This window comes from Nonomuraea sp. NPDC048882 (assembly GCF_040649755.1).
Classification (GTDB): Bacteria; Actinomycetota; Actinomycetes; order Streptosporangiales; family Streptosporangiaceae; genus Nonomuraea; species Nonomuraea maheshkhaliensis.
Genome location: NZ_JBEZGB010000008.1, coordinates 342,051 through 399,721 on the forward strand (window position 1 = coordinate 342,051; position 57,671 = coordinate 399,721).

The 57,671-nt window shown below is 72.4% G+C and carries 46 protein-coding genes and 1 pseudogene (1 of these 47 only partly in view); 36 read left to right on the forward strand and 11 right to left on the reverse strand.

The annotated features are described in order from the left end of the window. The first annotated feature begins 32 nt into the window (after window positions 1-32). From AB0C27_RS28995 to AB0C27_RS29005, 3 genes are all read left to right on the forward strand, one after another. A complete protein-coding gene (locus tag AB0C27_RS28995) occupies window positions 33-443 on the forward strand; it encodes a hypothetical protein (protein WP_357849769.1) in 411 nt (136 codons plus the stop codon). 118 nt (window positions 444-561) lie between these two features. Then, window positions 562-747, forward strand: coding sequence for a hypothetical protein (locus AB0C27_RS29000; RefSeq protein ID WP_357849772.1), 186 nt, complete (start codon window positions 562-564; stop codon window positions 745-747). A 14-nt stretch (window positions 748-761) separates the two neighbouring features. Beyond that, window positions 762-1,280, forward strand: a complete 519-nt coding sequence (locus AB0C27_RS29005) for an RICIN domain-containing protein (protein WP_357849775.1) — start codon at window positions 762-764, stop codon at window positions 1,278-1,280. Window positions 1,281-1,289: 9 nt separating this feature from the next. On the opposite strand, the gene AB0C27_RS29010 is transcribed toward AB0C27_RS29005, so the two are convergent. The 3 genes from AB0C27_RS29010 to AB0C27_RS29020 all read right to left on the reverse strand — a co-directional run bounded on the left by AB0C27_RS29010 (window position 1,290) and on the right by AB0C27_RS29020 (window position 12,882). Next, window positions 1,290-5,093 (reverse strand): BTAD domain-containing putative transcriptional regulator, encoded by a 3,804-nt coding sequence (locus AB0C27_RS29010; protein ID WP_357849778.1) that lies wholly within the window; start codon window positions 5,091-5,093, stop codon window positions 1,290-1,292. A gap of 153 nt (window positions 5,094-5,246) precedes the next feature. Further along, a complete protein-coding gene (locus tag AB0C27_RS29015; RefSeq protein WP_357849781.1) occupies window positions 5,247-11,489 on the reverse strand; it encodes an RHS repeat-associated core domain-containing protein in 6,243 nt (2,080 codons plus the stop codon). 352 nt (window positions 11,490-11,841) lie between these two features. Further along, window positions 11,842-12,882, reverse strand: a complete 1,041-nt coding sequence (locus tag AB0C27_RS29020) for a LacI family DNA-binding transcriptional regulator (protein ID WP_357849784.1) — start codon at window positions 12,880-12,882, stop codon at window positions 11,842-11,844. A 223-nt stretch (window positions 12,883-13,105) separates the two neighbouring features. Here AB0C27_RS29020 and AB0C27_RS29025 point away from each other — a divergent pair, with 223 nt between their 5' ends. Further along, the gene (locus AB0C27_RS29025; protein ID WP_357849787.1) at window positions 13,106-14,428 is read left to right on the forward strand and encodes an MFS transporter; all 1,323 of its coding nucleotides are present in this window, start codon (window positions 13,106-13,108) and stop codon (window positions 14,426-14,428) included. On the opposite strand, the gene AB0C27_RS29030 is transcribed toward AB0C27_RS29025, so the two are convergent. Then, window positions 14,425-15,018: a TetR/AcrR family transcriptional regulator gene (locus tag AB0C27_RS29030; protein ID WP_357849790.1), complete on the reverse strand. Its 594-nt coding sequence runs from the start codon at window positions 15,016-15,018 to the stop codon at window positions 14,425-14,427. The genes AB0C27_RS29025 and AB0C27_RS29030 overlap by 4 nt on opposite strands. A 96-nt stretch (window positions 15,019-15,114) precedes the next feature. On the opposite strand from AB0C27_RS29030, the gene AB0C27_RS29035 reads away from it, so the two are divergent. Further along, complete coding sequence (locus AB0C27_RS29035; RefSeq protein WP_357849793.1) at window positions 15,115-16,023, forward strand: NmrA/HSCARG family protein; 909 nt, start codon at window positions 15,115-15,117, stop codon at window positions 16,021-16,023. Here the strand turns inward: AB0C27_RS29035 and AB0C27_RS29040 are convergent. Then, on the reverse strand, window positions 15,974-16,903 hold the full coding sequence (locus AB0C27_RS29040) for a PHB depolymerase family esterase (RefSeq protein WP_357849796.1): 930 nt from the start codon (window positions 16,901-16,903) through the stop codon (window positions 15,974-15,976). The genes AB0C27_RS29035 and AB0C27_RS29040 overlap by 50 nt on opposite strands. 114 nt (window positions 16,904-17,017) lie before the next feature. Here AB0C27_RS29040 and AB0C27_RS29045 point away from each other — a divergent pair, with 114 nt between their 5' ends. The 3 genes from AB0C27_RS29045 to AB0C27_RS29055 all read left to right on the forward strand — a co-directional run bounded on the left by AB0C27_RS29045 (window position 17,018) and on the right by AB0C27_RS29055 (window position 19,096). Beyond that, the gene (locus AB0C27_RS29045; RefSeq protein ID WP_357849799.1) at window positions 17,018-17,623 is read left to right on the forward strand and encodes a TetR/AcrR family transcriptional regulator; all 606 of its coding nucleotides are present in this window, start codon (window positions 17,018-17,020) and stop codon (window positions 17,621-17,623) included. A gap of 350 nt (window positions 17,624-17,973) precedes the next feature. Continuing rightward, window positions 17,974-18,498, forward strand: a complete 525-nt coding sequence (locus AB0C27_RS29050) for a hypothetical protein (RefSeq protein WP_357849802.1) — start codon at window positions 17,974-17,976, stop codon at window positions 18,496-18,498. A gap of 13 nt (window positions 18,499-18,511) precedes the next feature. Continuing rightward, entirely contained in the window at window positions 18,512-19,096 is a 585-nt protein-coding gene (locus AB0C27_RS29055) for a hypothetical protein (RefSeq protein WP_357849805.1), read from the forward strand. Window positions 19,097-19,146: 50 nt separating this feature from the next. On the opposite strand, the gene AB0C27_RS29060 is transcribed toward AB0C27_RS29055, so the two are convergent. Next, window positions 19,147-20,802, reverse strand: coding sequence for a serine hydrolase (locus AB0C27_RS29060; RefSeq protein WP_357849808.1), 1,656 nt, complete (start codon window positions 20,800-20,802; stop codon window positions 19,147-19,149). Between the two features lie 220 nt (window positions 20,803-21,022). On the opposite strand from AB0C27_RS29060, the gene AB0C27_RS29065 reads away from it, so the two are divergent. The 13 genes from AB0C27_RS29065 to AB0C27_RS29125 all read left to right on the forward strand — a co-directional run bounded on the left by AB0C27_RS29065 (window position 21,023) and on the right by AB0C27_RS29125 (window position 36,645). Beyond that, window positions 21,023-21,985, forward strand: a complete 963-nt coding sequence (locus AB0C27_RS29065; RefSeq protein WP_357849811.1) for a helix-turn-helix domain-containing protein — start codon at window positions 21,023-21,025, stop codon at window positions 21,983-21,985. Window positions 21,986-22,974: 989 nt separating this feature from the next. Beyond that, on the forward strand, window positions 22,975-24,324 hold the full coding sequence (locus AB0C27_RS29070; RefSeq protein ID WP_357849813.1) for a sugar transferase: 1,350 nt from the start codon (window positions 22,975-22,977) through the stop codon (window positions 24,322-24,324). A gap of 2 nt (window positions 24,325-24,326) precedes the next feature. Further along, the gene (locus AB0C27_RS29075; protein WP_357849816.1) at window positions 24,327-25,637 is read left to right on the forward strand and encodes an O-antigen ligase family protein; all 1,311 of its coding nucleotides are present in this window, start codon (window positions 24,327-24,329) and stop codon (window positions 25,635-25,637) included. Further along, the gene (locus AB0C27_RS29080) at window positions 25,634-27,178 is read left to right on the forward strand and encodes a lipid II flippase MurJ (RefSeq protein ID WP_357849819.1); all 1,545 of its coding nucleotides are present in this window, start codon (window positions 25,634-25,636) and stop codon (window positions 27,176-27,178) included. The genes AB0C27_RS29075 and AB0C27_RS29080 overlap by 4 nt, the downstream gene beginning before the upstream one ends. A 5-nt stretch (window positions 27,179-27,183) precedes the next feature. Next, window positions 27,184-27,876 (forward strand): polysaccharide deacetylase family protein, encoded by a 693-nt coding sequence (locus AB0C27_RS29085; RefSeq protein WP_357850254.1) that lies wholly within the window; start codon window positions 27,184-27,186, stop codon window positions 27,874-27,876. Next, entirely contained in the window at window positions 27,873-28,967 is a 1,095-nt protein-coding gene (locus tag AB0C27_RS29090; RefSeq protein WP_357849822.1) for a glycosyltransferase, read from the forward strand. The genes AB0C27_RS29085 and AB0C27_RS29090 overlap by 4 nt, the downstream gene beginning before the upstream one ends. After that, complete coding sequence (locus tag AB0C27_RS29095; RefSeq protein ID WP_357849824.1) at window positions 28,964-29,539, forward strand: hypothetical protein; 576 nt, start codon at window positions 28,964-28,966, stop codon at window positions 29,537-29,539. The genes AB0C27_RS29090 and AB0C27_RS29095 overlap by 4 nt, the downstream gene beginning before the upstream one ends. After that, entirely contained in the window at window positions 29,536-30,666 is a 1,131-nt protein-coding gene (locus AB0C27_RS29100) for a GNAT family N-acetyltransferase (protein WP_357849827.1), read from the forward strand. Before AB0C27_RS29095 ends, AB0C27_RS29100 begins: the two co-directional genes overlap by 4 nt. Further along, window positions 30,657-31,859: a glycosyltransferase gene (locus AB0C27_RS29105; RefSeq protein ID WP_357849830.1), complete on the forward strand. Its 1,203-nt coding sequence runs from the start codon at window positions 30,657-30,659 to the stop codon at window positions 31,857-31,859. The genes AB0C27_RS29100 and AB0C27_RS29105 overlap by 10 nt, the downstream gene beginning before the upstream one ends. 399 nt (window positions 31,860-32,258) lie before the next feature. After that, a complete protein-coding gene (locus AB0C27_RS29110) occupies window positions 32,259-32,786 on the forward strand; it encodes a hypothetical protein (protein ID WP_357849833.1) in 528 nt (175 codons plus the stop codon). 208 nt (window positions 32,787-32,994) lie between these two features. Beyond that, entirely contained in the window at window positions 32,995-34,185 is a 1,191-nt protein-coding gene (locus AB0C27_RS29115) for an ATP-grasp domain-containing protein (RefSeq protein WP_357849836.1), read from the forward strand. Beyond that, window positions 34,170-35,423: an NAD(P)-binding domain-containing protein gene (locus AB0C27_RS29120; RefSeq protein ID WP_357849839.1), complete on the forward strand. Its 1,254-nt coding sequence runs from the start codon at window positions 34,170-34,172 to the stop codon at window positions 35,421-35,423. The genes AB0C27_RS29115 and AB0C27_RS29120 overlap by 16 nt, the downstream gene beginning before the upstream one ends. A gap of 25 nt (window positions 35,424-35,448) precedes the next feature. Further along, window positions 35,449-36,645, forward strand: a complete 1,197-nt coding sequence (locus tag AB0C27_RS29125) for a GEVED domain-containing protein (protein WP_357849842.1) — start codon at window positions 35,449-35,451, stop codon at window positions 36,643-36,645. Window positions 36,646-36,704: 59 nt separating this feature from the next. On the opposite strand, the gene AB0C27_RS29130 is transcribed toward AB0C27_RS29125, so the two are convergent. Next, window positions 36,705-37,622 (reverse strand): universal stress protein, encoded by a 918-nt coding sequence (locus tag AB0C27_RS29130; protein ID WP_357849846.1) that lies wholly within the window; start codon window positions 37,620-37,622, stop codon window positions 36,705-36,707. A gap of 225 nt (window positions 37,623-37,847) precedes the next feature. On the opposite strand from AB0C27_RS29130, the gene AB0C27_RS29135 reads away from it, so the two are divergent. The 11 genes from AB0C27_RS29135 to AB0C27_RS29185 all read left to right on the forward strand — a co-directional run bounded on the left by AB0C27_RS29135 (window position 37,848) and on the right by AB0C27_RS29185 (window position 52,632). Further along, the gene (locus tag AB0C27_RS29135) at window positions 37,848-39,590 is read left to right on the forward strand and encodes an NAD-dependent malic enzyme (protein ID WP_357849849.1); all 1,743 of its coding nucleotides are present in this window, start codon (window positions 37,848-37,850) and stop codon (window positions 39,588-39,590) included. Beyond that, window positions 39,587-41,047, forward strand: a complete 1,461-nt coding sequence (locus tag AB0C27_RS29140) for a class II fumarate hydratase (protein WP_357849852.1) — start codon at window positions 39,587-39,589, stop codon at window positions 41,045-41,047. The genes AB0C27_RS29135 and AB0C27_RS29140 overlap by 4 nt, the downstream gene beginning before the upstream one ends. 108 nt (window positions 41,048-41,155) lie before the next feature. Then, complete coding sequence (locus AB0C27_RS29145; protein ID WP_357849855.1) at window positions 41,156-41,755, forward strand: helix-turn-helix domain-containing protein; 600 nt, start codon at window positions 41,156-41,158, stop codon at window positions 41,753-41,755. Beyond that, window positions 41,748-43,097: an MFS transporter gene (locus AB0C27_RS29150; RefSeq protein WP_357849858.1), complete on the forward strand. Its 1,350-nt coding sequence runs from the start codon at window positions 41,748-41,750 to the stop codon at window positions 43,095-43,097. Before AB0C27_RS29145 ends, AB0C27_RS29150 begins: the two co-directional genes overlap by 8 nt. A gap of 160 nt (window positions 43,098-43,257) precedes the next feature. Beyond that, on the forward strand, window positions 43,258-45,273 hold the full coding sequence (locus AB0C27_RS29155; RefSeq protein ID WP_357849861.1) for a sialidase family protein: 2,016 nt from the start codon (window positions 43,258-43,260) through the stop codon (window positions 45,271-45,273). Window positions 45,274-45,577: 304 nt separating this feature from the next. Next, on the forward strand, window positions 45,578-46,279 hold the full coding sequence (locus AB0C27_RS29160; protein WP_357849864.1) for an FCD domain-containing protein: 702 nt from the start codon (window positions 45,578-45,580) through the stop codon (window positions 46,277-46,279). A gap of 136 nt (window positions 46,280-46,415) precedes the next feature. After that, window positions 46,416-47,198 carry an SDR family oxidoreductase gene (locus AB0C27_RS29165; protein ID WP_357849867.1) on the forward strand — a complete coding sequence of 261 codons (783 nt, stop codon included), beginning with the start codon at window positions 46,416-46,418 and terminating at the stop codon, window positions 47,196-47,198. A gap of 112 nt (window positions 47,199-47,310) precedes the next feature. Then, window positions 47,311-49,011 carry a serine/threonine-protein kinase gene (locus tag AB0C27_RS29170; RefSeq protein WP_357849870.1) on the forward strand — a complete coding sequence of 567 codons (1,701 nt, stop codon included), beginning with the start codon at window positions 47,311-47,313 and terminating at the stop codon, window positions 49,009-49,011. Between the two features lie 245 nt (window positions 49,012-49,256). Then, window positions 49,257-50,924: a cytochrome c oxidase subunit I gene (ctaD, locus tag AB0C27_RS29175; RefSeq protein ID WP_357849873.1), complete on the forward strand. Its 1,668-nt coding sequence runs from the start codon at window positions 49,257-49,259 to the stop codon at window positions 50,922-50,924. 73 nt (window positions 50,925-50,997) lie between these two features. After that, window positions 50,998-51,771: a class I SAM-dependent methyltransferase gene (locus AB0C27_RS29180; protein WP_357849876.1), complete on the forward strand. Its 774-nt coding sequence runs from the start codon at window positions 50,998-51,000 to the stop codon at window positions 51,769-51,771. Window positions 51,772-51,930: 159 nt separating this feature from the next. Beyond that, on the forward strand, window positions 51,931-52,632 hold the full coding sequence (locus AB0C27_RS29185; protein WP_357849879.1) for a thermonuclease family protein: 702 nt from the start codon (window positions 51,931-51,933) through the stop codon (window positions 52,630-52,632). A 122-nt stretch (window positions 52,633-52,754) separates the two neighbouring features. Here AB0C27_RS29185 and AB0C27_RS29190 read toward each other — a convergent pair whose 3' ends face one another. Beyond that, window positions 52,755-53,693, reverse strand: a complete 939-nt coding sequence (locus tag AB0C27_RS29190; RefSeq protein ID WP_357849882.1) for an oxidoreductase — start codon at window positions 53,691-53,693, stop codon at window positions 52,755-52,757. 96 nt (window positions 53,694-53,789) lie between these two features. On the opposite strand from AB0C27_RS29190, the gene AB0C27_RS29195 reads away from it, so the two are divergent. Next, a complete protein-coding gene (locus AB0C27_RS29195) occupies window positions 53,790-54,467 on the forward strand; it encodes a DNA-binding response regulator (RefSeq protein WP_357849885.1) in 678 nt (225 codons plus the stop codon). A gap of 8 nt (window positions 54,468-54,475) precedes the next feature. Here the strand turns inward: AB0C27_RS29195 and AB0C27_RS29200 are convergent, their stop codons facing one another. Continuing rightward, a complete protein-coding gene (locus AB0C27_RS29200) occupies window positions 54,476-55,018 on the reverse strand; it encodes a LysR family transcriptional regulator substrate-binding protein (protein ID WP_357849888.1) in 543 nt (180 codons plus the stop codon). 12 nt (window positions 55,019-55,030) lie between these two features. Between AB0C27_RS29200 and AB0C27_RS29205 the strand changes: the two are divergent. Both AB0C27_RS29205 and AB0C27_RS29210 read left to right on the forward strand, forming a co-directional pair. Beyond that, window positions 55,031-55,315: pseudogene (locus tag AB0C27_RS29205) on the forward strand (SDR family NAD(P)-dependent oxidoreductase); the annotation flags it as partial. Window positions 55,316-55,356: 41 nt separating this feature from the next. Beyond that, window positions 55,357-55,503, forward strand: coding sequence for an SDR family oxidoreductase (locus AB0C27_RS29210; RefSeq protein ID WP_357849891.1), 147 nt, complete (start codon window positions 55,357-55,359; stop codon window positions 55,501-55,503). A 24-nt stretch (window positions 55,504-55,527) separates the two neighbouring features. Here the strand turns inward: AB0C27_RS29210 and AB0C27_RS29215 are convergent, their stop codons facing one another. Then, window positions 55,528-56,313, reverse strand: a complete 786-nt coding sequence (locus tag AB0C27_RS29215) for a MerR family transcriptional regulator (protein WP_357849894.1) — start codon at window positions 56,311-56,313, stop codon at window positions 55,528-55,530. Between the two features lie 88 nt (window positions 56,314-56,401). After that, complete coding sequence (locus tag AB0C27_RS29220) at window positions 56,402-57,049, reverse strand: class I SAM-dependent methyltransferase (protein WP_357849897.1); 648 nt, start codon at window positions 57,047-57,049, stop codon at window positions 56,402-56,404. Between the two features lie 71 nt (window positions 57,050-57,120). On the opposite strand from AB0C27_RS29220, the gene AB0C27_RS29225 reads away from it, so the two are divergent. Continuing rightward, window positions 57,121-57,671: the 5' portion of a TetR/AcrR family transcriptional regulator gene (locus AB0C27_RS29225; protein ID WP_357849900.1), read on the forward strand. The gene runs 82 nt beyond the window's last position; only the first 551 of its 633 coding nucleotides appear in the window; its start codon is at window positions 57,121-57,123; its stop codon lies beyond the right edge, outside the window.

The following is a 57,671-nucleotide window of genomic DNA, read 5'->3' on the forward strand; positions in this document are numbered from 1 at the left end:
TTTTCCGTAGGCCGCTGGGTAACGCCGGACGCATGGCATACACACCCGATGAGGACCACCGCCGCCCGGACGGCGCCGACGACCGTGCGGTGCGGGCCGCCGGCATGTTGTCGGAGGCGCTGGAGACGGTCGAGCGCGCACGGGGGCACCTCTACTCCTTCCACCAGCTCACCGGCTCCGCCCACGCCACGGCCGACCAGGCCGTCCGGCTGCTGCGCGAGGCCGGCCACGCCGACCTGGCCCGGCGCCTGGCCGCCGACCTGGTCGGCCGCGACGTGCTGGCCGGGCGCTGGACGTTCCAGATCGTCGAGGAGTACGACGACGGCTACTACGCGACGTTCCGCGAGCTCGAACGCCAGGTACGCGAGCGGCTCATGGGCGGGCGCCGCCACGTGTACGAGGCGGAGCTCAAGCAGCGCTCCCAGGAGGCCGGCGAGGCGTAACCCCGTCGCCCGGACGGGGCGAGTCATCGGCGCGTCATAGCCAGGTCAACCGATCACCGTACGTTGCTCCCGAGGCCGAACGGAGCCCCGAGGGGCCAGCCCCGGTCGGCCCACGCCGGTGCACCTTCCCCCGCTGCCGGTCGGTGAGCTGGTCACCGATCAGGAGCTGCGCGCGCCCCTGCGGCTGACAGGCCAGGCGGACCGGCTGCCCACGGAGCTGTCGTCCGGCCGGCGGCAGCGGGAGGAACTCGACGACCGCTTCGACCGCGTGGTGCACCTGCCCAGAACACCCGCGCGAACCTAACTGAAGGAGGAAAGATGCGACGAATCATCGCCGCCGTCCTGGCGCTCTTCGTGACGGGCGCCGTCACCACCGGCATCGCGAGCCCGGCCCAGGCCGGTATCGGCGACGGCCGGCTGGGCAGGATCGTCAACCTGCAGTACGGCGAATGCCTGGACCAGGTCGGCGGCCAGGCCACCGACGGCACCCCGATCGGCCACTACCCGTGTGACGGCTCGACCCGGCAGCTGTGGTGGGTCGAGCAGGTCGCCAACGGCAACTACCGGCTGCGCAGCGCGTCCAGCGGGATGTGCGTGGACGTGGACCGCAACGGGACCGCGAGCGGCACCATCATGGTGCAACACCACTGCAACACGCTGAACCAGCAGCGGTTCTTCCTCATCTCTTACAACGGCGGGTACGCCTTCCAGAGCATCTGGGTGCTCAACAGGACGGGGATGAACCGGGTCATCGACACCCCGCCGTTCTCGCAGGACTACCGGATGCGGCTGTGGTCGTACAACGCGAGCAACGCGCAGCTGTGGACCATCGAGTAACCCTCGTGCTCATCGAGTAATCCTCGTGCTCGCCGCACGCCCCGCCGGCCACCGCGAGGTGTGGGGGTGTGCGGCGAGCACACCCGCGTCACCCCTGGCCGGCTCGGTACCCTCACCGAGCCGGCCCGCGCTGTCCCCGGCACGCCCGGGGTCTTCGTCGAGCGGCGCCGCGTCGTGCCGAGCGCCTTCAGGGCCGTCATCAGGCACGGCGGTGGCAGGCTGAGCGCCTTCGGGGCCGTCGCCGGGCAGGGTGGTGGCAGGCTGAGCGCCCAGGGGGCCGTTATCAGGCACGGCGGTGGCAGGTTGAGCGCGCTCGGGGGCGTCGGTGAGGAGTGGTGTGATGGCGGCCTGGCATCGGGTGCGCAGCCCGGCCGCCCGGCGGCGCGCCGCCTCCGACTGCTCCGTCAGGCCGGCGGCTTCGTAGGCGCGGGCCGCGCAGGTGGCGGTCTCGGTGGCGAGCAGGTGATGGCCGGTGCGGGCCAGGGCGTCGGTGGCTTCCGAGAGCGCGTCTCCGTCGGCGTTCGCCAGCCCACGTGCGGCGGTCGCCAGCGCCCGGGCCAGCGGAGTGTCCAGCCGGACGTCCAGTGGGGCGTCCAGCGGGCCGCTATGCCGGTCCGCGCCGCCCGGCTCGCCGGTCTCCCCCAGCCCGCCCGGCCGGTTCTGCCGGCCCGGCTCACTCTGCCCACCGCGCCCGTCGGCAACGCCGTACCCCTCCAGGGCGGCCGGGCCGGTGAGGCGTAGGACGTCGTGGCGGGCCGTTGCCTCGACGCTGCGGAGGCCGAGGGCGTGGGCCAGGTCGGCGGCGTAGCGGGCGGTGCTGACGGCCTCCGCGTGGTGGCCCTCGGCGGACGAGGTCCAGGCGTCGGCGAGGGCGGCCCACGGTGCGAAGAGCCGATTGGAGCCGTTGCCGCTCCGGTCGGCGCGCTCCAGCCAGGCGCGCGCCTCGCCCGCCGCCCCTTCCAGCGCGCAGGCCGTGGCCAGCCCGGCCGTGAACAGGTGGGTGAGCCGGAGGGTGTCGCGGCCGTCGAGCGCGGTCATCGCCTCCCGCAGTGAGCGGCCGGCCTCGGCCGTGCGGCCCTGCGCGCACTCCACCAGGCCGCGGAAGCCGACGTGGCCGGCCGACATCGTGGGGCTCTGCCCCTCCAGCACCTGCTGGTATCCCTCGTCGGCGACCCGCCAGGCCGCGTCCAGCTCGCCCGGGGCCAGGTACGCCAGCGACCGCGCGATCCCGAGCTGCACCAGCCCCCAGGGCAGCTCGGCCTGGTTCGCCTCGGCCAGGGCCAGTCCGTGCCGGTGGAAGCGGTCGGCGTCGGCGGCACGCCCGAGGAACCCGGCCGCCGCGGTCGCCGCCGCGCAGGCCCAGATGGCGGGCTGGTCACCGGCGGCGGAGCCCGGGGCGGTCAGCCGTTCTGCGAGCTCCACCGTGGCCGCGCAGCGCCCGTCGAACAGCAGGATCCACGAGCGGATCCCCTCGGCCAGTCCCTCCCCTGGCCGGCCGCGCAACAGGTCGAGCGTGCGCTCGGCGGCCACCGCGTCGCCTTCGCCCCAGTATCGGGTCTCCGCCCGGACCAGGGCCCAGGCCAGCAGCTCGTCGTCGTCCCGCGGGGGCCGCTCGGGCAGTACGGCCACCGCCTCGGCGCTGCGTCCCCGGTATTCGAGCACCTCGGCCAGCAGCGCGTCCGCCTCCACCGACGGGGCCGCCTGCCTGGCGGCGCGGGCGAGCCGTTCGGCGAGGGCCAGGTCGGCCCGGTTGACGGCCTGGCGGGCGCCGATCCGCACCACCTCGGGACGTACGACGGCCCCGCCCTCGACCTGCCAGAGCGCGGCCCGCAGCAGGTCGTCGCGGCGGCGCAGCGGCGTGTCGAGCAGCGCGCCGGCCAGGCGCCACCACAGCCGCCTGGCGTGGGCGGGAGACATCCGGGCGCGCAGCACCTCGGCGTAGAGGGGGTGTGCGAGACGTACGTGAACGCGGTCGCCGGCGCGCTCGGACACGGCCAGCCCGTGTGCCTCGGCCTCGTCCACCGACGCCTGGTCCACGAGCCGCGCCAGCAGCGCGTAGGGCAGCGGCTCGCCGCAGGCCAGCAGCTCCAGCAGCTCGGGGGTGCGCGGGCCGAGCGGGCGCAGGCGGTCGGCGAGCATCTGCTGGATCGCGCCTTGAGGACGGTAGTCGCCCGCCAGGTGCCACACGCCGTGCCTGCGGCGCAGGGTGCGGCCGGTGATCGCCGTCGTCAGCAGCTCACGCAGCGCGAGCGGGTTGCCCAGGGCCAGCTCGCGCAGGCGGCGCCGGGTGACGCCGTCGACGGCGCCGTCGAGTACGTGGTCGAGCAGCCGGTCCACGGCCGGTTGCGGCAGGCTCGCGAGGTCGAGCCAGGGCACCTGGCCGTCCTTCCACAACCTCATGATCGTCTCCGGTACGGGTTCGCCGGCGCGCAGGGTCGCCACCACGAACGCCAGCCGCTGGGCCACGAGGTGATCGAGCACGGCGGCCGAGCCGGTGTCGAGCAGGTGCGCGTCGTCCACGCCGATGACCACCCGGCGCGCCCCACCGCGCTCGCGGAGCCGCGCGGCGGCGGCCTCCAGCATCGGCAGTCCGTGGCCGGACTCCCGCCCGTTCGTCCCGCCGCTCGGGGACAGCAGGCCGGCCACCGCTCCGAAGGGGATCGACGCGAGCGCTCCGGTGGCCGCCACCCACTCGGTACGGTGCCCGCGCGAACGCGCGAGCGCCAGGATCTCCTGGGCCAGCCGGGTCTTGCCGATGCCCGCCTCCCCCGCGATCACCACGCCCCTGGCCTCGTCCCGTCCCAGACACAACCCGATCGTTTCGAGTTCGCCCTCTCTGCCCAGGAACGGCCAGCTCCGCACGACGACCGCGACCGCCGCCGCAGCAGCCGCAGTCGTCTCTTGACCCACCGTCTCCTCGCGCGCCTCGCCGTCCCGACCGTCGTCCGCGACAGCTCCGAACGTTGCCCGCGTCCACGCTCCAGCCCCGGCCGCCCCGGCGGTCTCCCGTGCTTCCTCTCCGACCCCGACCGCCTCGGCCGCGACTGCCCCGGCCCGGCCATCGCCCGCGATCGGCGCGGGCGTGTCATTCACCAAGATCGCCTGCTGCAGTTCCCGCAGTCGCGGCCCGGGCTCCAGCCCCAGCTCGGCGCCCAGCAGCCGGCGCGCCCGCTGGTAGGCGTCCAGCGCCTCGGCCCGCCGCCCGCTCCGGGCCAGCGCCGTCATGAGCAGGGCCCATCGCCGTTCGCGCAGCGGCTGCTCGCGTACCTGCCGGTCCAGCTCTTCGACGAGGTCGGCGTGCAGTCCCAGCCGCAGCCGTGCGTCCGCGTGGTCCTCGACGGCCCCGAGCCGCAGTTGCTCCAGCTCGGCGGTCCGCGTCTCCACCCATCGGGTGGACGGAACGTCGGCGAGCACGGGTTCGGGGGTGTGCCACAGCGCCAGCGCCCGCCCGAGCGCCGCCGCGGCGGTCTCCAGGCGGCCCGCCTTCAGCTCCCGGCGGCCGGCCGCCACTCCGCCCTCGAACAGCACCGCGTCGATGTCACCGTCGGCGAGCAGCTCGTACCCGCGCCGCCGCCCGGCCAGCACGTCACGGCCCACGAGCCGGCGCAGGCGGCTGACGTACGCGGCGATCGTGTTGGCGGCGGTCCGGGGCGGCCGTTCGCCCCAGACCGCGTCCGCCAGTTGGTCGGTACTGACCACCCGCCCGGCCTCGACCAGCAGCACGGCCAGCACCACCCGCTGCTGCTCGGCGGCCACGCCGACCCAGCCGCCACCGGTGTGAACGCGTAACGGCCCCAGCATCCGAAACCGCATCCCATGCCTCCCCCTGCACCAAAGCGCCGCGAAACTCTTCGTCACGCACCGCCGCCCGGATCACCGGCATGCGGAAGCTCCCGCTCCGGGCAGGGGCCGGAACGGGAGCTTCCTGAGTCTGGCCCCCGCCGGATCACCCGGCGGGGGCGGCGGTCACGGGGTCGCCGGCGGGCGGAAGATCTGCCAGAGGCGCCAGATGATCGTCGGTGCCTTCGAGCGCGGCGTGTCCGACGAGTACGGCTTCGACGCCGGGCCCCATCCGGTGCCCTGGTCGGCCATCTCGTCGGCCATGCTCCTGGCCGTCCCCTGGTGGGATCCCGTGGGACGTACCCTGCCCAACTGCTCGTCGATCGAGCGTTTCTGCGCCTCGGACAGCCCGCGCGACTGGCCGGTGCTCTGCTGGGCCGGCGGGTTGCGCCGGGCCTTGGCCGGGGTGTTGCGCTGGACCGCCCTGCGGCTGCTCGGGCGGACGGCGGGCCGCTGCCGGATCCTGACCTTGGGCCTGCTCGCCCGTCTGGTCACGGCCCGGCGTGCGGCGGCCGCTCGCCGCTTGGCCGCTGCGGCTCTGCGTGCCGCCGCTGCCGCCCTGCGCTTGGCCGCGGCGGCACGTGCCCGCTGCCTGGCCAGTGCGGCCTTCTTTCTGGCCTGCGCGGCGGCCCGCTTCTTGGCGGCTTCGGCGGCTCGCTTCCTGGCCGCGGCGGCGGCCTTCTTCTTGGCCTCCGCGGCGGCCCTGCGCCTGGCCGCTTCCAGGGCGCGCTTCCTGGCCAGCGCGGCGGCCCTGCGCCTGGCCGCGGCCAGCGCCGCCCGCCGGGCCGCCGCGGCGGCGGCCCTCCTGGCGGCGGCCTGAGCCAGCTTCCTGGCGATGGCCCTGGCCGCGATCCGCGCCGCGATGCCGACCACGAACCAGACGATCTGACCGTCGGGGTCGGTCATGGTGACGGGGCTGTTGTTGGCGTAGGCGTAGCCGTTGAGCTGCTGCGGATCGTTCTCGTCGATGATCGGGTCCACCGACACGAAGCGGCCGTTCTTGGGGTCGTACTCGCGGGCGCCCAGGTGGACGAGGCCGGTGGTCGCGTCCTTGGTGCCGCCGACGAACCCGCGTTGCCCCGGCCACCAGGGTGGCGCGGTGCCGCGATCTTCGCCGAACGGGGTCTGCCTGCGGATGGCGATGTCTCCCGTGCCGGCGTTCACCATGGCCTGCGCGGTGCCCTGGTGGTCGTTGGCCATGAAGTAGACCTGGTCGTCCGGCGTGCGGACCGCGATGGCCTCGCCGCCGATGGTGTAGTAGCGGGTCTGCTCGACGGCGTCCTTGGCGTAGTCGAGGCGCAGTTCCATGTCGTCGATGTAGAGGGTGGCGTCGGCCGGCGTCTTGCGGAGCAGGCGGTCGCCGTCGGCGTCGTAGACGAACGAGGTCGTCTTGCCGGCCTCGGTCACCGACTCCAGGTTGCCCTCGGCGTCCCACACGAGGCTCTGGTCGGAGGTGCCGACCTTGCGCCTGGTGGTGTTGCCGGCCGCGTCGTAGGCGAACACGTCCGCCCCGACGGCCTGCAGCGCGTGCGGCTGCTTGCCGCCCGCCGCGGGATAGGTGTAGTTACGCACCTGCTCGGCCGTGCCGCCCCAGGCGTGCCTGGTCTCCTTGGTGCGGTTGCCGGTGGCGTCGTAGGCGTAGCTGACCGCGTACGGGGCCACGCCGCCGATCGTGCCGGACTGGGGCGATCCACTGGCGCAGTCGTCGGTGGCCGTCCACGCCGAGGTCAGGCGGCGCAGGTGGTCGTACTTCAAGCACTGCGTGTCCTGGGCGGCCCTGTCGGCGATCTTGGTGATGTTGCCGGCCGCGTCGTAGCCGTAGCTGAGGTCCAGGTCGCTGGCGGACGCGCCGGCCCGGTCCAGCCGCATGCCGGTCAGGTAGCGGGTGCTCTCGTCGTGGGTGTAGGTCATCCAGGTCTTCTTGGCGCCCTCACCCAGCTCGTACTGGAGGATCTCTCCCATCTTGGAGTAGCGGGTCGCGCTCACGTACGCCGACAGGCCGGTGACCTTGACCGGCTGGCTGAGCCCGTCGTAGCTGTAGACGACCTGCTCCTCGGCCAGGCCGCCGCCCGCCGGGAAGCTGACCGACTGCACCTGGTCGTCGAGCGTGTAGCGGGTGTTGAGCTGGTAGGTACCGGCCAGCTTGCCCTCGCGCGCCGGGATGGTGACGGTCTGGCGCAGGGCGCGGTAGTCGGCGTCGATGGTGTTGATCTCCGCCGTGTACGCCTGCCCGCCGACATAGCGGATGCTGGCGTGCAGTTCACCCTTGGCCAGCGCGTCGTACTTCCACTCGGCCAGCAGGGTGCCGCTCGCCGAGCCCTCCCGCAGCTGGGTCTTGCGGCCCAGGGCGTCGTAGCCGTACCAGAGCGTCTTGCCGCGCGAGTCGGTGGTGGAGACGATCTCGTCGGCGTCGTTGTACGTCGTGGTGGTGACGCCCTTGTCCGGGTCCTCGGTCCTGATCTCCCTGCCGCGCAGGTCGTAGTGGTGCTTCCAGACGTTGCCCGCCGGGTCGGTCACCGTGGCCAGGCGGCCGGCCTGGTCGTAGGTGTACTTGGTGGCCTCGTACTCGCCGGTCGGGGTGGCGCCCTTGTACTGGCGCAGCTCGATCAGCCGGTCCTCGGCGTCACCGATCCGGGTGGTCGCGGTGCCTCCAGGGGGCGGGGTGACGTGCAGCCGGTCGCCCTCCTCCTTGGCCGAGACCCGGTACTTCTCCGCGCCCTTGGCCTTGAAGACCTCGGCGTTGACCTCGCCGGTGCCGTCGAACAGCGACACGATCTGGTTGGGGACGGCCGAGTCGGCCACCGCCAGCAGTTCGGTGGCGGGCGCGCCGGTGGCGAAGTAGCCGGTGTTGGACTTGTACTCCTCTCCCTGGGAGTTGTGGAAGGTGTCGGTGATCGTGCGGCCGTCACGCAGGGCGGGGTCCTGCGTCTGGTCGTCCGTGGGCGCCGGCTCCTGGGTCTGGCGCTCGCGCATCAGGCCGTCGTAGAGCTCGTAGCTGGTGGTGTAGCCGCCGTCGGCGCGCAGCGTCTTGGTGGTGACGTAGCTGGGGCCGTCGGTCCGCGTCGTGTAGGAGTACTCGGTGCTGGGCGACTGGCCCGCCGCCTTGTTCCGGTCCGGCTGCCAGACCTTGATCAGGCGGCCGAGCGCGTCGTACTCCATGTCGACCCGGCGGTTGTTCTCGTCGATCTCGGCGACGGGCTCGCCCCAGGCCGGTTCGAGCAGGGTGCGCTCGGTGTGGCCGAGGTCGTTCGTCTCCGTGGTCTCCGTCGGCGGGGCGCCGGTGGCCGGGCTGTAGCTGGTCACGGACTTGGTGCCCACGGGATCGGTCTCGCTGATCTCGCGGCCGTAGGCGTCGAAGGTGCGGACGGTGCCGTTGATCGTCTGCCCGTCGGCCGAGACGAGCTCCTGGACGGAGGTGACGTCGCCCTTGGTCGGCGGCTGGCCGTTCGCCTGGCCGTCGTACTGGACCTTCTCGTCCGAGAGCACCTCGCCCGCGGCCAGGGTGGACATCGGGGTGCCGCAGCTCGCGGCGACCTTCTGCACCCGGCTGGGGTAGTCGATCATCCAGCTCGTGTCGTTGCGGGCGTAGGTGTAGCGGACGCACTGGTCGTCGGCGGTGGTGGCCAGGTCGCCCTTCTCCTCGACGGTGGCGAGCAGGCCCTTGGCGTCGTACGAGCGCTCCTCGCCGGTACGCCGCCATGTGCCGCCCGTCATCGCGGTGCGGGTGACCATGGACTTCGGCTGGACCACGTGCGCGGCCTTGGTGATGCCGCCCTGCGTGGACTCGGCCGTCTTGACCGACCACGGCTCCTCGGCGGTCGCGGTCACGATGGCGCCGCCGTCGCCGTCGTACATGATCTCCTCGCGCTCGAAGCCGGCGAGCTGGTCGAGGTCGTCGAGCTTGCCGCCCTCGGAGTCGACCACCTGCACGTTGCGCTTGGAGCCGTCGGCCTGCTTGTCGCCGTGCATGCCGCGGAAGTAGCGGTACTCCGTCAGCGTGCGCTTGGTGTCCTGGCCGTCGCCCTCGCGGATGCGAACCCGGCCGAAGCCGCGGTAGTCGGCCCACGTGCGGTGCTCGGGCTTGACCAGGTTGGTGTCGGCGTAGTGCCAGCCGGCGCCGTCCAGGTACTCGTAGTCGGTGACCACGCTCGGCGAGCCGGCCACGCGGTCCACCTCGACGGTCTGGGTGACCAGGTACTTGTGGAACCAGTCGGTGACCTCGGCCTCGTTCGGCGGGGCCCAGCGCTGCGGGAAGCAGCGCCTGGTGTTCTTGTCCGCCGCGGGCACGTCGCCCGGCTTGCAGTCGGCGGCCGAGTAGTTGATCCGCAGCTCACCGCCGGACTCGTTGTCGATCGCCTGGACCCGCCACTTGACCAGCGGGGCGCGGCCCTCGTCGGAGTCCACCCGGTTGGGCAGCTGCACGCCGATGAACTTCACCGGGGGCAGCGAGAGCGTGCCGCCCACGTGACCCGTCTGCTGCACCGAGGCCAGCCACAGCGCCGGGCTCATGCCGTCGCCGGAGGCGGGGAACTGGTGCGCCAGTGCCCAGGAGTCCACCGGGTAGTACTGGCCGGCCGCGTTGCGGACCTGGGTGGTGACCTTGGTCAGGCGCTTGCGGGTGAAGAACGTCGGCGCCAGCCGGTCGGTGCACTTCACGCCCGAGTCGCAGATCTGGTCGAAGGGCACGTCCGGCCAGTGGCCGGCGGTGTCCTTCTTGAGCTGCTCGGGAGCACACGTGATCGTGCCGCTGGGCAGGCAGCGCTCGGCGACGTCGAACACCACGCGGGCGGCCGGCGCCTTGGTGAACAGCTCACCCTTCAGGTAGCCGTAGTCGATGCGGGTCAGGTAGGCGGCGCGGTCGTACACGGTGCCCTGTTCGGGCTTCATGTGCCGGCCGTAGTAGTTCTTCTCCTGGGCGTACCAGTACGTGGTGGCGTTGCCGTGCGTGTCCACCTCGTGGTCGAGGTTCCACCGGTAACCCTGCTGGCACCAGGCGTTGGCCGGGGTGCTGCTGTAGCACGGCTCACCGCTGTTGTTGCCGAACACCGGCACCGTCTGCACCGACTTCGTCTCGGCCTTGCCGCTGGCCCAGCCGGGCAGGCGGTTCTGGCCGAAGGTGTACTGGGTGCCGTCGTCGGTGGTGACGCGCCAGTACTCGCCGTTGTTGTCGCCGTTCGTGGCGCCGGTCAGCAGCTCGATCCTGGTGCCGTCGTCGCGCTTGGGCCGCCACTGCTTGGTGGTGGCGTCCTTGACCAGCTCGACCGAGGAGTCGCCCAGTGACATGGTGGCGTTGTCCTGGTCCCAGCACAGGTCGCCGGTCTTCTTGCCGTCGATCATGCAGGACTTGTAGCGGCGTTCGATGTAGCCGCTGGGGTTGAGCTCGAAGCCCTCGCCCGCCCAGGACGCCTGGTTGTTGGTGGAGGCGGTACGGCCGTCCACGCTCTGCGAGGAGTAACCGAGCGACAGGCTCGGCTCCTCGCCGCCCAGGGACGGGGGCATGCGCATCTCGTAGCCCCAGGTGAAGTCACCCGACTGGGTGCCGACGCTCCAGTCGGACGAGGCCGACAGGGAGGTGGCGGCGTGGTCGCCGGACGGTCCCGAGGCCGCCGCGGTCAGCGCGTACAGGCCGCCGGTCTCGACCTCGGCGCTCACCGTGCCGGTCTTGGCGTTGTTCTCGCTCTTCACCGGCTCCGGTGCGGCGCAGCCGGCCGCGCCGGTGAGTGCGCACTCCTCCAGCTTGACCAGCCGGAGCCGGGAGCCGTAGTCACCGCCGTAAGCGTGGCGGAAGCCGGAGTAGTCCACCTCCACCTGCGTCTTGACGGGCGCCTTGACGGGTTCGGCCGCTGCCGTGGCCGCCACGCCCTGTCCCGGGGTGATCCGCATGGCCAGGCCGAGCAGGTCGGTGTCGAGCAGTTCGACGCCGATGGGGGTCGCGGCCTGGGCGGTCTTGGCGTTGCTTTGCGCCAGCTTGACCGGGAAGCCGGCCGCCAGGGTGGAGGCGGAGCCGCCGCCCAGCTCCGCCTTCTGCGGTCGCGGCCAGCGGACTTCCGGTGGCGCCTTCCATGCCTGCTGGGCGGCGGGATCGGCCATCGGCGGCTGGACGGGGACCTTTCCGCCGGTCACCGGGGCCTCTTTCTGCGTGGCCGGGGCCGAGCGCGGCGCCGCGTAGGCGGGCATGGCGTAGGCCATCTCCACCATCAGGACGACCGCGAGGACGGGAGCGAGTCTGCGGGGCCAGCGCGATTCCGGCTTGGCCTCGTCCGTCGCGAAACGATTCCACGACGCGTCCGGATGGTCTGGCTCTCGGGGGGATTGGCGGAGGCCGTTCCATCGGGAGTCCGGCAGCTCTAATTCACTCGGCTGATCCATCAAGCTCCTCCAGGGGGTGTGCGAGGCGGCCGGCCGAGCGGGCTGTGCGGTGCTCAGCCGGTCATCGAAGGCGCGCGAACCCGGTGGGTCACGCTGGATGAGGAGACGATCTCAACGGTGCGGCCGGCCCTTTCCGCCGGCGTGACGGACTCGACGGCCGGCGGACGAGCCGCCGGACGGGCGTCCTGAACTGGGGATATGCCCGGGAAACGGACACCCGGGCATGATCAGCGATGTTCGCTCGGTGATCGCATCATCGCCGCGGGCACCCGCCGGTCCTGACTTTTGCTCTTTCTGCTCAAAAAATTTTCAGTGGAAGGACATCTCTGTAAATTTTCGCCTTACCGGGCGGTCAGCCCGTCGTCGACTGGCGTTCGATCAGCTCGGCGGGCAGGCGGGTGCTGGTGCGAGGGCGGTCCGGCTCGGCGATCCGGCGCAGCAGCAGATCGACCGCGGCCGTGCCCGCCTCGTCGGCCGGTAGCCTGATCGTGGTAAGGGACGGCTGGAGGTAGGCCGCGAACGGGTGGTCGCCATAGCCGAGCACGCGTACGTCGCCGGGGACGGTCAGGCCGCGCTCCCTGATGGCCCGGTAGGCGCCGAGCGCGAAGTAGTCGTTCGCGGTGATCAGCAGGTCGGGATGGTTGCCCCTGGTGATCAGGTTCGACGCCAGCGCGTACGCGTCGTCGGACCGCCACGGCTGGGTGGCGCCGCTCGTGCGGTGGGTGGGCACCTTGAGCACGAGCGCCTGCTCACTGGCGACGCCCAGCCGGTCGAGGGCGCGACGGAAGCCCGCGATCCTGGCGGCGACCGTACTGATGCGCAGGTCCTCCTCCAGCAGCCAGATCCGCCGGACGCCGGGACCGGCCGACCGGACCACCGCGTCGGCGATGGCCGACTCCGCGTCGATGCCGACGAAGTCCAGGCCGCGGCCGGGGATGTCGCGGCTGAGCTGCACGACCGGGATGTTCGCCTCGCTCAGCCCGTCCCACACGTCGCTCCTGAGCTCGGTGGCGACGCCCAGCACGCCGTCCACGCCGAAGCGCAGGAGCTGCTGGACCGCGCGTTCCTCGTTCTCGGCCGAGTCCTCGGTCACGAGGAGCAGCACGGAGTAGCCGGCCGCGCGGCACTCCCGTTCGACGGCCGAGATCAGCGCGGCGTAGAAGGGGTTGGACGGGTTGGTGATGACCAGGCCGACGACCATGGTCCTGCCGGACACCAGCGAGCGGGCGTGGCTGTTGGGGACGTAGCCGAGCCGCTTGGCCTCGGCGCTCACCAGAGCTCTGGTAGCCTCGCTGACCTGGTCTTTCCCGGCCAGCGCGCGCGACACGGTGTTCGCCGACAGGCCCAGCCGGTCGGCCACATCGCGTAGCGTCACCCGTTGCGAACGTGCCATCCCCGTCATCCTCCGGCTCAGCTCTTGCCCCACCACGTAGATCCGCAGTCTGGCAGCAGGAGCGCCGGCACCGGAAACCCTGCGTGGACTGCTCTCATTAACGTTCATGCTAGCGGCGGGATCGGCGAACCCCTTGACCTCTTGAACTGGACACTCGTAGTGTAACGCCCACATTAACGTTAATGGTCCGATGGGTAAGGACACCATCAGCAGGGAGCAACCGATGAAGCTGCGGCTCAGCCGGGCCACGATCGCCTCCACCGTGGGCACCGCGCTCGAGTGGTACGACTTCTCGCTGTACGGCACCGCCGCCGCGCTGGTCCTGCCCCTCGTGTTCTTCCCGTCAGGTGACCCGGTGGCGGCGACCCTGTCCTCGCTCGCCACGTTCGCCGTCGGATTCTTCGCCCGGCCGGTCGGCGGCATCGTCATCGGCGTGCTCGGCGACCGCGTCGGCCGCAGGACGATGTTGTTCGTCACCCTGCTCCTCATGGCGGCGGCGTCCACGCTGATCGGCCTGCTGCCCTCCTACGCCGCCATCGGCCCGGCCGCGCCGATCATGCTCGTGGCGCTGCGCGTGGTGCAGGGGCTCGGCGCGGGCGGCGAGTACGCGGGCGCCATGCTGATGTCGGCCGAGCACGCCGAGACCAGGGCGCGCGGGCTGAACGCCAGCGCGCCGACCCTCGGCAACGCGGTCGGCTCGCTGGTCGCGACGGGCGTCTTCTTCCTCGTCTCCGCGCTCATGTCGCACGAGTCCTTCATCGCGTACGGCTGGCGCATCCCGTTCCTGCTCAGCGTCCTGGTCGGCGTGGGCGGCGTGATCGTGCGGCTGAAGGTCTCCGACACCCCCGAGTTCCGCGAGGCGAAGGAGAGCGGCGGGCACGCGCAGGCTCCGCTGCGGGCGCTGTTCGCCACCTCAGGCCGCAAGATCGTGCCGGGCATGCTCATCAGCGTCGCGCCGAACGTGATCAGCTACCTGCCGTCCGTCTACGCCCTGACGTACTTGACCACGCACGTGCACGCCCCGTCGTGGGTCGGCCTGACCGCCGTGGTGATCGCCAACCTGGTCAAGCTGGTCACCGTGCCGATCGCGGGCCTGCTGTGCGACCGGTACGGGCGCCGCCCGGTGATGGTGGCCGGCTCGGTCGCGGCGGCGGTGCTGTTCTACCCCTTCTTCTTCATGCTCGACACCGGCACGCCCGTAGTGATCTGGGCCGCCTTCGTGATGATCTTCACGCTCTGCAACGACCTGACGCTCGCCTCGCAGGCCACGATGATGTCGGAGCTGTTCGACGTACGGCACCGCTACACCGGCGTCACCTTCACCCGGGAGATCACCGGCGCCGTCGTCGGCGGCTGCATCCCCTTCGTGGCGGCCTGGCTGGACGACTGGTCGGGCGGGCGGCTCTGGCCGATCGTGGTGGTGTCGGGGCTGCTGTGCCTGCTGTCGGCGTTCGGCACGCGCTTCATCGCCGAGCCCGCCCACCTGCGCCGCTCGGCGTCGGCGTCGACGTCGGGGCCGGCGCCGAGCGGGAGCCCGGCCGCCTAACGCTCCGCCGCCGTCCCGTCGCCATCTTGTGCAGGGCGGGGGCTGATCCCCTGGACGGCCAGGGCGAGCAGCCGGTGCGCCTCGGCGACCGGGTCGGGGTGGCGTTCGGTGGCCAGCGTGATGCCCGTGACCAGGGCGACGAGGTCGGCGACCGTCACGTCCTGCCCCACCGCGCCGGCCTTCGCGGCGTTGCGCACCAGCGGCTCGACCGCCCCGCCGATCTGGACCGCGCAGGCGTTCGCGTGATCGGCCTCGGCCTGGCCGTCCGGGACCAGCACGTCGGCCATTCCCCGCGCGGAGGCGGCGTACGTGGTGAGCGCGCCCAGCCACTCCAGCAGCGCGGCCCGCGCGTCGGCCGCCTCCGCCAGTTCCTCGGCGCGGGCGCACAGCGCCTCGACCCGCTCGTGGAACACCGCCTGCAACATCGCCCGCCGGCCGGGGAAGTGCCGCCGCACGGTGGCCGAGCCGACTCCCGCGACGCGGGCGATCTGCTCCAGGGAGGCTTCCGCACCGTGCGCGGCCACCTCGGCCTCGGCCACGGCGAGGATGCGCGCGTAGTTGCGCTGGGCGTCCGCACGCCTGACGGTCATGGCGTCATCTCCGAACTTGCTAAGTGGCGGGGTCCTCCGTATCGTACCAATACGTAAGCGGCGGGCCCCGCCGTTTCGTATCGACTGAGGAGAATCATGTCCGCACACTCCGCACCCGTCCTGGTCGTCGGCGCCACCGGCCTGCAAGGCGGCGCCACCGCCCGGGCCCTTCTCGCGGCCGGCGTCCCCGTACGGGCGCTGGTTCGCGACCCGGCCGCCGACCGGGCGAAGGCCGTCGAGGCGCTCGGCGCCGAGCTGGTGACCGGCGACCTCGACGACCGCGACTCGCTCAAGACGGCGGCGGACGGGGCCCGCGCCGTCTTCTCCGTCCAGATGCCCGACATGAACGGACGCGCCTTCGAGGGCGAGGTGGAGCAGGCCGCCAACCTGATCGAGGCGGCGCGGGCGGCCGGCGTGCCGCACTTCGTGCACACCTCCGTCTCCGGAGCCGGGTCGCACACCAAGTGGGTCAAGGACGAGTGGGCCTTCATGGAGCCCTACTACACCGCGAAGACCGGCATCCAGGACCGAGTGCGCGAGGCGGGCTTCGAGCGCTGGACCATCCTCAAGCCGAGTTTCTTCATGGAGAACATCCGTCCCTCCGTGCGGATCCTGTTCCCCCGAGGGGTCGAGAACGGGCTGGTGACCCTGCTGAAGCCCACCACCGAGCTGCGGCTCGTCGCCGTGCACGACATCGGCGTGGCGGCGGCCACGGCCATCACCTCACCCGAGCGGTTCGACCGGGTCGAGCTGGAGCTGGCCGGCGACATCCAGTCGATGACGGCCATCGCCGAGATCCTCTCCCGCCATCTGGGCGTCGAGCTGACCGCGCCCGACATGACCCCGGCGGAGGCGGTCGCGGCAGGGATGCCCGACATGGGCTTCGGGCAGTCGCGCGTCAACGAGCACCCTCAGCCCGCCCGCCCGGAGTTCGCACGGGCCCTCGGCCTGCCTCTCACGACGTTCGAGGAGTGGGCCCGGCAGAATCTGCGGCCCGGCTCCTGACCGGCTCCGGCCGCTTCCGAACGTCCGCGAAGAACTCGGCGACCAGATCGGCGGTGCTGACGTCCTGGTTGGTCCTGCCGATCACAGCGGGCGCCTTGGCGGGGCCGGGGATGGTGTGGCCGCCCCCGTGCACCGTGTAGAGCACCACCGGCGGCCGGCCCTCCTGCCGGTAGTCGGTGCGCTCGACCGTCGTCCGGCCAGGCGATCCGGGCCGGTGCGGCAGCGTCGTGCTGACGGGCTCGGCGGTGATGCCGTTGCGGGTGGCGAAGTAGGCCGCGGTCCGCGGCATCGACAGGCTCTGCCCGCCGACCTTGAACGCCGTCCGCACCCACCAGCTCGGCTCGCCGCCCTCGTACCGGATGATCGGGTCCTTCGTGCCGTGGACCAGCAGCACCGGCATCGGCGCGGGTGGCGCCGAGGCGAACAGGAAGTTCTCCGGCGCGGGCATGGTCGCGGCGATCACCGCTGCCCCCGCAATCAGCTCCGGCGCCTCGTGGGCCAGGCGCATCACCATCTGCCCGCCGTTGGAGTAGCCCACCGCGAAGATCCGGCCCGGGTCGATCCGGTGGCTGACGGTCAGTTTCTCGATCAGCGCCCGGGTGAACGCGACGTCGTCGATGTTCTCCAGCCTGGCCGGGAACGAGCTGTCGCGGCGAGCGTCGTTCCAGTTGCCCCGGTGGCCGTCGGGGTAGACCACCACCGCCGTGCCGCGCTCCGCCGGCGCGTCGAAGGCGCCGCCGGTGAACATCCTGTGCTTCGCCCCTGTCTGCCGGGATCCGTGGAAGATCAGGAAGAGGGCGCGATCGTCCGCGCCATCCTCCGGGCCGACCACGATGTACGTGCGCGTTCTGCCGCCCGCCTCGATGCTGTGCTGGGTCATGTGATCCTGCCCTTCGTGTCGTGCGGCCGGTCAGCCGAAGAAGCCGAGCCGGATGATCTAACCGGCCGCCGGCGAGAACCGGATGGCTTATCCGTTTCACCGTAACACAAACGGATGAGCCATCCGGTTATGCTGGTGACCATGACCGCCGCCCCGCTGCGCAAGGACGCCGCCCGCAACTGGCACCGCATCGTCGAGGTGGGCCGCCGACTCGTGGACGAGGGGACGCCGATCCAGCTCAACGACGTCGCGCGGGCCGCCTCGGTCGGGGTGGCCACGGTCTACCGCCACTTCCCCACCCCGGAGGCGCTGGTCGAGACCGTCGCCACCCCCGGGTTCGAGGCGCTGCTCGCGCAGGCCGAGCGGGCGCTGGCCTGCGACGATCCCTACGCGGGGCTGCGCGACTTCCTGTACGCCTCCGTCGACGGGCTGCTCGCCGACGCCTCGCTCTCCCCCGTTTTCGCCGCGCCCGTGAACGTCCTGCCGCACACCGCCGAACTCAAGCAGCGGCTCGCCGATCTGTCCGGGCGGATCCTGGAGCGGGCGCACGCGGCGGGCGCCGTCGATCCCGAGGTGACGCAGGATCACGTGGTGCCGCTGATGTGCGGGGTGGTGTATGCGGCGTCCATGCATCCCGCCACGGGCGCCGACGATCGGGCGGCGGCGGGGCGCCGCTTCCTCACCGTCATGCTGGAAGGGCTCCGCGTCCGCGCGAACTGACCGCCGCCGCCCCCTCTGCTCCGCTTCCGCCGCCCCCTCTGCTCCGCTTCCGCCGCCCCCTCTGCTCGGCTTCCGCCGCCCTCCTGCTCGGCTTCGCCGGACGTCCCGCGACCACCTGCGGCCCGGCTTCCGTCCGAGCCCCGCGACCGCCGCCGGGGCCGGCGATCATTTGGCTCACGACTGTCTTGACGCGTGATCAAGCAGGCTTGCATACTCCCTTCCAGGTTCTTCGAAAAACCTTTTCCTTTCTCTTCCCGCCCGTCGGGCCCTACTTTTTCCCGGGTTTTTCCGGCTCGGTCTCCCGCATTCAGGCGCAGCATTCTCGGACACGCAGGGAGTGACCTTTCGACATGCCTTCGAAAGTGTTGGGACGTACCGCACGACGGGGGCTCGCGATCGCCGCCGTCCTGGGGTTGATACTGACGACGGGCGCCAATCCGGCGTTCGCCCACTGGAACGGCACCGGCCAGGACATCGCCAGCATTCACATGCTCCCGTACAGCTACAACAGCACGTGGCAGACGCCGATGAACAAGGCGCTGGCCAATTGGAACGCCACGTCTAGCCCGGCCAACTTCTACAAGAACTCGAATTCGGGTTCCACCATCACGGTGAAGTCGTACAGCAACACCTGGTACGGGACCTACCAGCGGTGCGGCGGGATGTGCATGTACATCAAGCTGAATTCGCGCACCATCAACCGGGACGCCTCGAACTTCGCCAACTTCGTCACCAGCACGCTCGTCCACGAGTTCGGGCACGCGCTGAACCTCGCGCACAACTCGAGCACGTCGATCATGAACACGAGCCGTAACCGCAACACGATGACGAAACCCCAGGCGCACGATGTCAGCGACGTCAACGCCTACTACTAAAGGAGGCCGCCAAGTGCTACGGCGTCTCGGCGCGCTCGTCCTGACCGCGCTCTTCGTGACCGCGTGCTCGTCCCACGACGAAACCGTTCTCTACCGTGCCGACTATCCCCAGTACGAGAGCGCCGACGCACTCTTCGACCGGGCGAGCCTGGTCGTCGAGGCCCGGATCGTCGGCGAGCCGCGCTACCTGCAGGAAGTGACGGAGCCCGACCCCACGACGACGGATCCGCAGCTCAACCCCGAGGCCGGCGCCCCCGCCGAGGCGGCCGGCGACCAGCCGGAGCCGCCGCCGATGGTCATCACCGTCTCCACCGCGCAGGTGGTGAAGGTCTTCAAGGGCGAGGCCAAGGTGGGGCAGACCATCGAGGTCAAGGAGCTCGGCGGGGTCTTCGACGGCGTGACCTACGAGGAGGAGCACACCAGCGAGCTGAAGCAGGACAGCGGCTACGTCCTGTTCCTGGAGACCTTCCCCGACTCTCCGGCGGCGCTGCTCAATCCCGTCCAGGCCAAATATCCGCTGGACGCCTCGAACAATCCGGCGCCGCTGCCGGAGAACACCATCAAGGTGACGCGGACCGAGCTGGAGACGATGTCCTGACCGGTTTCACCTGTGCCGGGGCCCGTCATTCGTACGGGCCCCGGCATCATTCATGCCGTCGGGAGCCCAACCGCGTTGGGTGCGTCGGCCTCGAAGTATTCCGTCGTGGCGAAAGGGCCGGCATGGTCCTCGAAGAAACTTCGGACGGCGTCGATCGAGTCGTGCACGATGACGTTGACCGCCCTGGTGCCGTCGGTGCTCGCCACGGCCATCGTCCATCGCGCGCCCTGGGGCAGCCGGCCGTACGCCATTTTGATCGATTCCCAGAAACCGTCGCCGTCGGAAATGCTTGAGACGGCCATGATGTGCACGGTGGCGCCTTTCTCGTCGATTCTCGGATGAACGCGGCAGTTGAGGTGGAGGTAACGGGCGGCGCCGTTCTCGACGTCGTAGATGGCGAGCGTCTGCGGGTCTTCGAGAGGGTCGTCGGAGCACATGAGGAAATGGGTGTCGCTGATGGGGTGCAGTTCATGGTCGAGCTGTTCCGGTTTGCCGAGGAGTTGCGCCTCCATGGGGTTCAGAGTGTGTTTCAGATGGAGTTTTCCGGCTTCCGCCGTCACGTCGTAGCGGGTGCCGGGGCGTTCGTAGGAGCCCTCGTACCTGGACAGGTCGAGCACGAGGGCCGGGTCCGGCTCCGGCAGGGCGGGGATGGTGGGCGCGCCGAGGGCGGACAGGATCTCGTTGAAGACCATCCGGTAGAAGCCGTCGTGCGGCCCGGCGTTCGCCAGCATCGAGATGGCGATGCCCGGCTCCGGCAGGATGCGCAGCCGGGCGCTCTGGCTGATCGCACTGCCGTCGTGGGCGTAGACGGTCTGGCCGTGCCAGTCGCACACGATGAGGCCGAGCGCCCATTCCGGCCCGAACGTGTACGGGTCGGGTACGGGAACCCGTGACGTCGTCATCTCGCGGATGGCGTCCGGCGAGACGATGGCGGTCCCGTCCGGCGCCCGGCCCTCGTTGAGGAAGACGTACGCCAGCGTGAGCAGTTCCCCGGCCGTGGTGCTGACGTTGCCGCCGGGGCCGAAGGCGCGCGGCAGGTGCGTCAGCGGTGAGCTCACGGGCCCCTCTTCGAGGGATCTGATCAGGTAGCCGGTCGCGGCACGGTCCGGGTCCACGCGCTCGGGCCGGGTGTTCGTCGAGGTCAGCCCCAGGGGGACGAACAGGCGGTCGCGCATGATGTCGTCCCACCGCTTGCCGTCGCTCACCTCCATGATGCGGGCGAGAATCGCGTAGCCCAGGGCCGGGCTGTAGCCGTGCGTGTGCCCCACGGGGTGGACCTGCCGTGCGTCGGCGATGTTCGCCACCATGCGCTCGTACACGTCGTCGTCCTCGCCCGGATCTGCGTAGCTCTCCTCGATGCCGCTGGTGTGGTTGAGGAGGTGGCGGGGTGTGACCCGGGCCCCGGCCTCGGGGTCGGCGACGCGGAAGCCGGGAAGGTAGGTCCGCACCGGCTCGTCGAGGGCGACCTTTCCCTCGTCGACGAGCTGCATGAAGGCGAGGGCGGTCCAGGTCTTCGACACGGAGCCGCACTGGTAGACGGTGCCGGTCGTCGCGGGCTCCCGCGTGGAGACGTTTTTGACGCCGGCCGCGAACTCGGCGCTCTTACCGCCGGCGAGGACGCCGATCGTGGCGCTCGGGATGCGGTGTTCGGCGAGCAGGTCCGAGAGGCGGGCTCGCATCAGGGGGACGTCCAGCGGTTGGGTCATCGGGGGTTCCTTGTCCTCCACGAATGTTTCCGAGGCAGTAAAGGCTACGTAGCGTTTTATCTCTAGTCAACAAATCAGCATTCATACAATGCTCTTACCTGGCATTTCTCACAGAATCGTTGCAACAACATTGTCGGGAAATGCAATTCACACCGACCGATCGTTGCAATGTACTGTGGGTGAACGCACCCGTGAACCCGAACCGACAGGCGGCGAGTCGATGCCCGGAGGCAGGCTGACCCACGAGGATCGCCGGCAGATCGCGAGCTGGCTGGCCGAAGGGCTCGGCTACGCCGAGATCGCCAGGCGGCTGGGCCGGCCCACGTCCACGATCAGCCGCGAAGTGGCCCGCAACCGCGCCCCCGGCGGCTACCTGGCCGATCGTGCCCAGCAGGTCGCGGGGCAGCGTGCCCGCCGCCGCAGGCCGGCGGCCCAGGAGGGCGAGCCACCGGCCGGGGAGGAGCCGTCCGTGCGCGAGTTCGTGGCGCGGTTCGCCGCGCTGCTGGCGGGGACCGGCCTGCCCAGGATGCCCGCGCGCGTGTTCTCCTGCCTGCTCGTCTCCGAAGCCGGCAGCCTCACCTCCGCCGAGCTCGTCCGCCGGCTGAAGGTCAGCCCCGCGTCTGTGTCGAAGGCGGTCGGCTACCTCGAAGGGATGGGGCTGCTCAGGCGTGCCCGCGACTCCGGCCGCCGCGAGCGGTACGTCATCGACGACGACGTCTGGCTGCGGGCGTTCGAGACCGACACCGGGGCCCACGCCGAGGTCGCGGCGGCCGCGCGGCACGGGATCGAGATCTTCGGCGCCGGCACGCCCGCCGGCGCCCGGCTGGGGCGGATGGCGGGGTTCTTCGCCTGGATCCACGAGCAGATGAACGGCAGCGGCCTCACCGACGCCGTCGTGCACGACGGGCTGACGGTGCTGGCCGCGCTGGTGCACGCCGCCCGGCCCCTCACCGTGACCGGCCTCGCCGCCGCGCTCGGCTGGCCCGCCCGGCGGGCGGGCACCGCACTGGACGCGATCAGCCGCCGTCCGGCCCTCACCGACCCGCTCGTGGTGGTGCGGACCGGGCGCGGCGCGTACGCCGTCACCCCGAGGTCCGACCGGCTGAGCTCCGCCCAGCGTGACGCGCTGAGCGCCGGTGCGCGCTCAGCCCGGGACAAGCCGGACCAACACCCCCAAAGCTAGGCCCTGATCGGCGCGGGACGCCTGAACCAGGCCACAGGTTCACTTGCGCACGACCAAGAAAGCTTGATCATGGGAGTCGGGGTGGCTCGTCACGCAATCGCCTTCGTGAACCTAATTTCGGTGATGACGCATCTCTTCGGAGCCGAGGGAATCCCGTGCTGAATCACATCCTGGAGGACGGTCGCGCGCCGACCGCCACCGGTCTCGTCCCGGCTGTCGGCCTGGCCGCGCACGCCACCGCCAGGTCTCTCGTGCATGGGCACGAACGATGTCTGCCGGCGCCGGGGGGCCGGCCCGCGGTGTAGCCCGGGTTCCACCCCGGCACTCGGCACCGGCTGGGGCGCGACGACCCGTGAAGGACCAGCCGGCGACGCCTCTCGGGCGGTGATGCGGATCCATCCTGCCGCGCGGTCGAGGCGCCGCCGCACGGCGCACCACTGCCGTCCGGTCCCGCCGCCGTCCAGTGCCACCACCATGCGATGCCACCGTGCGGCACCACCGTGCGGCACCGCCATGCATGGCCTCCGCACGGCGGTCCCGGGTGGCAGCGCCGGGTGATGGCGTCGGGTGACGGCGTCGGGTGACGGCGTCGTCCCGCCGCATCAGCGACCGTGCGGACGAAGTGACCGAGTGACCGGCTCCGGCCGGCCGCCCGCCGAGCAGTCGCGAGACGCCGCGGGACGCGCGGGGCGTCGGGCCGGTGATCGCCGGGCCGTCATGGTGGCGCCGCCGTCGATCCGTGCCGGCCTGACCCGGCCGCGCTGCCACCCGAGCGGGTGGGCCCGCTCGGAATGAGCGTCACGTCGAGACGTCCCGCGCACGCCCGAGCGCGGCACGCAGCGAGGGGCGAGGAGCGAGGGGGAGAAACCGCACGCGGGCGAGGCACACGTGAGCACGGGGCGCGTGGGTGGGGCGGGCATCGGCTTTCGGGCGGATCGGGCCGGCCGATCAACCGTTGACCTGGTCGAACTAGCTATTCCGGAGAAGCAGTGGCTGTAAGTATCAGGGCCCGCCGCCAGATCGTCTGGCGGGCCGGAGCCCAGAGCGCGGGGCATCGGCGGGCTGTCCAGCCGCTCGGCCTGGCCGGCGTCGACGTGGTGTGCATGACGGTCGCCGCGGCCGGCGCCGAGCAGGACCTCCGCCGGATCGCCGTCGCGGGGATCGTCGTGCTGGCACTGAACGGCGCCGGCCGGGTCTACGTGCCACGCATCGTGCCCTCCTGCCTCGATCGCGGCCTCTGGCTGGCGGGATCCGGTCTGGTGAGCGTCCTGGTGGCCTGCTGGGGTGCGGCGTCGCTCGTCGAGGTCGTGCTGTTCGCGACGCTGTTCACGTTCCTCGCGGTCTGCGGCAGGAGCGTCCTGTGCCTGGCGGTCCGCAGGGCGCGCGAGCGCGGCAGGTCCGCGCCCACGCTGGTGGTCGGCGCGGGCGCGCACGGTCACCGGCTCGCGGACCTCCTGCTGGCCCATCCGGAGCACGGCCTGCTGCCGGTGGGCTTCCTGGACGAGGGCGCGGGAGAGAGCCGGGGCGTTCCCGTACTCGGCGGGCTGAGCGACGTCACCGACATCGTGCAGGCCCACGGGGTACGCGCGGTGGTCATCGCGGGGGCGGCCCGGCAGTCGTTCGCCAGGACGGCGCGTGCGCTCGGCTGCGAGGTGTATCTCGCGCCCGACCCGGCCGACGTGATCGTCGACTTCGTCACGCTGCACGAGCACGTGCGCAGCTTCCCGCTGCTGCGCATGCGTCCCGAGGCGCAGCGCCGCGCCTCCTGGCCGGTGAAGCGGGTGCTCGACGTCGCGGTCGCGCTGACCGGGCTCGTCCTGACCGCGCCGATCCTGGCGCTCTGCGCCGTGATGGTGCGCTCGGAGGTCGGCCCGAAGCTGCTGTTCAGGCAGCAGCGCGTGGGGCTCGGGGGCGGGCCGATCGAGCTGCTCAAGCTCAGGACGATGCGCTCAGCCGATCCGCACGAGTCGGCGACGCTGTGGAGCATCGCCGACGATCATCGGGTCGGCCCGATCGGCAGGTCGCTGCGCAGGACGTCGGCCGACGAGCTGCCGCAGCTGTGGAACGTGCTCAAGGGCAGCATGAGCATCGTCGGCCCCCGCCCGGAACGCCCGCATTTCGTGGAGCAGTTCTCCCGCACGATCCCCGGCTACGACCTGCGGCACCGGCTGCCGGTCGGGCTCACCGGCTGGGCCCAGATCCACGGGCTGCGGGGTGACACCTCGATCGAGGACCGCGCCCGCTTCGACAACTACTACGTGGACGGCTGGACCCTCCGCTCCGACATCAAGATCATGATGCGGACGTTGTGGTGCCTGCTGCGCCGGAGCGGGAGCTAGCCGTGCGCGTCCGTTTCCGGCCCAGCCTGCTCGCCGCCGCGCTGGTGCTGCTGACGTGCCTGCCCGCCCGGCACGAGGAGCTGTCCTCCGGGGTGCGGCTGACGGCCGCCGACGTGATGTCGCTCGTGCTGGCGGTGGCGGCGGTCGCCGTCCTGCTGACGCGTGCGGGGGCCGCCCTCTTGCCGGCCCGTTCGGTGGCGGAGCGGCTGCCGGCCCGCGCCCTGGTGTTCGCTCCCGTCGCGGCGGCGGCCGGCGTCTCGTTGCTGGCCTCGGCCGACGTGCTGGCCGGTCTGCCGGGTTATGTCAGGTACGTCCAGGTCTTCGTGGTCATTCCGCTGGCCGTCCTGGTGGCGGTACGCGACCGTACGGACACGCTGATCGTCGGCGGGGCCCTGGTCGCGGCGGCCGCGGCGCAGGGTCTGGTCGGCTGTGTGCAGGCGTTCACCGGCACCGGCGCGTCGTACGCGGGTGAGCAGGTGCGGGCCGTGGGCACGTTCGGCGCGCCGGACGTGATGGGCATGGCCAGCGTGGTCAGCTTCGGGACGATCGTCCTGCTGGGGGCCGGGCTGACCCTGCGGGGCCGGCACCGCGCCGCCGCCCTGACCGGAGCGGCCCTGCTCTGCGTGCCGCTCGCCCTGTCGCTCAGCCGCGGCACCTGGCTCGCGCTGGCCGGCGCCTGCCTGGTCGTGCTCTTCCTGCACAGCCGCGTGCTCGCCGCGCGGGTCGTGCTGGCCGGCGCGGCGGCCGCGATCGTGCTGGCGCTCGGCGTGGGCACGGGGGCGGACCCGCTGGGGCGGCGGCTGGACTCGGTCGCCTCCTCCATGTCGCAGCCCGACCAGTCGCTGCGCGATCGGTTCAGCCTGTGGCGGACCGCCGTGGACATCTGGCTGGAGCACCCGGTGACGGGAGCCGGTCCGCGCGGGTTCGCGCAGTTGCGTGACACGTACGCGCCGATCGAGCTGTCCAGCGGCAGCGACACCGAGGATCCGGTGCACGGCTTCGAGCGCCGGCCCCTGCTGTCGCCGCACAACATGTACCTGCTGACGCTCAGCGAGCAGGGGCTGCTCGGGCTGGCCGCCCTGGCCGGATGCCTGGCCTCGCTGGCGTGGTGGGCGGTGCGGGAACGCTCGCTCATCGCGGCCGGGCTGCTGACCTGGCAGATCGTCGACTTCTGCTACGGCGACATCGGCGGCGCTCCCACGCTGGTCATGTCCGTGGCGCTGGGCCTGGCCCTGTCGCTCGTCACCCGCCGCGAGACTTCCGCCTTTCCCGACGTACAGCCGGAGGTCGTTGTCGGCGGTGGTGTGCGATGACGGCGACGGCCGCTCCGCGGGCGGCGAAGGCCGTCGGGGTCACCGCCGTGCTGGTCGGGCTCGGGTCCGGGCTCGGGTTCGTCCGGGATCTGATGCTGGGGACGACCTTCGGCGCCGACGCCGAGACCGACGCGTTCCTCGTCGCCTGGACGATCCCGGAGACCGCCGCTCCGCTGCTGATCGAGGGGGCGATGGCGTTCGTGCTGGTCCCCCTGTTCAGCCGGGCGCTGGAGGCGGGCGACGATCTGCGCAGGCTGGTGTCGTCCACGATGCCGGGGCTGTGCCTCACCCTGGCGGCGCTGAGCGCAGTGACCGCGGCGGGCGCGCCGTGGCTGGTCGCCGTGCTCGCCCCCGGCATCCCCCGGGCCGAGCTCGCCGTCGGCTGCATGCGCCTGACCTCGGTCACCATCCTGATGTTCGGCCTGGCCGGATACCTGAGCGCGGCCCTGCGCGCGCAGCACACGTTCGCGCCGCCGGCCGCCATCTACCTCGCCTACAACGCGGGGATCGTCGGCTGCGTGTGGGCACTGAGCGGCCAGGGCGCCTTCGGGGCGGCGGTCGGCGTGGCCGCGGGCGGGGTCGGCATGGTGCTCGTCCAGGCCCCGGCCTTCGCCCTGCGCCTCAGCCGTTCCCGCGAAGCCTCGGACGGCACAGCCCGCATCATCGACCAAGAGCCCGCCGGCGCTGTGGCGTTGTCGTGGGCGGTATTCGTGCCGGTCGCGGTGTTCACGCTGGCCCGCCAGAGCCAGGTCTTCATCGAGCGGTACGTCGCCTCGTCCCTGCCGGAAGGCTCGATCTCGCACCTCAACTACGCGCAGAAGGTGTCCCAGGTCGCCATGGTCGTGTCGCTGATCGCGGCGACGGTGAGCTTCCCGCGCCTGGCCCGCGCCATCGCCGCCGGCGACCGCGCCGCGGCCCGCAGGACGCTGCTCGCCGACCTGGTCGCCGCCGCCGCGATCGTGCTGCTCGCCACGGCGATCCTGCTGGTCTGCGCCAGGGACGTCGTCACCGTCCTGCTGCGCTACGGCGCGTTCACGGAGGCCGACGCCACCGCCACCGCGGCGATCATGCGGGTGTACGTGCTCGGCCTGCTCGGTCAGGCGGTGGTCGGCGTCGTCTGCCGGGCGTACTTCTGCGGCGCTCGCGCCTCCTGGTACCCGGCACTGGCGATGGCGACGGGGCTGGCCGTGATGGCGCTGCTGGCCCGGCCCTCGTGGGGCGTCACGGGGATCGCCGCGGCCAACGCGGCCGGGATCACGGTGACCGCCGTGCTGCTGCTCGTACGGCTGCGCGCCCGGATCGTCGCGCTGCCCCTGCGCGCCTCCGCCGGGCCCGTCGGCCTGTTGCTGCTGTCGGTCACGGTCGCGGCGGCGGCCGGCTGGGCGGCACGGGCCGGCCTGGCGGGCCTGCCGCAGCCGCTCGCCCTGGCCCTGACGGGCGCCGTGATCACCGCCGTCTTCTGCGCCGTGGCGGTGAGCACCGGCGCCCTGACCACGCTCACCGGAGACACCCGGCCGACCAGATTGCGAGGTGGCGCGTGACCGCCATGCCGCTCGTGCTCATGTACCACTCCGTGGAGAGGTACGACAGCGACCCGTTCCGCGTCACCGTCTCCCCCGGCCGCTTCGCCAGGCAGCTCGGCTGGCTGGCCCGGCGCGGCCTGACCGGCGTCTCGATGCGCGAGCTGCTGCGCCGCCAGGCCGGGGGGAGCGCGCGCGGCCTGGTCGGGCTGACGTTCGACGACGGGTACGACGACTTCCTCGGCGAGGTCGTCCCCCTGCTGCTGAGGCACCGGTTCACCGCGACGGTGTTCGTGGTGTCGGAGCTGCTCGGCGGCCACAACGGCTGGGACGCCGGCGGCCCGCGTAAACGGCTGATGGACGCCGACGGCGTGCGCCGGGCGGCGAGCCTGGGCATGGAGGTCGGCTCGCATTCGGCCGGGCACCGCTCGCTGGCGGGCCTGAGCGAGGCCGAGCTCCGTCACGAGGTCACCGCCAGCAAGGCCACGCTGGAGCGGGTGCTCGGCGACGAGGTGAGCGGCTTCTGCTACCCGTACGGGCACGCCGGCGCCCGGGAGGTGAGCGCCGTCCGCGCGGCCGGGTACGGCTACGCCTGCGCGATCTGGCGCGGCCCGCTCACCGGCAGGCACCTGCTGCCCAGGACCTACGTCGGCGACCGTGACGGCGGGCTGCGGCTGAGCGTGAAGCGGGCACGCCACCGGGTCAGGTGGGGCCGGTGAGGGTCCTGCACGTCATCACCGGGCTGGCGGCGGGCGGCGCGGAGCAGCAGTTGCGCGTCCTGCTGCCCCGGCTGCGGGCCAGGTGCGAGGTGGCGGTGCTGACCGGCAGAGGCGTGCTCGCCGACGCCATCGAGCGCGACGGCCTGCCCGTGCACCGGATCGGCATGCGCGGCAACACGGACCTGCGGGCGGTGGGGCGGCTGGCCCGGCTCATGCGCAGGCGGCGTTACGACGTGGTGCACACCCATCTGTACCGGGCCTGCGTGTACGGCAGGCTGGCGGCGCGGCTGGCCAACGTGCCGGCCATCGTGGCGACGGAGCACTCGATCGGCCACGAGCACATCGAGGGACGCCGGCTCACCCGTCCGGTCAGGGCGCTCTACCTGGCCAGCGAGCTGCTCGGGCACTCGACCGTAGCGGTCTCGCCCACGGTGGCCGAACGGCTGTCGCTGTGGGGCGTGCCGCGCTCGCGCATCGTGGTGATCCCGAACGGCGTGGACGGCGCGGCCTTCGGCTTCGACGCGGAGCTGCGCCGCCGTACCAGGGAGCGGCTCGGCGTGGACCAGGGCGCCTTCGTGGTCGGCGGGATCGGCCGGCTGGAGCCGGGCAAACGCTTCGACCTGCTGGTGGAGGCGGTGTCGGCACTCGACGGGGCGGTGCTGCTGCTGGTCGGCACGGGGTCGTGCGAGCCGCGGCTGCGCCGGCTGGCCCGCCGGGCGGGCGACCGGGTGATCTTCGCCGGTGAGTCCACCGACGTGCCCGCCCTGCTGTCGGCGATGGACGTGCTGGCCGCGCCCTCGGCGGAGGAGGCGTTCGGCCTGGCGGTCGTCGAGGCGCTGGCCTCCGGCCTGCCCGTCCTGTACGGCGCGTGCCCGGCCGTCGAGGACCTGCCGCCGGGCGCGGCGCCGGGCGCGAGACGGGTCGCGCCGGACCGGCTGGCCGCCGAACTGGCCGAGCTGGCCGCCCGGCCACCGGAACGGCTCCCCCCACCTGACGCCGTCCGCTGCTACGACGTCCGCCACCAGGCGGACCGGCTGGAGTCGCTGTACCTGCGCCTGCTGGGCGCGGCACCCGAGGAGGAGAAACCATGAACAGGACCCCGGCCCGGCTCACGGGCCTGCTGTCGCGCTGGTGGCTGCCGTTGTCGCTGACGACGGGGCTGCTCGGCGGCCTCGCGTACACCCTGGCCGGGCAGGTCGTCTACACCTCGGACGCCTACGTCGTCGTGGTGGCGGGCGGTGAGGCGACGCGGGCGGCCGACTACGCCGCCGCCTACGCCCGGGTGGCCGCCCAGCCCGGCGTGCTCGGCGTCTCCCCGGCCGACCTGAGCGGCGTGAGCGTGGCCGCCTCGCCCGACGCCCCGCTGATCCGCCTCACCGCGGCGGCCTCGACCGCGGCGGAGGCCACCGGCCGGGCCGACCGGCTGGCGACCGCGCTGATCGCGTACGCCGGCGCCCACTCCACCGACACCCACGTGCGGCTGGCCCCCTTCGCCGGCGCCTCCTCCCCGAGCCGTCCCTCCGCCCCGGTGCCGCTGGTCAACCTGGCCGTGGGCGGCTGCGGCGCGGTCCTCCTGGGCGGCCTGCTCCGGCTGGCCGCGCCGCCGGCCCGTCGGCGGCCCGTACGCGAGCCGCTGCCCGAGCCGATCGGGGCCGGCGCGTGAGCGCCGCGCCCTCGCGGACCTCGCACGCGGGGCTGACGGTGCAGGTGGTCAGGGACGACGGCGACCTGGCCGCGCTGTCCGCGGACTGGACGGACCTGTACGCCCGCAGCTCGGCCGCCACGCCGTTCCAGTCCTATGGCTGGCTGTGCTCCTGGTGGCGGGCGTACGGGACCCCGGGGCGGCTGCGCCTCTTCCTGGCCCGCCGGGGCGGGCGGCTGGTGGCGGCGGCGCCGTTCCTGCTGGAGCGGCGCGGCGGCTGCCGGGTGCTGACCCCCGTCGGCGCCGGCCAGGCCGACTTCACCGACATCGTCGTGGACGACCTCGAAGGCGACGCGGGCCTGCGCGAGCTGCGCGCCGGGATGCTGGCCCAGCCGGGCTGGGACGTGATGGACCTGCCGGAGGCGCGGCCGGGCGCGACGGTGCGCAGGCTGGCCGAGCTGTGGGAGGGCAGGGCCTGGTCGCTGCCCGCCTCCACCTGCCTGCAGCTGCCAGGTCAGCCGATCGAGCAGGTGCTGGCCGGGCTGAACAGCCGCCGGGCGCACCGGCTGCGGCACGCGCTGCGCAAGATCGACACGCTGGACGCGCAGGCGGTCGAGGTCGGGGCGGACCAGGTCGAGGGGTCGGTGGCCGAGCTGCTGCGCCTGCACGCCATGCAGTGGGAGAGCCGGGCGATCAACGTCCAGCACACGGAGCGGCGCTTCCGCGACCATCTGGCCAGGGCGGTGCGGACGCTGGTGGTGGAGAACCAGGCGACGCTGACGGAGTACCGGGTCCGCGGGCGGCTGATGGCCTGTGACTTCGTGCTGGTCGGCAAGGACTTCGTGGGCGGTTACCTGTACGGGGCCCATCCCGACCTGCGTGCCGAGGCCGACGTGCTCACCATGTTGCTGCGGCACAACCTGGCGCTCACCCACCGGCTCGGCCGGCCCACGCTCAGCCTGTTGCGCGGCGACGAGCCGTACAAGACGAAGTTCGGCTGCGAGGCGGTGGTGAACCAGCGGGTGATGCTCGGGCGCGGGCTGCGCGCCGCCGCCTACGCCGCGACCGCGAACGCGCGCGCGGCCGGCCGGGAGCTGGTCAAGCGGCGCTGCCCGCGGCTGGCGCGGAAGGTGGCGGCATGGCAGTGAGGCCGGGCGTCCTGCACGTCACGCAGCCGGTGGACGGCGGGGTCGGGGCGTACGTCGCCACGGCCGCCGCCGACCAGGCGCGGCGGGGCTGGCGGGTCGCGGTCGCCTGCCCTCCTTCCGGGCGGCTCTTCGACGAGCTCACGGCCTCGGGCGTGCCGTGCCTGCCCTGGACGGCGGGCCGCGCCCCCGGACCGGCCGACCTGGTACGGGCGGCCGGGCTGGCCGGGATCGTCAGGGAGTTCGCCCCCGACGTCGTGCACCTGCACTCGTCCAAGGCGGGGCTGGCCGGCCGGGCCGTGCTCAGGGGCCGGGTGCCCACGCTCTTCCAGCCGCACGGCTGGTCCTGGCTCGCGGTACGCGGCCCCGTCGCCGCCGCGGCGCTCGCCTGGGAACGGCTGGCCGCGCGCTGGGCCGACCGGGTGATCTGCGTGGGCGCGGGCGAAGCCGGCCTGGCCGGGCGGCACGGCGTACGCGGCCGTCTCGTGGTGGTCCGCAACGGCGTTGACCTGCGCCGTTTCCCGCCCGCCTGCCCGCGCGAGCGGGCGGAGGCCCGCGCCCGCCACGGGATCGGCGAGCGGACGCCGCTGGCCGTCTGCGTCGGCCGGGTCTCCCGCCAGAAGGGCCAGGAGGTGCTGCTGTCGGCGTGGCGGCGGGTGGCCGCCCGCGACGACCAGGCCAGGCTCGCGATCGTCGGCGACGGCCCGCTGCTGCCCGCCCTGCGGTCGCGAAGCGAGCCCCGCGTTCACTTCACCGGCGACGTCACCGACGTCAGGTCCTGGTACGCCGCCGCCGACGTCATCGTCCTGCCGTCTCTCTGGGAGGGGCTGCCACTGACGGCGCTGGAGGCGCTGGCGACCGGACGATCGCTGGTCGCCTCGGCGGTGCCGGGACTGGCGGAGGTGGTGACCGGCGAAACCGGCGCGCTGGTCGCGCCGGGCGACGCCGGGGTGCTGGCGGAGGCGCTGCTGGCCAGGCTCGGGCAGCCCGCGCTGACGGCGGCCGAGGGCGCGGCCGCGGCGGCGCTGGCCGGCGCCTTCGACGTGGACAGGTCGCTGGACGAGCTCGCCGCGCACACGCTGGAGGCGCTCGGCACGGGAGCGGGAGCGGGGGTGGGAGCCGCGCGCAGCCGCTCGCGGAACACCTTCGACGACCGCGGGTTGGCCCGGCACTGCCAGACGCCGTGGGGACAGTAATCGGAGATCGAGTGATAGGCCACATTGTGACTGCCGATCCAGTCGAGCATCCGCCGGACGTAGGCGGAGCGGTCGCCCCTGCGGAACAGCCCCCATTCAGGGAAGGAGAGGGGCTTGCCGTGCCGCGCCGCGAAGTCGGCCTGGGCGCGCAGGCCGTACGGCTGCTCGACGTAGTCGGAGAACTCGCGCCCCGGCCCCTGGTCGTAGCTGTCCATGCCGATGATGTCGACCACGTCGTCACCCGGGTAGCACTCCGTCCACGGGATGGCGTCGCGCCCGCGGCTGGGCGCGAAGTCGAAGCGGAAACGCTGGCCGGGCGCCGAGCGCATGGCGGCCACGATGCGCCGCCAGTAGACCTTCCACGCCTGCGGGTCGGGCGCGCACCGGCTGGAGTAGGTGGTGCCGTTCATCTCCCAGCCCAGGACGATGATCGTGTCGCCGGCGCCGGAGGAGACCAGCTTCCAGGCGAGCCGGCGGAAGTGGTGGTCGTGCTCGCCGCGCGCTCCCTCGCTGAGCCGCCGCGCCACGACGCTGTCGGGCAGCCCCGCCTCGTTGGGGGCGACCATCGGCACGTTCAGCGCCAGCACCCGGCCGGGCCGGGCGGCCCGCCAGCGGGTCCAGGGCTCCAGGACGAACGCGGCGCCCGCGATGGCATCCCAGCGATCGCCTGGCAGGTACGTGCGCCCGACCGTCACCTTGTTGCGCAGCCACGACTCGAAGCCCGGCACGTGCTGCGGGCCGCGCCAGTCGGAGCCGAGGAAGACGCCCAGCGCCGCCGGCGGAGGGACGGCCGGCGGGCTCTGTGGCGGGAGGCTGACCGGAGGGCGCGGAAAGGGGCCCCGTGGCGGAGGGGCGGCCGACGTGCCCAGGCCGAGCGTCGTGCCCGCCATCGTCGCCACGACGATCGCCATCGCACAGTGCCGATAGCCGATCGCCTTCACGCCGTGCCGGCGGCCGATCGCCTTCGTGCCGTGCCGGCGGCCGATCGCCTTCGCGCAGCGCCGATGGCCCTTCCGCATCACCGTCGCGGTGTCACCTCGCGTTTCCTCCATACAAGGCAGGTAGCCGCAAACCGGATATTCAACTCGCGATTTGCCCGATCCATGGCTTTTCCTGGAAGAGCAGGACGTTCACCATGCTTGATCGCACCGTTCCGGCGCTCGTGCTGCGGATCGACGACAACGTCTTCCACCACGGCACCCTCGGCGCCATCCGGTCTCTCGGCAGGGCCGGCGTAGAGGTGCACGGGCTCATCGACGACCGGCGCACGCCCGCCTCCCGTTCCCGCTACCTGGCGCGCTCGCACGCCTGGCCGCGCGACCGGGACGTCATCCGCGCGCTCCGGCAGGTCGCCGACCGCATCGGCCGCCGCTCGGTGCTGCTCGCGATGGACGACGCCGCCGCCATCGCCGTGGCGGAGCACGCGGCCGACCTGCGATCCAGCTTCCTGCTGCCCGGCCAGGCGCCGGGGTTGCCGCGCGTGCTCGCCGACAAGCGCCTGCTGGCCCGCCTGTGCTCCTCGCTCGGGATCCCGCAGCCGGAGTCGCGGGTGATCACCGGCGAGCGCGACGCCGCCGCGGCCGTCGCCGACTTCGGCCTGCCGCTGGTCGCCAAGTGGGCGCGGCCCTGGCTGCTGCCCGCCGGCCGCGGGCTGCGCAACACCAGCCTGGTACGCCAGGCCAAGCACGTGGCCCCGCTGCTGCGCCACCTGCCGGGCAACGACCTGCTGTTCCAGCGGTTCGTACCGGGCGGGCCGCATTCGGACTGGTTCTTCCACGGCTACTTCGACGAGAACTCGCGCTGCCTGTACGGCGGGGCGGGCCGCAAGGAACGCTCGTACCCGCGCGGCGCGGGCCTGACCACGTACGGCCGCTGGCTGCCCAACCCGGCCATCGAGCGCGTCGCCCGCGACCTGGCCGCGACGCTGGGCTACCGCGGCGTCCTGGACATCGACTTCCGGCACGACCCCGCCACGGGCGCCTACCACCTGCTCGACTTCAACCCGCGGCTCGGCGCCCAGTTCCGGCTGTTCACCGACTCCAGGGGCCTGGATCTGGTACGGGTCGCGCACCTGCACCTCTCCGGCCGGGCCGCGGCGCTGGGACAGGCCGGTCATGGGCGGACGTACGTGGTGGAGAACTACGACCTGCTCGCCGCGGGCCCCGGCTGCCTGCGCGCGCTGTGCTCCAGCGACGAGCTCGCCTGGCTCTCCCCCGACGACCTGCGGCCCTTCGTGGCCATGGGCGGGCGGACGGTGAAACGCGGCTTCGACCGGATCACCCGGTCACCGAGACAGCGAAGGAGGAGAACGTGGGAACCCCGATGATCGACGTGGCGATCGTGGGAGCGGGCCCGTACGGCCTCTCCGTGGCGGCGCACGCGCTGCCAGCCGGGCTGGACGCGCGGGTGTTCGGCCGGCCGATGCACGCGTGGGAGCGGCACATGCCCAGGGGCATGCTGCTGAAGTCCGACCCGGACGCCTCCCATCTCGCCGACCCGGCGCGGCGCTTCGGCCTGGACGCCTTCCACCGCCACTCCTTCGGCGAGGCGGTGCCGGTGGAGCGGTTCGCCGACTACGGCAGGTGGTTCCAGGCGCGGGCGGTGGGCGCGGCACTGGAGGAGCAGGAGGTGACCTCCATCGGCCTGGCCGGTGGCTTGGCCGGTGGCCTCGGCGGTGGCCTGAATGGCATCGGCGGCGGCCTGGAGGGCGGCCGGTTCCTCCTGACCCTGGCGTCGGGCGAGGTGGTGGCGGCCAGGGCGGCGGTGCTCGCGCTGGGCTTCCTGCCGTTCGCCCACCGGCCGCCCGCCCTGGCCGCGCTGCCGCCCGAGGTGTGCACGCACAGCTCCGACCACGCCGATCTGAGCGGGTTCGCCGGCCGGGACGTGACCGTGGTGGGCGCGGGGCAGTCCGCTCTGGAGAGCGCGACGTTGCTGGCCGAGGCCGGGGCGAGCGTCCGGGTCCTCGCCCGTACGGACGCGCTGGCCTGGAACCCCGCCCCCGAGCGGCGGCGCTCGGCGCTGGCGCGCCTGCGCGCTCCCCGCTCCGCGCTCGGCAGCGGATGGCCGTCCGTCGCCTGGTCGCGGCTGCCCGGCGCGGTCCGGCATCTGCCGGCGGCGGCTCGCGGCCACATCGTGCGCACCGCCCTCGGGCCCGCCGGCTCCTGGTGGCTGCGCGAACGTTTCGACGGGGCCGTCACGGTGACGCTGGGGACCCGGCTGGCGGCCTGCGAGCACCGGGACGGGGTGCGGCTGGAGCTGCGGGACGCCACGGGGGCGCGGACGACCGTGGTCACCGAGCACGTGATCGCCGCCACCGGCTACCGGGTGGACGTCTCCAGGCTCGGCCTCCTCAGCGAGGACCTGCGCCGCGCGGTGGCGTCGGCGGGGCCGGGTCCCCGGCTCAGCCGGACCTTCGAGACGTCCGTCGCGGGGCTGCATCTCGTCGGGCTGGCGGCGGCGCCGACGTTCGGGCCGGCCATGCGGTTCGTGTGCGGCAGCCGGTTCGCCGCCCGCCGGGTGACCAGTGGGCTCGTCAGCCGCCTGCGATCACGGACCACCAACTGAAGAACCATCAACTACGGGGGAAAGCATGATTTGTCGCACCATAGTGGCCTGCACGGCCACCACCACCTTCCTGAGCATCCCGGCCACCGTCACCGGCACCCATGCCGAGAGCGCGTCGTCGTCCTTCACCAACTCGAACACCACCGCCGTGGGCCGCACGCCCTCCGGGGTGCGGGTGACCGTGCAGAAGACCATGATCGGCAAGACTCAGGTGGCCTCGGCCAAGGTCCTGCCCGCCGACCCGACGGCCGCCGACGACGAGTACCTCATCCCGGCCAACGCCAAGACGACGGCCGGATTCGTCGACCAGTACGAGCACTTCGCGGCCAAGCCCAGCGCCTGGAGTGACGTCGCCATGCTGACGTTCACCTTCTCCAGGCCCGTACGCGACCCGCACCTGCACGTCTTCGGCACCGGCGGCTCCTCCGGCGACGCCAGGAACCACGACGACTACTGGCCCGCGATCGAGCTGGTCGGCGGCATCCCGGCCACGCCCGCGTTCGCCCGCGTGGCCGGCTTCCCCGGCTACCGGACCAGCGCGACCGCCATCGAGCCGGAATGGACATATCCCACCGGCTCGACCACCTGCGGCGTGGTCTACGCCTGCGGGACGGTCAGGGTGAGCGGCACCGTCAGCTCGTTCACCGTCAAGCTGCGCGCTCATGACGACCGGCAGGGGAAGGGCGGGCCGGCCCCGCAGTTGTGGGCCGCGTTCAAGCTCTCCCTGGCCGAAGACGACTCCGACGCGCCCCCCTCCTACGGCGCGGCCTCCCACGCGATCACCCGCACGACGCTCGGGCGTACCGTGACCGCCGACCACACCGACGCGGTGAGCATGACCCCGCGCTCCCTTCCCACCGGCACCGACGCCGACGACGCCGTCACGGCTCCAAGGGCGCGCATCGCACCCACCGGCGATGACTACACGCTCGCCGTCCCCGTACGGGCCGACTCTCCGTCGCGGCTGAACGGCTGGATCGACTTCGACCAGAACGGCCGCTTCGACGCCGTCGAACGGGCCACCGCCAAGGTCGTGCCGTCCGCCACCTCCGCCACGCTGCGCTGGAGGGTGCCGCGGCCGCTGCAGACGGGCGTCACCTGGATGCGGCTGCGGCTCGCCACCCAGGGCCCGGTGACGGCGTCGCCGACCGGGTGGGCGGACAGCGGCGAGGTCGAGGACCACCAGATCGAACTCGCCCACCACTGCCCGTGCACCAACTGACCTCGCGGGTCACGGCTCCGGCTGGCCACGCCTCCGGGCGGGTGACGGCTCCGGGCCGGTCACGGTTCTGGCGGCTCCTCGACGTGTGGCCGTACGACCGCGACCGGGCAGGTCACGTGGTGCAGCACGCCGTGGCCGACCGAGCCGAGCACGGCCGAGGCGAGGCCGCCGAGCCCGCGTGAGCCCACGACGACGAGGTCGGCCGTCCGGCCGGCCTCGACGAGCGCGGTGATCGGGTGAGCGCACACCTGCTCGTCGGTGATGACGAGGCCGGGGTCGCGCTCACGCCGGCCCGCGATCCGCTCGGCCACGCGGTGGAACTGCTCGGCCATGAGGTCCTCCAGGAGGCCGCCGTAGGGCACGGCGTAGGGGGCGGCGTACGCCGAGAACGCCGGCAGTTGCCAGGCGTACACGACGTGCAGTTGCGATCCGCGCGCACGGGCCTGCTCGACGGCGTAGTCCAGGGCGACCTCGGCGTGTTCCGATCCGTCGTAGCCGGCCACGACCCGGTCGTACCACAGCGGGGTCGGCGCGCGGACGATCACGACCGGCCCGGTGGCGTGCCCCGCCACGGCCAGGCCGACGGAGCCGAGCAGCATTCCGGCGAACCCGCCGCGCCCGCGGCTGCCCAGGACCACGCTGTCCGCCGAGTGCGACTCGGCGAGCAGGGCCCTGACGACGTCACCGCCGAGCAGGTCGCCGCTCACCTCGACGTCGCGGGTGAGCTCCCGCGCACGGCGGACGGCCGCCTCCAGGACGCCGGCGCAGGACGCGGCGCTCTCGTCGTGGACGCGCGGCTCGCTCACCTGCACATCGTGGACGCGTGGCTCGCTCACGTGCACGTCGTGGACGCGTGGCTCGCACACGTGCACGACGCGCAGAGCCGCTCCACGTCGCTGGGCGTCCGCCGCGGCCCACTCCACCGCCGCGGTCGCCGGGGCCGACCCGTCCACTCCGGCGACGATGTGACCGTTCATCACGCCCGCCCCCCGCTCCCTCGCAGAGCCGATCCCTCTCTCCATCATCACCCCGCCGGCTCTCCCCCATGCAGACAAAAAGGACAATCTTCGTTGAATTTCATTTATCCGACATACGGGATATTTCTGGCATCGCGCTGGGAGTCTGCGCAGGCGGCGATGGGTATGGCGCGCCGAAGACGCGGCCGCGCCCTGGACCGGGCGCCGCGACGGAAGGGGATTGCGATGTCTCCAGGCAAGCGGAAGCCGGATCTGCCGGCTCCGATGTTCGCCGAGCAGCCCGACGGAAGCTACGTCACCTCTCTGCGCGGCCTCGCGGTGCTGCGCGAGCCGCTGCTGAACAAGGGCACGGCCTTCTCGCCGCGCGAGCGGGCGGAGCTGGGCCTGGAGGGGCTGCTGCCGCCGGTCGTCGAGACCCTGGACGAGCAGGTGCGCCGCTCGTACGCGCAGTACCGCGCGCAACCGACCGACCTGCAGAAGAACGTCTTCATGGAAGCCCTGCGCGACCGGAACGAGGTCCTGTACTACCGGCTGCTGAGCGATCACCTGCGCGAGATGCTGCCCATCGTGTACGACCCCACGGTGGCCGAGGCGATCCGCACCTACAGCCACGAGTACCGGCGCCCCCGGGGCGTGTTCCTGTCCGTCGACGACCCAGACGGCGTCGAGCGGGCGTTCCAGGCCCTGCGGCTGGGGCCGGACGACGTCGACCTGATCGTGGCCTCCGACGCGGAGGAGATCCTCGGCATCGGCGACTGGGGCGTGGGCGGCGGGGCCGGCATCGCGGTCGGCAAGCTGGCCGTCTACACCGCCGCCGCGGGCATCGACCCCGCCCGCGTCGTCCCCGTCGCCCTGGACGTCGGCACCGACAACGAGGCGCTGCTGAACGACCCGGCCTATGTCGGCAACCGGCACGCCCGGGTGCGCGGGCGGCGCTACGACGACTTCATCGACGCCTACGTGCGGACGGCGTCGCGAATGTTCCCCGGCGCGATGCTGCACTGGGAGGACTTCGGCCCGTCGAACGGCCGCCGCCTCCTGGAGAAGTACACCGGGCACCTGCCCACCTTCAACGACGACATGCAGGGCACCGGGGCCATCGTCCTGGCCGCCATGCTCAGCGCCGTGCGGGCCTCGGGGACGCCCATGGAGCAGCAGCGCATCGTCGTCTTCGGCGCGGGCACCGCCGGTATGGGCATCGCCGACCAGCTACGCGACGCGATGGTCCGGGCCGGCCTGGACGCCGCGACCGCGACCCGGCGGATCTGGCCAGTCGACCAGCAGGGCCTGCTCATCGACGACATGGACGACCTGCGCGACTTCCAGCGGCCCTACGCCCGCTCGCGCGCCGAAGTGGACGGCTGGTCACGGGACGGCGGCGGCATCTCGCTGGCCGAGGTCGTCGAGCGGATCAAACCGACCATGCTGCTGGGCGCCTCCACCGCGCACGGCGCGTTCACCGAGCGGATCGTACGCACGATGGCGACGGGGGTCGAGCGGCCGATCATCTTCCCGATCTCCAACCCGACCGAGCGGATCGAGGCGGCGCCGGCCGACCTGCTGCGCTGGAGCGACGGCCGGGCGCTGATCGCCACCGGCATCCCGGTCGAGCCGATCACCTACCACGGCGTCACCTACGTCATCGCCCAGGCCAACAACGCCATGCTGTATCCCGGGCTGGGGCTGGGCGTCGTGACCGCGCGGGCGCGCCGGGTGAGTCCCGGCATGCTCGCGGCGGCCGCCGAGGCGGTGGGCGGCATGGTGGACGTCTCGTCCCCGGGCGCGTCCCTGCTGCCGCAGGTGGACAACCTGCGCGAGGTCTCCGCCGTGGTCGCCGTGGCCGTCGCCGAGCGGGCGTCCGCGGAACACCTCGCCCGCACCAACCTGCGCGACCCGATCCAGCAGGTCCAGGACACTATGTGGCAGCCCGTCTACCGCCCGGTCCACGCGAACGGGAGCGAACGGTGAGCGCGCCCCGCGTCCTGGACACGCCGATCGGGCTCCAGGACACCGGCACCCGGACGGAGAGCGATTCGCTCGGCGACGTGGAGGTTCCGGCCGGGCACTACTGGGGCGCCCAGACGCAGCGGTCGCTCCGGCACTTCGACATCGGCGACGATCGCATGCCCAAGGCCGTCTACCACGCCTACGGGTACATCAAGAAGGCGGCGGCGATCGTCAACGCCCGCGCGGGCCGCCTGCCCCAGTGGCAGGCCGACCTCATCAGCAGGGTCGCCGACGAGGTCATCCGCGGCGACCTGGACGGCGAGTTCCCGCTGTACGTCTGGCAGACCGGCTCGGGCACCCAGTCCAACATGAACGTCAACGAGGTGATGTCCAACCGGGCGATCCAGCTCGTCGGCGGGCGGCTCGGCAGCAAGGACCCGATCCACCCGAACGACCATGTGAACATGGGCCAGTCGTCCAACGACACCTTCGTCACCGCCATGCACCTCGCCGCCGCGGAGGCCATCGACGATCACGTGCTGCCCGCCGCCGCCCGGTTGCGTGACAGCGCCGAGGCCAAGAGCCGCGAGTGGCAGCACGTCGTCAAGATCGGGCGTACCCATCTGGAGGACGCCACCCCGCTGACCGTCGGCCAGGAGTGGTCCGGCTACGCCGCCCAGCTCGGCGCGGCCATCGACCATCTGGAACACACCCGTACCGGGCTGTACCGGCTGGCGATCGGCGGCACCGCCGTCGGCACCGGACTGAACGCGCCGCCCGGTTTCGGCGAGGAGATGGCCCGGCAGCTCGCCGGACTCACCGGGCGCCCCTTCACCGGCGCGCCGAACAGCTTCGCCGCCCAGTCCTCGTGTGACGATCTCGTGCGGGTCTCGGCGGCCCTGCGCGCCTTGGCGGTACCGCTGTTCAAGTTCGCCAACGACCTGCGCTGGCTCGGCTCAGGGCCGCGTACGGGGCTGGGTGAACTGATCCTGCCGGCCAACGAGCCCGGTTCGTCGATCATGCCGGGCAAGGTCAACCCGACCCAGGCCGAGGCCATGCTGATGGTGGCTGTCCAGGTGGCCGGCAACGACACCGCCGTCTCCATGGCGGGCGCCGAGGGCAACTTCGAGCTGAACGCCTTCCGCCCGGTCATCATCAAGAACGTGCTGCATTCGGCCCGCATCCTGGCCGACATGATGCTCCACTTCCGGACGTACCTGATCGAAGGAGCCCAGCTGAACACTGAGACCCTGAGCCGCAACATCGATCACTCGATCATGATGGTGACCGCGCTCAGCCCCGTCATCGGCTACGACCAGGCCGCCCGCATCGCGCATCACGCCCTCGGCAAGGGCCTCGCGCTCAAGGACGCCGCACTCGAATGCGGTGTCGCGGAGGACTTGTACGACAGGATCGTCGATCCCGAACGTCTCACCCGAGCCGGCGTGCCCGGCCCGGACGGCGACGACCGGCCCTGAGCGCCGCCGCCGGTGGCCCATGCGTGACGCCGCCGGGCGGTAGGTCCGCGACCGGCATTCCAAAGGTTTCCTTGACATCCGTTGCCGGCCGAGCGGATGATTCCAAGCATGTCTTTGGAATCCTGGAGGGAACGGCCGCGCCGGGTGCTCGACGACCCGGCCGCCATGCGCGCGTTCGCCCATCCCGTCCGCCTGGCCCTGCACGAGTTGCTGATGCGAGCCGGTGCCACGACCGCCGCCGATGCCGCCCGCGAGGTCGGCGTCAGCCAGGCGCTGGCCTCGTACCATCTGCGGCAACTCGCCCGGTACGGCTTCGTGGAGCAGGCCGAGGCCCGCGACGAGCGGGAACGTCCGTGGAAGGCAACGTCGCTGACCCAGGACTGGTCCGACGCGGGGGCCGACCCCGAAGCGTCGGCCGCCCGCGGCCTGCTGGAACAGGTCATCGCCGAACGGGCGCTGGCCCGGCTGGCCGAATGGCAGGAGCGCCGCGCGGACGAGCCGGACGCGTGGCGGAAGGCGGGCGGGATCGGCAACTCCTACCTCTACGTCACCCCCGACGAGCTCGACGCGCTGGACGACGCGGTCAGCCGTCTCCTGGAGCCGCTGATGGCGCGGATCGCCGACCCGTCCGAACGGCCGGAGGGCGCCAGGCCCGTACTGCTGACCACGCTCACGATCCCGCTCCGCACGACCGGCACCGGTGACTGACGCCGGGCCGGCCACCCCGCAGGGCGGCGAAGCCACGGCACGAAACACGAACGCTCCACGCACATCGCCGGTCAGCGAGGCACCGGCGCAGGTCTCGGGCGCTTCGGACACGGCGTCGGAGGGGCCGGCGGGCGGGATCCGTGGGCTGCTCGGGGCGAACCGGGACTACCGGCGGCTGCTCTCGGCCGGGCTGATCTCGCAGACCGGCGACTGGGTCGTCAGCACCGGCCTGGCCTACCACGTCTACGTGCTCACCGGCTCCACCCTGTCCAGCGCCGCCATGCTGCTGGCGGGCCGGTTACCGGACGTCCTGCTCGGCTCGGCGGCGGGCGTGCTCGCCGACCGGTGGGACCGGCGCAGGCTGCTGGTGATCGCGGACGTGCTGCTCGCGCTCGGGCTGCTGCCTCTGCTGGCGGTACGCGAGCCGGGCCAGGCCTGGATCGTCTACGCCGTCGCCCTGTGGACGGGCGTGGTCAGCACGGTCCTGTTCCCCGCTCAGAAGGCCCTCGTGCCGCAGATCGTGTCGCCCGCGCAACTCGTCAGGGCCAACGCGCTGCACGGGCAGACCGGCCAGGCCGCCCGGCTGCTGGGCGCGCTGGCGGGCGGGGCCGCGGTGGGCGCGGGCGGGCTGGCCGCCGTCGTCTGGATCGGCGTGGCCGGCTTCGCGATCTCCGCGCTGCTGCTGGCCGGCCTGCGCAGCCCCGCCCGCGCTCCGGCCGCGACGACGACGATCGGCGGGCAGTGGGTGGCGGGGCTACGGCTGGCCGGCACCGACCGTGGCGTGCGCCTGCTGGTCACGTACATGGTGATCACGGGGCTGGGCGAGGGCGTCTTCTCGACGCTCGCGGCGCCTTTCGTGGCCGACGTGCTGGACGGGTCGGCGGACGCGTACGGGCTGTTCCTGTCGGCGCAGGCGGTCGGCGGGATCGCCGGCGGCCTGCTGATCGCCACCCGCCTCGGCGACGTCACGCCGCGGACGTTGTTCGGGTGGGGGACGGTCGTCTTCGGCCTGGCCGACCTGGCGCTGTTCACCTACCCGCTCCTGACGCGGGAGCTGTGGCCGGCCTTCGTGCTCATCGGCCTGGCCGGGCTGCCCGCCGCGGCGGCGATGGCGGGGCTGACCACGTTCGCCCAGACGGTCACCGGCGGCGACCGGCTGGGCGCGGTCTTCGGGCTGCTCGCCAGCGCCCATGCCGCGACGTCGCTGCTCGGGATGGCGCTGGCGGGCGTACTCGGCGACGGGCTCGGCATCGTCCCGATGCTCTGTGTGCACGCCGGCGGCCTGATCACGGCGGGCGCGCTCGTCGTGGCGGCATCACGTCGTTCCTCCCGGCGCCCTTGACCCACCCTCAGTGACGCGGCCGCCCGCTTCGGGCTTCGCCGTCACGGGCCCGTAATGCCGTCGTCCCTCGTGAACATTCTCCGTTTGCCCTCTGTTTAACATCCAACGTTGGACGTAGGATGTCCGACCTCAGAGCTGCTCCTGGCGAAAGGGCGAAGACATGCACGATGGGTATCCCCCGGAGGGCCGTACCGGGCGCTCCTGGCTCCGCCGGGCGGGCGCCGTCACGATGCTCGCGGGCTTACTCGCCGGCGCGTCCGTCGCGCCGGCGGCCGCGGCGCCGACGCCGGCCCCCGCGACGCCGCCCGCGACAGCACCGGCGGCAACCCCGGTGACAACGCCATCGTCAACGTCCTCGACGGCACCTGGGACGGCACCGGCCGAGGCTCCCGAGACGGGTGCGGGCGGCGGCGGCGCGCCGTTCGCCGACGAGCAGGTCCTCTACGAGCAGGGCGGCTTCGGGTACGCCTGCTTCAGGATCCCCGCCGTCGTACGGGCCGCGAACGGCATGGTCCTGGCCTTCGCCGAGGGGCGGGTGAAGGACTGCGGCGACGACGAGGACATCGACCTGGTGCTGCGCCGCTCCGCCGACGGCGGCCGGACCTGGGGGCCGCTGCAGGTGGTCTCGGAGGGCAACGGCACGACCCACGGCAACCCGGTGCCGATCGTCGACCGGCGTACGGGCCGGGTCGTGCTGGTCAGCACCCACAACGGCGCCGAGCCGTGCCCGAACGGCTGCGACCGCGACCCCTGGGTGCAGTTCAGCGACGACCACGGCGCGACCTGGTCGGCCGCCAGGGAGATGACCGAGGGCAAGCGCCCCGAGTGGAACTTCTGGTACGCCACCGGCCCGATGCACGGCATCCAGCTCGAACGCGGCCCGCACGCCGGCCGGCTGATCGTCGGCGCGAGTTACGAGAGCTGGGACCGGGTCGGCCCGCACGCGTACGGCACGCACCTGCTCTACAGCGACGACAGCGGCGAGACATGGAACATCGGCGCCGAGACGTCCTACGACGACGGCTCGATCATCGCCCAGGAGGTCACCGTCGTCGAGCTCACCGACGGACGGATCTACGCCTCGGGCCGCGAGCGCGGCACCGACGAGGGCAACCGGGCGTACGTGACGAGCAGCGACGGCGGCGAGAGCTGGGACGGGCCGATCCGCACCATGCCGGCGCCGGCGACGACCGACGTGCAGGGCTCGCTGGCGCGCTTCAGCGACGGGCGCCTGCTGTTCTCCTCGCCGATGCACCCGGGCGCGAGGGAGGCGATGGGGATCCGGTCGTCCTACGACGAGGGCCGCCGCTTCGAGACGTGGGACGAGGGCAAGGTCTTCCACTGGGGTCCGTCGGCGTACTCGGACATGGTGCGGCTGGACGGCGACGAGGCGGCCCTGATGTACGAGGCCGGCGCGGTCACGCCGTACGAGCAGATCCGGTTCACCCGGTTCAACGAGGCGTTCCTGGAGACGCCGAACGGCACCCCGCCCGGCATCCCCGGCCCGCCGGCGCCAGGACCGACGACGCCGGACGTGTCGCCGGACCGCAACCCGGCCTACGTGCGCGGCGGCGCGCAGCCGGTCGCCGGGCGCTTCGGGAACGGGCTCGCCCTGGACCGGGTGGACGACCGGGTGGAGGTGCCGTTCGACGACTCCATCGACCTCGGCGCGAAGGACTTCACGCTGACCACCTGGATCCGCTACTCCGAGACGACCGGATCGCACGCGATCCTCTGGTTCCACCGGGTGGACCGGGGCACCAACCCGCCCGGCCTCTGGCTGCGGGCCGAACCGGCCAGCAACCGCATCAGGGCGGTCATGTCCGTCGACCGGTTCGACGTGACCGTGCAGTCGCCGGGCGCGTACAACGACGGGCAGTGGCACTTCGTGGCGCTGCAGCGGGCGGGCGGCGAGCTGCGGCTCTCGGTGGACGGCGTGCGGGTGTCGTCGGCGCCGGTGCCCGGCGGGTCGCTGACCCTCGGCAGGGAGTTCGGGCTCGACGGGATCCACATCGGGCAGCGGCTGGACGGCGTGGACCGTTTCCGCGGCACCCTCGACGAGGTACGCGTCTACCGGCGCGCCCTGTCCGGCACCGAGCTGGACCTGATCAGGCAGCGCAACCTCCCGATCGGCGGCCGGTTGGGCCTGCGACTGCCCTTCGACACCGTCAACTGAGGAACGGCGTCGAACGGCAGCTGAGCGACACGGAGGCGGCGGCGCTCGCGGAACTCGCGGGCGCCGCACCTTCGCTGTCGCGAGCCGCCGCTCTCACCGCCGCAGGCACCCCTCGCACGGCAATCGGTAACCGGCAGCCGGTGCCGGGCGCCATGGACATCCCATGTCCTTCGAGCGGCGAACGGGTGGCATTCCCCCGATGGCCCGTCCGTGTAGTCGGCGTAAACTCTTCCGCACCGCCTGGCCTTCCGGGACCTAGAGGTGGGATGTTCGACACAAGGTCTTGGACGAGCCTGGAGGCAGCATGCCCACGCGTGACGGCGCGTCGCTTCAGGAGCGCATCGTCGCCCTGATCCACGAACGCGGGCTGGCTCCCGGCTCTCCGATGCCCACGGAAGTGCAGCTGATGGACCTGCTCGGAGCGAGCCGCAACAGCGTCCGCGAAGCCGTGCGGGCGCTTCGTGCGCTGGGCATCGTCGAGATCCGCCACGGACATGGGACGTTCGTCGGGCACGCGTCGCTGGACGTGCTGACGCCGTCGCTCGCCTTCCAGGTGCGTTCGGGTCCCGGCGGCGGGATCCAGGCGCTGCGCGACCTGGTCGAGGTCCGCGAGCTGCTGGAGACCGGGCTGATCGGCCAGGTGGCCAAGAGTGCCAGCGTCACCCGGCTCGCCGCGCTGGACGCCCTGGTCAACGGCATGGACCGGGACCCGGGGGCCGATCGGGCGTTCCACGCGCTGCTGTACGAGTCCAGCGGCAACGAGCTGGTGCTGCAGCTTATCGGCCTGTTCTGGGACGTCTACCACGAGGTCGAGCCGACCCTGGACCCGCCGGAGGAGCGGACCGCGGAGATCATCGCCAACCACCGCCGGATCGTGGCGGCCCTGCGCGCCCGGGACGCCGAGGCCGCCAGAGAGGCGATGCGGTTGCACTTCCGCGACGTCAAGGCCCGCATCACACGGGCGAAGACCGGGGCCGAGGAGCCGGCGGACAGCCCTCACCGCTGAGACCCGGGCGTCATCGGGGCGGGCAACCGGCTGGACCCGGCGACGGCCCTACGCCACCCGGCCAGGCGGGCGACACGCTGAGCCAGGTACTGTCTGTGCCTGCATCCGCCCTGGTCCCAGCCCTGACACTGTCTTCATGACGACAAACACTCAGATCACACCCATCGGCCTGCTCACCGGCAAGGTGGTGTTCATCACCGGCGCCAGCCGCGGCATCGGCGCCGCCGCGGCCCGGCTCTTCGCCGCCGAGGGCGCCGCGGTCGTGCTCGCCGCCCGCAGCGAAGACGCCCTTCGGGGGATCGTCGACGACGTCCGCGCGAAGGGAGGCGTCGCCGACGCCGTCCCGCTCGACCTGGCCGACCGCGAGAGCGTCCGCGCCGCGGTCGCGCGTGTGGAGGAGCTGCACGGACGGCTCGACGGCGCGTTCAACAACGCCGCCGCGATCCAGCAGCCGGGACCGCTGGACACGACGAGCGAGGAGGACATCGACGAGCAGTTCGCGGTCAACTTCCGCGCCCACTGGATCGCCATGACCGCCGAGGCCGCCCTCATGCGGCGCAGCGGTGGCGGGGCGATCGTGAACACCTCCAGCATCGGCAGCCGCCGCGCTAACCCGGCCCTGCCCGCGTACGGGGCGATGAAGCGCGCGCTCAACAGCATCACCGAGACCGCCGCCGTGACCTGGGCCGGCGACGGCATCCGGGTCAACGGCATCACTCCCGGCGGCACCGCCACGGAGATGATCGACGAGTGGGAGGCGGCGACTCCCGGCATCATCGAGCGGGTGACGTCCGCGACCCCGCTCGGGCGGATGGCCGAGCCCCGCGAGGTCGCCGAGGCGGCCGCGTGGCTGCTCAGCGACCGCGCCTCGATGGTGACCGGCGCCATCCTCCCGGTGGACGGCGGCGCCGGCGCCTGAGAACAGGCGACTCAGGCGGGAAGGCCGGCGTTCGGGGGCGGTGCACGGAAGGCCGGCGTTCGGGGCCGGTGGGCGGGTTGTACGGGATAGCCTTGGGCGTGATCGTTTCGAGGTGGCGGGGGTACCGGTGACGGGCTCCCGGGTGGCGGGTGTGGACGGCCAGGGACGTATCGGCGAACATCAGGTCGAACGGCTCCTCGGCGAGGGCGGGCAGGGCGCGGTCTACCTGGCCAGGTCGCCCGCCGGCGGGCACGTGGCGATCAAGGTCCTGCACGAGCGGCTCGCCGGCGATCCGGAGGTCCGGCGCCGGTTCCTGCGCGAGGCGGAGGTCGCCGCCAGCGTCGCGCCGTTCTGCACGGCGCGGGTGATCGGCACCGGGATGCTGGGCGAGCGGCCGTACATCGTCAGCGAGTACGTCCAGGGCCCGTCACTCGACGAGCTGGTCAAGCGGGACGGGCCGCGTATCGGCGGCGGGCTGGACCGGCTGGCGATCAGTACGCTGACCGCCCTCGCCTCGATCCATCGCGCCGGGATCGTGCACCGCGACTTCAAGCCGGCCAACGTGATCCTCGGTCCCGAGGGGCCTGTTGTGATCGACTTCGGCATCGCCAGGACCCTCGACACCATGACCACGACCAACCACGTGGCCGGCACGCCCGCGTACATGTCGCCCGAGCAGCTTGGCGACCAGCCGCTCACGCTCGCCTCCGACATGTTCTCCTGGGCCGCCACGATGGTGTTCGCGGCGACCGGGCGCAGGGCTTTCACCGGCTCGAACGTGCCCGCGGTCATGCACGCCGTCCTGCACGGCCCGCCCGAACTGTCCGGAGTTCCCGAGCCGCTGCGCACGATGGTGGCCGCCTGCCTGGCCAAGAACCCGGCCGACCGCCCCGCCGCCGCACACCTGCTCCGCGACCTCACCTCCGGCGACGTACGCACGGCCGCCGCGTCCCCTGGCACCGCGTCCCCCGCCGCCGTGGGCGAGCACACTCTCGTGGAAGGGATGCGGCCCCCGGCCGCGTCCGCCGTGCCCACCGCGCCCGCGGGCTCGAACGGGGCGAAGGCTCGGCGTGCACGTCCACGCCGGTGGCCGCTCGGGGCCGGGGCCGTGGTGATCGCGCTGGCCGTGACCGCGGGCGTGCTGCTCGTGCCCTCCTGGACGGCCGCCAACCAGGGCGGCGGGAAGAAGGCCACGACCACCCCGCTGGTGATCGACGGCAGGACGTACCCGAAGGTAGACGTCACCGACGGCTTCGACAGCACCCAGACCGGCTACGACCACTACCAGCCCTTCGGCAACGAGGCGCTGCCGGTGATCAAGGCCGAGGGCGGCAAGCTCACCGGCACGGCCCAGGGCCCGTTCTTCGGCTGGTTCGCCCTGCCCGGCACGCTGTCCTCCGCCGACGCGGTCAGCCTGATCACCCTGGGCGCGATGGCGGGCACCGGCGAGCCTGAGGACAGCGTCTTCGTCGGCCGGGTCAAGGACGCCGGCACGTACATCGGCGCCTGGTACAACCACACCCGCAAGGAGAGCGGCATCGACGTGCGCGTCGGCGGCGAGTTCCGGCACGAGCACAACCGGGCCGACCTCACGCTCGCGCCCGGTGACCGCCTGGCCCTGGTGCTGTCGGGTGGCGGCACGATCACCTCGTACGCCGAGACCGGCGGCACCTGGCGCCTGGTGACGACCCTCGACGTCGACCCGCTGAGCACGGCGGAGGAGCGGGCGTCCTGGCGGCACGGGTTCGCCCTGCGCGGCACGACCGGCACGATCGCCCTGGACGCCGCCGAGGGCCGCACCGCCACCGGCTGACCGGCGCCGAACGAGCAGCCGCGTCACCGACGTCGGACGAGCGCCGCCCAGGCGAACGGCGCTGAAGTGCACTAGGGCAGCCGCCACGAGCCCGGCGTCGCCTCTTCGCGGCATATGCCCAGGTGCAAGAGGGTAAGGAGACCTCAGACTTCCGGTCGGGCACCGCCGCCGCGCCATGCACGGCAGGCCGTCCGCCCGCTTCCCCCGAAGGCCAGTCGTCGTCATGCCAGAGGGGACCCGTTCGGATGACCGTACAGAAGCAGCGTGCGGACGCGCCGCCGCCCAGCCCGCCGGCACAGCCGGAGCGCGCGGGCCGGCTGATCGTCAGCTGGCTGACGTCGACCGACCACAAGGTGATCGGCTACCTGTACCTGATCACGTCCTACTCGTTCTTCACCCTGGCCGGGCTGATGGCGCTGGTGATCCGCACCGAGCTGGCCCACCCCGGCCTCGCGCTGGTGAGCAACGAGCAGTACAACCAGTTGTTCACCATGCACGGCACGATCATGATGCTGCTGTTCGCCACCCCGTTGTTCGCCGGGTTCGCCAACGTGGTCATGCCGCTGCAGATCGGCTCGCCGGACGTGGCCTTCCCCCGGCTCAACGCGGTCAGCTACTGGTTGTTCCTGTTCGGCGGGCTGATGGTGATCGGCGGGTTCGCCGGCTCCGCTGGGGCGGCCAGCTTCGGCTGGACCGGCTACACGCCGCTGTCGCACGCGACCTTCTCACCCGGCATCGGCGGCGACCTGTGGATCATGGGCCTGGCGCTGGCGGGCCTGGGCACGATCCTCGGCTCGGTCAACTTCGTCACCACGATCATCTGCATGCGGGCGCCCGGCATGACCATGTTCCGCATGTCGATCTTCACCTGGAACGTGCTGCTGACCAGCGTCATCGTGCTGATGGCCTTCCCGGTGCTGGCGGCGGCGCTGCTGGCGCTGGAGGCCGACCGCAAGCTCGGCACGCAGGTCTACGACCCGGTGAACGGCGGGGTGATGCTGTGGCAGCACCTGTTCTGGTTCTTCGGCCATCCCGAGGTCTACATCATCGCGCTGCCCTTCTTCGGCATCATCACCGAGGTCATCCCGGTCTTCAGCCGTAAACCGGTCTTCGGCTACATCGGCCTGGTCGGCGCCACGATCGCCATCGCCGGGCTGTCGATGACGGTGTGGGCGCACCACATGTTCGCCACCGGGCAGGTGCTGCTGCCGTTCTTCTCCTTCTTCACCTTCCTCATCGCGGTGCCGACCGGGGTGAAGTTCTTCAACTGGATCGGCACGATGTGGCGGGGGCATCTGACGTTCCAGACGCCGATGATGTTCGCGGTCGGATTTCTGGTCACCTTCCTGCTCGGTGGGCTCACCGGCGTCATTCTCGGCTCGCCGCCGCTGGACTTCCATCTGCACGACTCGTACTTCGTCGTCGCGCATTTCCATTACGTGGTCTTCGGCACGGTGGTGTTCGCGATGTTCTCCGGATTTTATTTCTGGTGGCCGAAGATGACCGGCAAGATGCTGAACGACACCATCGGCCAATGGCATTTCTGGCTGCTGTTCATCGGCTTCCACACCACGTTCCTGATCCAGCACTGGATCGGCGCGCTCGGCATGCCGCGCCGCTACGCCGACTACAGCCCCGCCGACGGTTTCACCACGCTCAACCAGATCTCGTCCGTCGGGGCGTTCATTCTGGGCGCCTCGACGCTGCCGTTCCTCTACAACGTCTGGTACACGTGGCGCCACGGGAAGAAGGTCACCATCGACGATCCGTGGGGTTTCGGCAACTCCCTCGAATGGGCCACCTCGTGCCCGCCGCCCCGGCACAACTTCACCAGCATGCCGCGCATCCGTTCAGAACGGCCCGCCTTCGACATCCACTACCCGCACAGCAGGGCCGCCGCCGAGCTGGAGTGAGCGTGCTCGCCCGCCGCCGATCAATGTGGTGGAATGGCGCTCGGAACGACATCTCGTACGGCACGGTGCGGCGATGGAGCCGGCCGGAAAGGCGGCGTCCATGTCCAGCGCGCAGTTGTACGACACCATCGGGGCCGGCTACACCGTGACCCGGCGCACGGAACCGCGCATCGCGGCGCAGATCTGGGCGGCGTTCGGCGACGCCAGGACGGTGCTGAACGTGGGGGCGGGCACCGGATCATACGAGCCGTCCGACCGTTACGTCCTCGCGGTCGAGCCGTCGGCGCTCATGCGCTCGCAGCGCCGCCCCGACGCGGCCCCCTGTATGGACGGGTCCGCCGAGCGGCTGCCGTTCGACGACGGCGCCTTCGACGCCGCGATGTCCGTCGCCTCCATCCACCACTGGCCCGACCCGATCGCGGGCCTGCGCGAGCTGCTCCGGGTCGCCCGCCGGGTGGTGGTGTTCACACACGACACCACCGAGGCCGGCTGGCTGCACCGGTTCTGGCTCACCCGCGACTACCTGCCCGAGGTGGGGAACCTGGTGTCCGGCCGGCCCTCGATCACCGAGCTGGCCGACGCGATCGGCGCCCGGCTGGAGCCGGTGCCCATCCCGTGGGACTGCGCCGACGGCTTCTTCGAGGCCCACTGGCGCCGGCCGGAGGCGTACCTGGACGAGCGCGTCCGCCGCGGGACCTCGGTCTGGGCCAAGGTCGGCCCGGAGGCCGAGCAACGCGCGGTCCGCGCCCTCCGCGCCGACCTCGACTCCGGCCGCTGGGCCGAACGCAACGCCGACCTCACCGACCTCACCACCGCAGAACTCGGCCTCCGCCTCCTGATCGCCTGACTCCGGGCTGGGAGCTGGACGGTCGGCGACCTCGGCGGATCCTGGTCGCCGCCGGTGATGACGGCTTTCCGCGCGCATCGGGGCTGTGCGGCGGGTACACCGCGCCGGCCCTCGCCGCGTCCTATTCCCGTCGTCATCGTCGTTCGCAGGAGTCACACCATGCGCTCAACCCCCCGCCGTGTCGCCGGAGCCGTCACAGCAGCCGCCCTGTTCCTGCCCGCGACCGCCGGACCGGCCTTCGCCGCTCCGTCCGGGGTGCCGAAGGGCGCCGTCACCGCCAAGGTCCTGAAGATCGTGGACGGAGACACCATCGACGTCTCGCGGGGCGGCAAGCGGTATCGGGTCCAGTTGCTCGAAGTGGACACTCCCGAACGCGGCCAGTGCTGGTTCGCCACCGCGACGGCCCGCACCAAGGCGCTGCTGCCGATCGGAAAGACGGCCTACCTGGTCGCCGACCGTGCTCCGCGCAACCGGTACGGCCACCGCCTGTACTACGTGTGGAACGCCAAGGGCATCCACGTCAACCGCAACCTGGTGCGGTACGGCTACGCCAAGGCCGTGCTGGACCAGCCCAACGACAGGTACATCCGGCTCATGCGCGCCGAACAGGCCAAGGCCAGGAAGGCGCGGCTGCGCATCTGGTCCGGCAAGTGCGACGGCGGCGGCCGCCAGCCGGCCCCCACTCCCACACCGACACCGAGCCCGACCAAGACCCGCCCTTCCGACGACGGGAACGATCCACGCTACCGGACCTGCGGCGAGGCCAACGCGAACGGATACGGCCCGTACGTGCGTGGCCAGGACCCCGAGTACGCCTGGTACCAGGACCGCGACGGAGACGGAGTCGTCTGCGAGCGGTGACGGCCGCCCTTCAGCGCAGGTCCTCGGATCAGATCAGGGCCGCGACGAGAACGCCGGCCGGCCGGCGTGGACGTCAACACGGTGGTCGTCCGCCCGCTCGGCCAGCCGGTCTGACCCAGGCGTCACCCGGCCGTGGCGATCCCGTCGAGGAGCGCCAGCTCGTCCCCGGTCAGCCGGAGGCCGCCCGCCGCGATGTTCTCCTCCAGGTGGGTACGGTCGCCGGTGCCGGGGATGGCCAGGACGTGGTCGCCGCGGTGGAGGGTCCAGGCGAGCCGGACCTGCGCCGGGGTCACGCCGTGGGCCTCGGCGACCTTGGCGACCTCGGTCTCGCCCGTCGTGTCGCGGCCACCGTGCGCGGCGGTGGTGGGAAGGCCGCCGGAGATGCCGGGCGCGACGGCGAAGAAGGGCACGAAGGCGATGCCATGCTGGGCGCACGTGTCGAGCAGAGCGTCGTCCTGACGTTCCGTCAGCCCGTACCGGTTCTGCACGCACACCACCGGCGCGATCTCCATCGCCTCGGCCAGTTGCTCCGCCCCGATGTTGGAGATGCCGAGGTGCCGGATCAGTCCCGCTTCGCGCAGTTCGGCGAGGGCGCCGAAGTGCTCGGCGACGGAGCCGGGCTCCCGGTCCATCCCCGCGCCCCAGCGCAGGTTGACGACGTCGAGGTGGTCGAGCCCGAGCTGGCGGATGTTCTCCTCGACCTGGGAGCGCAGCTGCTCCGGCCGCGCGTACTCGAACGCGCCGTCGCGGGCGCGGCCTGCGCCCACTTTCGTGGTGATGACCAGCTCGTCGGGGTACGGCTGCAGCGCCGTGCTGATCAGCTCGTTGACCGAGCGGGTGGGCAGGAAGTAGAAGGCCGCGGTGTCGATGTGGTTGACGCCGAGCTCGACGGCGCGGCGCAGCAGGGCGACGGCGCCGGCGCGGTCCCTGGGCCGCTCGTCCCAGGGCATGCCGGCCAGGCGCATCGCGCCGTACCCGATCCGGTTGACGGTGCGGTCGCCGAGGCGCCAGGTGCCCGCCGCGGCGGCCGGTGCGCTGCTCACGTTGGTGTCGTTCGTCATGGCTCCAGCCTGCGCGTGGCGTTCGCCGCACGTACGGGAATGGCAACTACCTGCCGGGCCGTTCACGGTGGGAAGGGCTGAGGCAGAATCGGTGGTGTGCTGACGATTGACGGACTCACGCGCGTGAACGAGACGGTCACGATCGTGCACGGCGAAGAGGAGTTGTTCCGGCGGGCGGGACATCTGTTCGCGACCGCCACCGACTTCGCGTGCGCGGCCGACGGCCTCGCCGGCTGGATGACCGACCACACGGCGGACCCGGTCGCCGCGGCGACGACGAGCCGCCTGGGCAGCTTGCGCGTCCGCAAGCTCTACCGGCCCGAGCTGCTGCTCAACTCGGCGTCCGCGCGCGAGCTCGCGCGGCGCCGTGACGAGTTCGGCGCGCAGATCCGCGTCACCACCGAGAGGATCAACGAGACGATCGTGCTCGACCGCCGGGTCGTGATCCTGGCGGGCGATCTCAAGGCCGGGCGGCGCGGCTACAGCGTGATCGCGCAGCCGGAGATCGTCCAGGGGGTGATGTCGCTGTTCGAGACGGCCTGGCGGTCGGCGACCGACCTCGCGGTCTACGACGCCCGGGTGGCCGAGATCCGCGAGCTCGCACCCTCGGTGCTCGACCTGCTCAGCCAGGGGGTCAAGGACGAGACCGCCGCCCGCACGCTCGGCCTCGGGGTGCGGACCTACCGGCGCCGGGTGGCCGAGCTGATGACCGCGCTCGGCGCCGAGTCTCGCTTTCAGGCCGGCGTACGGGCCCGCGAGCTCGGCCTGGTGTAACCCGCCGCTCAAACCTGCGCGGGCCGGCCGAGGAGTCCCGTGCCGCACCAGTCCTGCCGGCTGAGGTGGTCGAGCATGGCCGTCTCCGCCGGGCCGGGATTGCGCCGCACGCCGACGAGGACAGGCTCGGTCAGGGCGGGCACGAGCGGGCAGGCCAGTTCTTCGAAGCCCTCGGGGACGGCCGAGGCCGGGACCACGGTGACGCCCAGGCCCTGCGCTACGAGCCGTACCGCGGTGGAGATCTGTGACGCCCGGGCCACCGCGTGCGGGCTGAGGCCGGCGTCGGCGAGCAGACGGGCGAGGTAGTCGTCGACCAGGCTGCCGCTCCTGAACCGGATCCACCCCTCTGATGCCAGATCCTCCAGGCGCAGGGCGCCGCCGGAGAGAAGCGGGTGCCCCTTCGGCAGGACGGCGACGTAGGCCTCCTCGCCCAGAGAGTGAACATCGAAGGTGCACCCGGCGGGGACACGGTGCACCAGGAACATGTCGAGAGTTCCCTGGCGGACCAGTCGTTCCATGTCCGCGGGATCGGGCTCCTCGTGCAGGGTCACCTGCAGCTTCGGGTGGCGGACGCGGGTAAGAACGTCCTGATCACGGGTGCGGGGTCGCGAGGAGGCATCGGCGCCGCGACGGCGCACGCGTTCGCCCGCGATGGAGCGTCGGTGGTGATCACCGGCCGCAACGTCGAGCGCGGGGCCGAGGTGGTGGACGACATCACCGCCGAAGGAGGAAAGGCCCGGTTCATCTTCGCCGATCTGAGCGACCTCGCCGACGTCGAGCGGCTGGCCGAGGAGGCGGGTGAGATCGACGTACTGGTCAACAACGCGGCGAGCTACCGGGCCAGCATCAAGCCGGCCCTCGACCAGGACCTCGAGGCGAACGCGGAGTCATGGGACACCAACGTGCGCGCCGGCCGCTCAGGCGCAACGCCACGCCCGAGGAACTCGCCGAGGTCATCACGTTCGTGGCGAGCGAGCGCGCGAGCTTCGTCACCGGCCAGGTGATCGTGGCCGACGGTGGTCGCCTCGCCGTCTGAAACGACGTGGTGACCGCTTTCCTGTCAGAGTGCGTCGCAGGTCACGTCCAGGGGGATCATCAGGTGGGTGATCAGCCGGTCGGGCGGGGTGGTGGACGGGTCGGACACGTACACCTCGCGGATCGGGCCGCGGACCGGGCACAGCCGTTCGGCGCACCACGACAGGAGCGCGTGCGCGGTCAGCCCGACCTGGTCGTACGGGCCGACGTGGGTGGCGCGGGCGAACCGGCCGCCCGGCAGCACGTCGAGCTCGGCCCCCGCCACCGGCTTCTCGGTGACCAGCGCGACGGTGACGGTGACGGGCTCGCCGAAGTCGAGCGGGAACAGGCCGATGAGCTCGGGAACGGCCACGTTCGCGGCGGCCAGCAGGCCTGCGACGGCGGCCGAGGTGGCCCGGCCGATGTCGGACGAATCCGCCGCCGTCGCGGTGACCACCGCCACCCGCCGCGCCGGCTCGGTGACCACCGTGACGGGAGCGGACGGCAGGCCCTCCGCCATCACCCGCTCCAGGGCGGCCAGCGTCGATCGGCGCCTGGCCAGCTCGGCCTCCAGCCGCTCGTGCACCTCCGCCAGCACGCCCGAGCTGCCCGACAACACCTCGGCGATGACGGCGAGCGGGACGTCGAGCGAGCGCAGCAGCCCGATCGACAGCGCGTCGCGCGCCTGCTGGGGCCGGTAGTAGCGGTAGCCGGTGTGCTCGTCCACGTACGCGGGCACCAGCAGCCCCAGGTCGGCGTAGCGGCGCAGCTGTTTGACGCTCAGCCGGCCGAGCCTGGCGAACTGCCCGATCGGCAGCAGCTCCTCGTCCATGCCCCCAGCATGGCGTCTTCCCGTATGGGAGAGTCCACCCGTCCCGTCTCAGTGGTCCGGGGTCGTGTCCAGGTGGCGTTCGAGCGCGTCAGGCCCGGCAGCTGATCTCCATGCCGTCCTCCACGGGGAACTCGACGGTGACGTATCCGTTCGCCGGATCTCGGACATAGGCGAGGTAGCCGGCCATGCTCGCGAAGCTGCTGTCGTCGGCGGCGACGAGGGCTCCGGGGGCGAGGCGGTCTTCGAGCAGTCGCAGCACCGGCAGGCAGAGGTCCTTCCAGCCGTCGAGCAGCAGCAGGCCGATGGATCCTGGAACGCCGGCCAGGGTTTCGAGCGCGTCGCCCTCCAGGACCGTCACGTGCCCGGCCACGCCGGCCTGCTCCAGGTTCTGCCGCGCGGCCTCGACCTTGACCTGGCTGAGCTCGGTCGTCCACACGTGGCCCGCACCGTTGTCGGCGACCGCGGCGGCCAGGTGGATGGTGGAGATGCCGTACGAGGTGCCGAACTCGACGATCGTCTCGGGGCGGCCGTGGCGTGCGAGCGCGTAGAGCAGCCGGCCGGCCGACCTGGAGATCGGCATGTACTCCCCCGCCAGCGCGTCGGCGCGCTGCCTCGCCGACGCCTCGGCGATGGGGATGTCCAGCGGCCACGGCGCCGGATCGGCCTCCTCCCGGTCGGCGGCGGCGAAGAGCCGGTCGAGCACGGCGGCGGTCTGGGGTGTGGTGAGTGTGTTCATGCCCGCTACCGTAGACGCACCGTTGCGTCTAGGCAAGATGATAGGCTCAGGTGATCGACGGAAGGGAACCGATGGGCGCTGACGCCGGCGGCAGCACGAACAGAAGCCGCGCCACCACCGCCAAGCACCGCGGCAACCGGCACGGCCGCAGCGAGGAGGCCCGCCAGAGCGTGCTGGAGGCGGCCGACGACCTGCTCGTGGAGGTCGGATACACCCGGCTGACCATCGAGGGGATCGCCGAGCGGGCGGGCGTGGCCAAGCAGACGATCTACCGCTGGTGGCCGTCGAAGAACGACATCCTCATGGACGCGTTCGTCCAGGACGCCGCCGAAGCCCTCGTCCCGTCCGACACCGAGGACCTGCGGCGGGACCTGCGCACCCACGCCCGCAAGGTCGCCCACTTCCTGACCGCGTCCGACGCCGGCGCGGTCTTCCGGGCGCTCACCGCGCAGGCCCAGCACGACCCCGCGCTCGCCACCCGGCTGCGCTTCGAGCACCTTGGGAAGCAGCGCGGGTACGACCGGCTCCCCTTCGAACGGGCGGTCGCGCGCGGCGCGCTCGCCCCGGAGGCCGACATCGACTTCGCCGTCGACCAGATCATGGGGCCCATCTACTACCGCGT

What these genes read in the sequence shown, in the direction of transcription:
- AB0C27_RS28995 (WP_357849769.1), top strand. Translation starts at nt 33, where the DNA reads ATGGCATACACACCCGATGAGGACCACCGCCGCCCGGACGGCGCCGAC.
- AB0C27_RS29005 (WP_357849775.1), top strand. Translation starts at nt 762, where the DNA reads ATGCGACGAATCATCGCCGCCGTCCTGGCGCTCTTCGTGACGGGCGCC.
- AB0C27_RS29010 (WP_357849778.1), bottom strand. Translation starts at nt 5,093, where the DNA reads ATGCGGTTTCGGATGCTGGGGCCGTTACGCGTTCACACCGGTGGCGGC.
- AB0C27_RS29015 (WP_357849781.1), bottom strand. Translation starts at nt 11,489, where the DNA reads ATGGATCAGCCGAGTGAATTAGAGCTGCCGGACTCCCGATGGAACGGC.
- AB0C27_RS29020 (WP_357849784.1), bottom strand. Translation starts at nt 12,882, where the DNA reads ATGGCACGTTCGCAACGGGTGACGCTACGCGATGTGGCCGACCGGCTG.
- AB0C27_RS29025 (WP_357849787.1), top strand. Translation starts at nt 13,106, where the DNA reads ATGAAGCTGCGGCTCAGCCGGGCCACGATCGCCTCCACCGTGGGCACC.
- AB0C27_RS29030 (WP_357849790.1), bottom strand. Translation starts at nt 15,018, where the DNA reads ATGACCGTCAGGCGTGCGGACGCCCAGCGCAACTACGCGCGCATCCTC.
- AB0C27_RS29035 (WP_357849793.1), top strand. Translation starts at nt 15,115, where the DNA reads ATGTCCGCACACTCCGCACCCGTCCTGGTCGTCGGCGCCACCGGCCTG.
- AB0C27_RS29040 (WP_357849796.1), bottom strand. Translation starts at nt 16,903, where the DNA reads ATGACCCAGCACAGCATCGAGGCGGGCGGCAGAACGCGCACGTACATC.
- AB0C27_RS29045 (WP_357849799.1), top strand. Translation starts at nt 17,018, where the DNA reads ATGAGCCATCCGGTTATGCTGGTGACCATGACCGCCGCCCCGCTGCGC.
- AB0C27_RS29050 (WP_357849802.1), top strand. Translation starts at nt 17,974, where the DNA reads ATGCCTTCGAAAGTGTTGGGACGTACCGCACGACGGGGGCTCGCGATC.
- AB0C27_RS29060 (WP_357849808.1), bottom strand. Translation starts at nt 20,802, where the DNA reads ATGACCCAACCGCTGGACGTCCCCCTGATGCGAGCCCGCCTCTCGGAC.
- AB0C27_RS29065 (WP_357849811.1), top strand. Translation starts at nt 21,023, where the DNA reads ATGCCCGGAGGCAGGCTGACCCACGAGGATCGCCGGCAGATCGCGAGC.
- AB0C27_RS29080 (WP_357849819.1), top strand. Translation starts at nt 25,634, where the DNA reads ATGACGGCGACGGCCGCTCCGCGGGCGGCGAAGGCCGTCGGGGTCACC.
- AB0C27_RS29085 (WP_357850254.1), top strand. Translation starts at nt 27,184, where the DNA reads ATGCCGCTCGTGCTCATGTACCACTCCGTGGAGAGGTACGACAGCGAC.
- AB0C27_RS29095 (WP_357849824.1), top strand. Translation starts at nt 28,964, where the DNA reads ATGAACAGGACCCCGGCCCGGCTCACGGGCCTGCTGTCGCGCTGGTGG.
- AB0C27_RS29105 (WP_357849830.1), top strand. Translation starts at nt 30,657, where the DNA reads ATGGCAGTGAGGCCGGGCGTCCTGCACGTCACGCAGCCGGTGGACGGC.
- AB0C27_RS29115 (WP_357849836.1), top strand. Translation starts at nt 32,995, where the DNA reads ATGCTTGATCGCACCGTTCCGGCGCTCGTGCTGCGGATCGACGACAAC.
- AB0C27_RS29125 (WP_357849842.1), top strand. Translation starts at nt 35,449, where the DNA reads ATGATTTGTCGCACCATAGTGGCCTGCACGGCCACCACCACCTTCCTG.
- AB0C27_RS29130 (WP_357849846.1), bottom strand. Translation starts at nt 37,622, where the DNA reads ATGAACGGTCACATCGTCGCCGGAGTGGACGGGTCGGCCCCGGCGACC.
- AB0C27_RS29135 (WP_357849849.1), top strand. Translation starts at nt 37,848, where the DNA reads ATGTCTCCAGGCAAGCGGAAGCCGGATCTGCCGGCTCCGATGTTCGCC.
- AB0C27_RS29145 (WP_357849855.1), top strand. Translation starts at nt 41,156, where the DNA reads ATGTCTTTGGAATCCTGGAGGGAACGGCCGCGCCGGGTGCTCGACGAC.
- AB0C27_RS29155 (WP_357849861.1), top strand. Translation starts at nt 43,258, where the DNA reads ATGCACGATGGGTATCCCCCGGAGGGCCGTACCGGGCGCTCCTGGCTC.
- AB0C27_RS29160 (WP_357849864.1), top strand. Translation starts at nt 45,578, where the DNA reads ATGCCCACGCGTGACGGCGCGTCGCTTCAGGAGCGCATCGTCGCCCTG.
- AB0C27_RS29165 (WP_357849867.1), top strand. Translation starts at nt 46,416, where the DNA reads ATGACGACAAACACTCAGATCACACCCATCGGCCTGCTCACCGGCAAG.
- ctaD (WP_357849873.1), top strand. Translation starts at nt 49,257, where the DNA reads ATGACCGTACAGAAGCAGCGTGCGGACGCGCCGCCGCCCAGCCCGCCG.
- AB0C27_RS29180 (WP_357849876.1), top strand. Translation starts at nt 50,998, where the DNA reads ATGGAGCCGGCCGGAAAGGCGGCGTCCATGTCCAGCGCGCAGTTGTAC.
- AB0C27_RS29185 (WP_357849879.1), top strand. Translation starts at nt 51,931, where the DNA reads ATGCGCTCAACCCCCCGCCGTGTCGCCGGAGCCGTCACAGCAGCCGCC.
- AB0C27_RS29190 (WP_357849882.1), bottom strand. Translation starts at nt 53,693, where the DNA reads ATGACGAACGACACCAACGTGAGCAGCGCACCGGCCGCCGCGGCGGGC.
- AB0C27_RS29210 (WP_357849891.1), top strand. Translation starts at nt 55,357, where the DNA reads ATGGGACACCAACGTGCGCGCCGGCCGCTCAGGCGCAACGCCACGCCC.
- AB0C27_RS29215 (WP_357849894.1), bottom strand. Translation starts at nt 56,313, where the DNA reads ATGGACGAGGAGCTGCTGCCGATCGGGCAGTTCGCCAGGCTCGGCCGG.
- AB0C27_RS29220 (WP_357849897.1), bottom strand. Translation starts at nt 57,049, where the DNA reads ATGAACACACTCACCACACCCCAGACCGCCGCCGTGCTCGACCGGCTC.